Raw genomic sequence first — 57,671 nt, 5'->3', positions numbered from 1 at the left:
GGCCGAAGAAGGCCAAAACGTCGAAAAACTCCAGAAGATCAAGGTTACCGGCTCGCGCATCTCCCGTGTCGACGTGGAAGGCGCCACCCCGGTCGTCGCCATCAGCAAGGCCAAGATCGAACAATCCGGTCAGCAGACCGTGGCCGACTACCTGAAGCAGGCTTCCTACAACTCCTTCGGTAGTATCTCCCCCTCCTCCGGCAGCTCAGCCCAATCCCAGGCCACCGTCAGCCTGCGCGGGCTTGGCTCAGAGCGCACTCTGGTGCTGCTCAACGGCAAGCGGGTCGCCGGCTCTCCTTCCATCGGTGGCAGCTCCATCAACCTCAACTCCATCCCCATGGCGGCGGTGGAGCGGGTTGAAGTGAACCTAGACGGCGGCTCTGCCCTGTACGGTTCCGATGCCATCGGCGGCGTCATCAACGTCATCCTGAAACAGGACTATGAAGGGCTGGAATTCCAAGGCCGTATCGGCTCTCCCACCGAAGAGGGTGGTGACGAGAAGAGCGGTTCCATCGTCAGCGGCATCACCGGGGAGAAGGGTTCCCTGATGATGGTGTACGAGCACGACGTCAAGGATGAGATCTACTACAAGGATCGCGACTACCTGGCGTTGCAGGGCTCGTCTGCTCCCAGCCTGTATGGCCGCAACATCAAGGGGATCGATGCCGCCACCGGCAAGACGGTCACCCGTACCCTGGACGGCATCGACTGCGCCAATACCGGTCCCGGCTTCGTGCCGGTCGGTACCGCCTGCCGCTTCGACTTTGCCCAGGTCGCCGCCAAGACCGCTTCCCGTACCCGGGACACCGTCTATGTCAACGGCCGCTATCACATCAATGACAACGTCGATTTCGTACCCCAGCTGATCGGCTCGCGGGTCACCAGCTTCGGCCGCTTCGCCCCAGCCGCCGGTCCCTTCAGCATCGACGGTACCACTCCGGGCGGCGCCCAGCTGCTGGCCGACAACGGCTTCATCGGCGACAAGGCTACCGTCTACTATCGCTTCAGCAACGTCGGCCCCCGTGACAACGACGTCACCGACATGACCGGCAGCATGAACCTGGGCTTCGAGGGCACATTGCCGACCGAAGCGGTGGGCGATGTGGAGTGGAATGCGGGCTACATGTACTCCAAGACCGACAACAAGAACCGCGGGACCGGCTATGTGCTGAATCCGTCGGTCCAGCAGGAGGTCGACAGCGGCAACTTCAAGAACGGCGAGTTCTCCAGTGCCGCCACCAACAGCCTCTCCTACGACACCAGCCGTACCTCCAAGATGGACTTCTTCCAGTGGTACGGTGGCCTGGGCTGGAGCATGGGCGAGCTGCCGGCCGGCCCCATCGGCTGGTACCTGGGGGCCGAGTACAACGACTGGGTTTACTCCGACACCTATGACAGCCAGTCTGCGGCCGGCAACGTCATCGGCTCTTCCGGCAACTCGGGCAGTGGTGTGCGCGACGTCTTCGCCGCCTACATCGAGAGCCTGATCCCCATCACCGAGCAGATCGAGCTGAACCTGGCCGGTCGTTTCGACAAGTACAGCGACTTCGGCAGCGCCTTCTCGCCCAAGGCGAGCCTGCGCTATCAGCCGCTGGACAACCTGTTGTTCCGCACCTCCTGGTCGCAGTCCTTCCGTGCCCCGGGTCTGGACGACCTGTACGCGGCCGATGCCGACTCCGCCGACTACGCCAAGGACTATGTCTCCTGCCAGGCCAACGGTGTCGCCAACTGCCCGGAAGAGCAGTACACCACGGTTCGCCAATCCAACAAGAACCTGAAGGAAGAGACGGCTGACACCTTCGGCATCGGCGCTGCCTACAGCCCGATCGACGACCTCAACCTCTCGCTGGACTACTACTACATCAAGATTGATGACGTGATCCAGCTGGCCACCACCCAGACCCAGTTCTATCAGGAGCTGAACACTGGCAGCAACCCGAACGTCATCCGCGATGCCAACGGCGATGTGGAGCAGGTTTATGCCGGCATGGTCAACCTGGGCCAGCTCAAGACCAGCGGTCTGGACTTCAAGGCTGACTACAAGTACGACTTCAACGTCGCGACTGTGCGCTACGACTTCGGCAGCACCTACATTCTGAAATACGAAGAGGGTCTGTTCGCCGGTGGTCCCATGGTCGACAAGAAGGGCTGGAACGCCAAGCCTGAACTGCGCTTCAACTCCGGTGTCGGGGTCAATGTGCCGCAGTGGTGGAACATGGATGCCTACCTGAGTGCCAACTACATCGACTCCCAGAGCCAGGACTATGTTGACGGTCGGACCGAGGGCCATATCGCCTCCCAGACCACCTGGAACCTGAACGTCGGTGTTAACACCCCCTGGAACGGCAAGCTGCAAGCCGGTGTGAAGAACATGTTCAACGTAGGCCCCTCGCTCTCCAGCGACGGCTTCACCTACGACGAAGATCTCTACAGCATCGACGGACGCATCGTCTACCTCGACTACACCCAGAAGTTCTAATCAACTCTCGTTGATATACCAACCTAAGCCGGCCCGGTCGGGCCGGCTTTGCCCAACGTCCAAGGAAGTTACGGAGATAGGGTAATCCTATGAAAACAAGGACAATTACAATGAAGAAAGCGCTCCTCGGCAGCCTGGTTTCTGCTGCCTTGCTGACCAGCTTCAATCTGAGTGCCGCCTCTGCCAGCCAGGCAGTGGACGCTCAAGCCGCCACCGACAATGCATCCAAAGTTTCCCAGCAGAAGATCGACAACTACGCCGACTCTGCCGAATCCGCCCTCGCCCAGTACAAGGCCGCTCTGCGCCAGGTCGACAGCCTGCGCACCTACAACGAGCAGGTGGGCAAGATGGTCGAATCCCAGAGCAGCGAGCTGGCCTCCATGCAGCGCCAGATCGCCCAGATCGATCAGACCAGCACCGAAGTGGTGCCCTTGATGCTCAAGATGATCGACTCCCTCGACCAGTTCGTCTCGCTGGACCTGCCGTTCCAGAAGGTTGAGCGGGAGGACCGCGTGGCGGCCCTGACCGACCTGATGAACCGGGCCGATGTCACCATCTCCGAGAAGTACCGCAAGATCCTGGAGGCCTATCAGATCGAGGAGGGCTTCAGCCGCACCATCGAGTCCTACAAGGCCAGCCTGGACAAGGATGGCAGCGAGAAGACTTACGAGTTCCTGCGCGTCGGCCGCATCGCCCTGCTCTACCAGTCCCCGGACGGCCAGGAAACCGGCATGTGGAACAAGCAGACCCGCCAGTGGGAAGAGTTGCCCCAGGAGTATCGCAGTGCAGTGGAACAGGGCCTTCGCATCGCCAAGAAGCAGGCGCCTCCCGCCCTCATCAAGCTGCCGGTTCAAACTGCGGAGAAAGCATCATGAAAGGAATCAAACTTGCCATCGCCTCGCTGATCGCGGGCGCTACCCTGGTCACCCTGCCGGTGACCGCCGCCGAGAAACCGGTGGATCTGAACGCCCTGCTCAATCAGGTCAAGGCTGCCAGCACCACTGAATCCCAGCTCAACAAGGAGCGGGAAGCCCGCTTCCTGGCCGACAAGAACGAGCAGACCGCCCTGCTGGCCAAGGCCAAGGCCGACCTGGCTGCCGAGACCGCCAGAGGCGAGCAGCTCAAGGCCACTTTTGATGCCAATGACAAGCAGCTGACCGAGCTGACCGAGACCCTGCGCCAGCGCTCCGGCAACATGGGCGAGATGTTCGGCGTACTGCGCCAGTTCGCCGGCGAGTTCAAGGGGATCTTCAACGCCTCCGCCCGTCGGGTCGAGCATCCGGAGCAGACCGCCCTGCTGACCCGCCTGGCCGAGAGCAAGGAGCTCCCCTCCAGCGATGACCTGACCGCCTTCTGGACCACTACCCTCAGCCGCATGGTCGATGGTGGCAAGGTGAGCCAGATCCCGGCCACCGTGGTCTATGGCGAAGGCAACCAGGCCGAGAAGACCGTCACCCAGATCGGCGAGTTCAACACCGTCTCCGAAGGCAAGTACCTCACCTTCGTGCCGGAGACCGGCAAGTTCGAACAGCTCTCCCGTCAACCAGAGAGCAATGTGCTGGAACCGGTCGCCAAGTTTGAACAGGGCGGCGGCAGCGTCGAACCCATCTTCATCGACCCGTCCCGCGGCGTGATCCTCTCCCTGCTGGTGCAGTCGCCAACCCTCAAAGAGCGCATCGATCAGGGCGGCTCCGTGGGTTACGTGATCCTGGCACTGGGGGTCATCGGCACCCTGCTGGCGCTGTTCTGCGGTGCCCGCCTCTCCCTCATCGGCGGATCCATGCGCAAGCAGCTGAAATCCGATCAGATCATCAAGGGCAACCCCATCGGCGAGATGCTGGGCGCCTACCAGGCGCACCGTGGCGACAACATCGAGGATCTGGAGTCCAAGCTCGACGAGATCATCCTGCGCAACGTGCCCAAGTTCGAGAAGGGCATCAGCATCATCAAGCTGATCGCCTCGGTGGCACCGCTGCTGGGTCTGCTGGGTACCGTAGTCGGCATGATCGCCACCTTCCAGGCCATCACCCTGTTCGGTACCGGCGATCCCAAGTTGATGGCGGGCGGTATCTCCGAAGCCCTGGTCACCACCATGCAGGGTCTGGTGGTCGCGGTGCCCATGCTGTTCCTCTACACCATCGTACAGACCCAGAGCCGCCGTCTGATCCAGGTGCTGGAAGAGCAGAGCGCCGGCTTCGTCGCCCGTTATCAGGAACGTCTGCACGCCTCCAAAGCCGCAGCGTAAGGAGTCACCCATGTGGTTCTGGTTGATTGAAGAAGTCGAGTCGGTCCGCCGGTTTCTGGGATTGGGGGGCGACGTGCTGGTCGCCCTGTTCTTCCTGACCCTGATGATGTGGGCCTTGCTGCTGGAGCGCTGGTTCTACTTCATGGCGGTCTACCCGCAACAGGTGAAGCAGACCAAGGCCGCCTGGCTGGCCCGCAGCGATCACCTCTCCTGGTCTGCCAGGCAGATCCGCCGCGAGCTGGTCTCCCGGGTGGCCATGGCGGTGGACAAGGGGATGCCGGTCATCAAGGTGCTGATCGCCCTCTGCCCGCTGATGGGACTGCTGGGCACCGTGGTCGGCATGGTGCAGGTGTTCGACACCCTGGCCATCACCGGCACCGGCTCACCGCGGGCGATGGCCTCGGGGATCTCCAAGGCGACGGTACCGACCATGGCGGGCATGATTGCCGCCCTTTCCGGTCTGTTTTTTGTCAGCCGGCTCGATCACAAGGCCAAGCTGGCCGTGCAGAAGCTGGAAGACAACCTGAAACACGGCTGATGCAGGATGCACTCCCCCGCCGGACCCGGTTCTGGCGGGGGCACAGAACAAGCAAGGAGTTTTTGCCATGAGAAAACGTCACAGCGACAGCAGTGCTGATGAGGCGGCCATCGATTTGACCCCCATGCTGGACATAGTGTTCATCATGCTGATCTTCTTCATCGTCACCACCTCGTTCGTCAAGGAGTCCGGCGTGGAGATCAACCGCCCGAGCGCCAGCACGGCCGAAACGGTGAAGAAGGGGAACATCATGGTCGCGGTCCGCGAGAACGGCCAGGTCTGGGTCGACAAGCGCATCGTCGAAGTGGGTGCCGTACGTGCCAACATCGAGCGGCTGCGGGCGGAAAACCCGGAGAGCGCCGTGGTGATCCAGGCCGACAGCGAATCCCGTTCCGGTCTGGTGGTCCAGGTCATGGATCAGATCCGCATGGCCGGTGTCCAGAACATCTCCATCGCCGCCGACAAGAGCAGCTGATGCCGGAGCGAATGCCATGAGATACCTGATATCGTTAGCGGTCTCCTGCGTGGTGGTGTTCTTCCTGTTCCTGGGAATGAACAAGCTCATCACGCCGGATCACCGGGAGCTGACGGAGAAGGAGGACGTCACCATGACCGACTTCATTCGCCTCAAGCCTCAGGAGACCCTGCAAGAGAGACAACGTGAGCTGCCCAAACCGCCGCCTCCGAAACGCCCGCCGCCCCCTCCCGAGATGGAAGTGGCGAGTACGGACCGGCCGCAGATGGAAAGCTCGCCGATGGACATGCCCAAACTCGACATCCCGGTCAACATCGGCGGCGGCAACGCCCTCGGTGCCTACAGCACCGGTGGCGGTGGCGGCGGCATGGGTGGCAACAACGGCGCCATTCCACTGGCGACCTTCGAGCCCATGATGCCCCGCAAGGCGGCGCTGGCCGGCCTCGCCTCCGGCAAGGTGCTGGTGGAGTTCACCGTCACCGAGCGCGGCACCGTCAGCAACGTGCGGATCGTCAAGGAAGAGCCACGCAGCTACGACCTCGGCAAGGCAGCGCGCCAGACCATCGCCAAATGGACGTTCAAACCGGCCATGGTGGATGGCAAGCCGCAGGCCAGTCGCATGCAGCAAGAGATCGAGTTTGCGACCAACTAAGGAAGGTGGCGATGAAAAAGTTACACACCCTGATCCTCGCCCCGGTCGCCATGGCGGTGCTGCTCAGCACCGCCGGTTGGGCCGCCGAGCAGCCCGCCCTCTCTGATCGCGCCTATCGTGCGGTCAACAAGGCGCAGGCACTGATCACCGAGAAGAAATACGGCGAGGCCAATGCCAAGCTGCAGGAGGCGCTGTCCGGCGCCGGCGAGCGGGTTTACGACAAGGGGGTCATTCTGCAGACCCTGGGCTTCGTGGCGGCGCAACAAGAGAAGTACGGTCAGGCGACCAAGTACTTCGCCGATGCCATCGCCACTGGCGGGCTGCCCCAGCCGGTGGCCCAGCAGGTGCGCTACAACCTGGCCCAGCTCTACATGGCGGAGGGGAACTTCAAGGCCTCCATCAGCACCATGAACCAGTGGTTCGCGAACCTCGGCAAGGACGAGAAGCCGACCCCGCACGCCTACATCACGCTGGCCAACGCCCATGTGCAGCTCAAGCAGTATCGAGAAGCCATTCCGGCGGTGGACAACGCGATCAAGCTCTCCGCGGGCAAGGCGCCGGAGTCCTGGTACCTGCTGAAGATGGCGGCCCACTACGAGCTGAAGCAGTACAAGCCGGCTACCGAGGTGCTGACCGCACTGGTCGACCGCTACCCGGAGAAGAAGAAGTACTGGACCCAGCTCTCGGCCATGCACATGCAGGCGGGCAACGATGCCAAGGCCCTGGCGGCGCTGGAAGGCGCCTACAACCTTGGCATGCTGACCGAAGCCAGCGAGCTGCAGCGCCTCGCCAACTACCTGGCCTTCGCCGGCATTCCCCACCGCGCCGCCCGCGTGATGGAGAAAGCGATGAAGGAAGGGACCATCGAGAGCAACGCAGCCAACTACAAGACGCTGGCCAACTACTGGCACCAGGCCAAGGAGCTGGACCCGGCCATCGACACCCTGGCCAAGTCCTACAAGCTGGCCCCCAGTGCCGATCTGCAGTTGAAGATGGCGCGCATGATGATCCAGAGCAAGCGCTACCAGGATCTGGTGACCTTCGCCGCCAAGCCTGCCGCCAACGCCAGCGGCGAGCAGCGAGCGGATCTGAAGTTCCTGACCGGGGTTGCCTATTTTGAGCAGCAAAAGCCGAAGGAGGCACTCTCCGCCTTCACCCAGGCTGCCCAGAACGGCAACGTCAGCGGTCGCGCCTCGCCCTGGATCAGCTTCTTGAAAGAGCAGCAGGGCGGTGCCGTCACCCAGTAACCAAGCCGCGTGCCGACCGGGACCATCCCTCGGCAAGGCACGCAACAACACCCGGCAGGACGGGCTCCCGCCCTGCCGATCAACAACAAGGGGATTACCCCGCAGATTGCCTTGGTGGCAATTGGCCGCTCCCCGGAGCGGTCTTTTTTATGCCCCTGCCTTTATTACCCCGCCATAAAAAAATCCGGAGCCTGGGCTCCGGATTGGGTCATTGCCTTGCGAGAGAACAGGCCTGGCAGAGTGCCGGCCTGTCTCTCAAACGGTCATCAGTAACTGCACACCAGTTTCCAGCTGCCGCCGCCCGCTCTGAGTTCGCTGCTGGTACAGCAGCTTGGACAACTCAGTAGCTGCATACCAGTTTCCAGCTGCCGTCGCCCGCCTTGGGCTCGCTGCTGGTCCACCAGTTGGCCTGCCAGACCGCCTTGTTGTTGGTCATACGATCACCACCGTTGGCATGATCCCCCTGCGGCCAGGTCGGATAGGCCTTGTAGGCGGCCGGATTGACGTTCTGGCTGCTGCAGGTGGCACCGCCCGGGTTCTCACCGCCGCCACTGCTGCCCAGCACGGCCTCCGGCAAAGTCGGGAACTCGGCCTTGAGACCCGCAGTCTGGGTGCCGCTGATGATGCGGATGCCGCTCGGTACACCGGCGGCCGGCAGATAGTAGGTCATCGCCACTTCCACGTCGCTGCCCGGCGCCCACGCCTTCCAGGTCGGCAGCGTGAAGGCCGCCTTGTGGAAGTCCTTCTCGTTGGCGATGCCGTCGGAGTTCTGGTTGCCGCCGCTCTCCACCACTTTCAGCCCCATCCCGCTCTGGTCGGTGATGGTGTCGGAGGTGGAGGTGGGCACCAGGAACTCGATGCGGGTACCGCCCGGAATGGTCTGGGTCGAGTTGTTGGTGAGCTTCAGGGTCGGGTTGATCGGGTAGTTGGAATCCCCCTCCTTGAAGCCGGAGAGGCTCACCGCGATGTCGAGCTGGGCGGTTGGCGCCGCCAGATCGTTCTGCCTGGTGTCGTACTTGGTCGCCTTGGCAAACTTGTCGTAGGCGAGCGTGGTCAGGGTATCCCCCATGCCGTACTCGTTCTTGGCCGGATCGAAGGCGTAGTCACCCGCCATCTCCCAGAACATGACCCCGCCCAGGCCCCGCTTGATGATGTAGTCGAGCTTGTGGCCCATGGACTCTTCATCTTCGGTGGAGAGGAACACCTTCTTCTCTTCGTTCCACAGCCAAGGCGCCTGCGCCTTGTCATCGTAGTAACGCACGTACTTGCCCTGCATCACGTGAGCCGGGTTGTTGGGATCCAGACCCCAGGCCTGACCGTAGCTCGGCATGGTGGTGATACCCAGGCTGGCGGCGTTCTCCAGGTTCTTGGCGTGCCACATGGGCACGGCACCGCCGCCGATCTCCTTGCCGTTCTTGTCGAGATCGTGCCAGATGTTGTCGATGCCGACCGCCCCGTTGCCGCACGGAATGGTGCTGCCGCCGGTACCCGGCTGACAATCGCTCTGGCTCGGCAGTGCTGCCTTGCCGCCCAGGCCGTGGGTGCCACCGCTGACCCCTTGCCAGCCGCGGGTGTAGTAAGGCACGCCCACGTTGATCTTGCCGGCCGCCAGGGCGCCACGGAAGTAGTGGGCAGACCAGGCCGCGTTGAGGTAGCCAATGCCGCCAAACTGGCTCTGGGTATAGACGCCCCAGTGGGCAAGTTCGGCATCCGCCTTGTTGTCGAACAGGGCGGCGTTGTGACCGACGAAGTTGTTCCAGGCGCCGTGGAAGTCGTAGGTCATCAGGTTGACGTAGTCGAGGTACTGGGTGACCTGGAAGTTCTCCATGCCGCGCAGCAGATAGGCCGAGGCCGGCGAGGCGATGGTCAGCATGTACTTGCGACCATCCTCGCTGCCGGCGCTGTCGAGCTTGCTGCGCAGGGTCTGCATCAGCACCTTGTAGTTGGCAAACAGCTTGCCGCGGCACTGGTTGGAGAGCGGGAAGTCGTTGGGGTTGCCCGCATCCTTCATGGAGGTGGGATACTCGTAGTCGACGTCGACCCCGTCAAAGCCGTACTGACGGATGAAGCTCACCGCCGAGTTGGCAAAGGCGTTGATGCCGTCGGTGTTGACCGAGCAGTCACCCTTGGTGGTGGCGGTATAGAAGCCGCGGGTATCGGCCCAGCCCCCCACCGAGATCAGGGTCTTCACGTCCGGATACTGCTTCTTGTACTTGGACAGCAGGTTGAAGTGGCCCTGGTAGGCGAACTCCGGATCCATCTCGGCACCCGGCACGCCGTCCCAGGTCATCTTGGTCGCCGAGTCATCCACCTTGATGGTGTGGCTCTGCTCGTCCACCGCCGCGAAGGCGTAGTTGATGTGGGTGATCTTGTCCCAGGGGATGTCGCTCACCAGGTAGGAGGGCAAGCCGTTCTTGCCGGTACGCCAGGAGGTGAAGTAACCGATGACCCGGCGGGCGTGGTCATCCCCCATGCACTCGTAGCCATCCGGACGGTAGATCTGACGAATGTCGCAGGAGAGATTGCCACCGGTGGGCGGCAAGGCGGCCTCTTCCACCTGCACGTCGACCTGGCTCGACTCGCCGCTCAGGTTCTCCTTGTCGGTCGCCACCAGCTTGAGGCCGGCCAGCCCCTTGCTCTGGGGCGTCCAGTTCACCTGCCAGGGGGCACTGGTGTCTTCACCCACTTTCTTGCCATCGACGAACAGCTCGACCTTGGCGACGTCGTCGTTGGCATCGGTGACGTTGCCGCTCACTGCCACGCTGCGACCCAGGGTCACCTTGGCGCCGGCGGCTGGGCTGCTGATGCTCACCTTGGGCGCCTCCGGCGCCACCACGGCGGCGACCTTGAAGCTCGAATCCGCCTCGCTCAGCACCTTGCCGTCTTTATCCAGCGCTCGCGCCTTGAGGGCGTGGGCGCCGACACCGGCGGCACGCCAGCTGCCGTTCCAGGGCGAGGCACTCGCCGTGGCGACCAGGGTGCCGTCGATGAGGTACTCGACCTTGACCAGCGCCGTCACCGGGCCGCTCAGGGTCACCGCCAGCGCGACGCTGGCCCCTTCGTTGACACTGGCGCCGGCAGCCGGCGAGCTGACAGCTACGCCGAGCGCCGGGGGCGGCACCTCGCCGCCATAGAGTTTCCAGGCATCGGCCCAGACGACCCCGACACCTGGCTCATAGTGATAGGGCGAGGCCCCGCACCAGCCGGAGTAGGGAAATTCTTTGCACTCATAGAGATTGCCGACGTTGCTGACGATGTCGCCGGCCTTGTAGGCGGTACCGGCCTGATAGGCGGGATAAGCGGCCTGTGCCCAGGCGGGCATGGCAGCCAAAGCCACCAGCATGGCAAGCCTGCTGGGCCTTAGGGTCTGTTGCATATTGTTATCTTCCTTGTTTTGTCTTGGCATTGGTCTCCAAGGCAAAGCACAAGCGCAACCTGCGTGATGGGCGCAGACAACTGGCAATGGACCTGCCACAAACGTCACCCTCACCCTGGGAAGCCCCGCTATCTGGATCGCACGATCTGAAGACCGGAGGCATTGCGTCCCGGCGTCTCGGCCGGTTTGCCCTTTACCTGGGTTCCGTGAGGAACAAGCCGAGTATAGGAATCAACCAGCCGAGTCTCAATCTTCATTCTCGAGGAAAAATATGTGGATGCCAGCGGGATCACATTTTCGCCAATCGGATGAAATAACAAATTTGTCATTAGTTTCATGCTGTTAGCTAAGTCAAAAAAACCGGCATTGCCCTCATTTGTATCCCCGTAATGTGCGTTGGCTCACTGGTACGACATGCCAGAAATGTGACAATGCGCGCCCTTGGCCGATGCGCCAAGGCTATGGAAACACTGGCAAAAAATAAAAAAGGAACAGATATGAAAGGAACACGTACCCTGCTGTCGCTGGCCGTGGGGATTGCGCTCGCCTCCCCGTCCGTCTATGCCGCCGGCTTCAGCTGCCCGGCCGACAGCGACCTCACCCCGATCCCGGTCATTCAGGGCAGCGGTGACAAGAGCCCGCTCATTCCCGCCGACAAGTTCGAAAGCCCCCAGAGCGTCATGGTCAAGGCGGTGGTCTCGGGTCTGGGCGAGAGCCTCAACAAGGGGTTCTACCTGCTGGATGTGCAGGGCGACGGCAACCCCCAGACCTCGGACGGCATCTTCGTCTATCTCAACGACAAAAACTTCGCCAGCAAGTACCCGGACATCAAGCCGGGCGCCGAAGTCTGCCTGGAGGCCAAGGTCGAGGAGTATTACGGCCATACCCAGCTCAAGCCACTGACTGACAGCGGCACCCCGCGCCTGCAGGTGATCGCCCAGGGCATAGCCCCGGCCGCCATCCCGCTGCGGGTGCTGGAAAACGAGACCCTGGCCCGGGCGCTGGAGCGCCACGAAGGGATGCGGGTACGGCTCGATGCCGACAGCGCGCTCAAAATCAGCCGCAACTTCAGCTACGACTACGCCGCCCGGCGCAACAACCTGGTGCTCTCCCACCAGGCGCCGCTGATGAAGCCGACCCAGCTGCACGACGCCGACAGCAAGGCCGCCAAGGCGCTGGCCAAGGCCAACGCCGGCAACCGGGTATTCCTCGAATCGGACTTCAAGGCCGCCGACGGCAAACTGCCCTGGCTGCCGGCCTGGGAGCCGGAACAGGGTTACCTGCGCATCGGCGATGCCCCGGTCAATCTGGACGCCATGGTGGGCTACAGCTACAACGAGTACCGGCTGATCGTGCCGCAGGATCAGGTGATCACCGCCGGCGATCTGCTGCGCACCAGCGACAACGACCGCCAGAGCGCCCCGGCCCGTGCCGACGGCACCGATCTGCGCGTCGGCAGCTTCAACGTGCTCAACTACTTCACCAGCCACTCCAGCGTGGGCGGTGCCCTCAACGTACTGTGCAAGGATCAGGCGGATGCGGACAGCGCCAAGGGCTGCAACCGTGGTGCCAAGAACCTGGAGGACTTCCAGAAGCAGCGCGCCAAGATCGTCAACGCCATCACCGAGATGGATGCCGACCTGCTCGGCCTGATGGAGATGGAGAACAACGGCTTTGACAGCCACTCCGCCATCAGCGACCTGGTACAGGCCCTCAACGCCCAGCAGAAAGAGGCGAGCAAGCAGTACGCCTTCGTCACCCTGCCCAAGGCACTGCTGCAGGGCGAGCACTACTTCGGTGGCGACGCCATCATGGTGGCCATGATCTACCGGCCGGCCAAGCTGGCACCGCAAGGGGACGCCAACGTCATCACCCTGCCGGTGCAGAAATACCTGGATGCCAAAGGGGTCGAGAAACAGGCCTCCCAGCGTGACTCCCTGGTGCAGACCTTCACCGTCGAGGGCAGCAAGGATCCGCTGACCCTGGTGGTCAACCACCTGAAATCCAAGGGCTCAGGCTGCCTGGAGAACCTGGACGGCAAGGAGCCGGCCGATCTGCAGGGCAAGTGCACCGAGTTCCGGGTCAGCGCCGCCAAAGTGCTGGGCGAGGCGGTGAGCAAGCTGCCCGGCCAGGTGCTGCTGGTGGGCGACTTCAACTCCTACGCCCGGGAAGATGCGATCCGGGTGCTGACCGACTATGTGCCGACCGACGGCCAGCGCAAGATAGTCTCAGCCTCCCAGACCTTCCTTGGCGACCAGGTCTTTGAGCAGACCGGCAGCGAAGTGGCCAAGAGCTACGGCCTGGTGGACATGAACGTCAAGTTCAACAAGGAGAAGGCCATCTCCTACAGCTACGAGGCCGAGCTCGGCACCCTGGACTATGCCCTCGCCAACCCGGCGCTGGCCGGCAAGGTGATCGCCGTGGCCGACTGGCACATCAACTCGTTCGAGAGCAACCTGTTCGAGTACGGCCGGGACTTCACCGGCGACATGATCAAGTCGGACAACCCGTTCAGCGCCTCCGACCACGACCCCATCATCGTCGACCTCAAGCTGAAAGAGGAGAGCAACGGCGGTGGCGGTGCCATGGGCGCCCTGCTGCTGGCCCTGCTGCCGCTGGCCTGGCGTCGCCGCCACGGCTGATGACCCTTGCCATCAAGCCAAAAGCCCGCAGCGATGCGGGCTTTTTTATGGATCGTCGGCACGACCGGTGAACGGAGCGCAAAACAAAAAGGCCACCGCAGTGCGGTGGCCTTTTCTACTTTCATTACGAAAGATGGTGGAGCTACGCGGGATCGAACCGCGGACCTCTTGCATGCCATGCAAGCGCTCTCCCAGCTGAGCTATAACCCCGATGTGTGTGAGTGACGTTGAGTCACTCTGAATTTGGTGGAGCTACGCGGGATCGAACCGCGGACCTCTTGCATGCCATGCAAGCGCTCTCCCAGCTGAGCTATAACCCCAAATTCGGTACTGAATGAATGGTTCTGGCGGCCAATCATCCTAAATAATGGTGGAGCTACGCGGGATCGAACCGCGGACCTCTTGCATGCCATGCAAGCGCTCTCCCAGCTGAGCTATAACCCCACAAAGGTCGGCCTGGGTGATACACACCGCACTGCCCTGGGTACTTCATTTCAATCAGGAACCTGGTGGAGCTACGCGGGATCGAACCGCGGACCTCTTGCATGCCATGCAAGCGCTCTCCCAGCTGAGCTATAACCCCTTGGATTCCAGATTGTTCGAGGAGAATTTGGTGGAGCTACGCGGGATCGAACCGCGGACCTCTTGCATGCCATGCAAGCGCTCTCCCAGCTGAGCTATAACCCCAACTCACCTCGGCGCTACCAAAGTTATCTCCGGCAACGGAGGCGCATGATAGGCACCGGCCGCTTTGCTGTCAACCCAAAAATAACGGCTATTCGCGCGTTTAGTCAAAATTCAAGCAGTTAGTCGATTTAACCGGCAATGGCACAGCTATCTCGCTGTTTTATGTCACAAAACCGGCCTTTGACCAAAAACAAAGGGCCCCCGCACGGGAGCCCTTTTTCAAGCGATGGTTGGCGCTTATTCGGCGGCCGTGCGCGCTTCGATATACGCCAGAGCGCGATCGATACGGGCGAGTACCCGCTCCTTGCCCACCAGCGCCATCACGGCGTCGGAGATGCCAGAAGGGAATGCCCCGGCGGCCTGCTATTACTCGGCAGCCATGCGCGCTTCGATATACGCCAGAGCGCGATCGATACGGGCGAGCACCCGCTCCTTGCCCACCAGCGCCATCACTGCGTCGATGGCGGGGGACTGACCCAGCCCGGTGACGGCTACGCGCAGCGGCATGCCGACCTTGCCCATGCCCTGACCCAGCTCGGCAGCAGTGGCTTCAATCAGCTCGTGCAGCGCTTCGGTAGTCCAGGTCTCCAGGGCAGCCAGCTTGGCCTTGGCCAGGGTCAGCGGCTCGGCGGCAACGCCGCGCAGGTGCTTCTTGGCTGCCGCCTCGTCGATGGCCTCGTACTCTTCGAACAGATAGCGGCTCTGGGCGGCCATCTCGACCAGGGTGTTGCAGCGCTCGGCCAGCAGGGTGACCACGTCGGCCAGGGCTGGGCCCTTGCTGGTGTCGATCTGCTGGTTGGCCATGTGCCAGGCCAGATGCTTGGCAACATAGGCCGGCTCCAGGCTGCGCATGTAGTGGTTGTTCAGCCACAGCAGCTTGTCGGTGTTAAAAGCTGAGGCAGACTTGGAGATGGCATCCAGGCTGAACAGCTTGATCATCTCCTCCAGGCTGAAGATCTCCTGATCGCCGTGGGACCAGCCCAGACGCACCAGATAGTTTAACAGCGCTTCCGGCAGGTAGCCGTCGTCGCGGTACTGCATCACGGAGACAGCACCGTGGCGCTTGGAGAGCTTGGCGCCGTCGTCACCCAGGATCATGGAGACGTGGGCAAACTCCGGCACCGGCGCGTTCAGCGCCTTGTAGATGTTGATCTGGCGCGGGGTGTTGTTGATGTGGTCTTCGCCACGCACCACGTGGGTGATCTCCATATCCCAGTCATCGACCACCACGCAGAAGTTGTAGGTCGGCGCGCCGTCGGTACGGCGAATGATCAGGTCGTCCAGCTCGGTGTTGGCGAACTCGATGCGGCCACGGACGTGGTCATCGAACACCACGGAACCTTCGGTCGGGTTGCGGAAGCGAATCACGTGGGGCGCATCGGCCGGATGGTCGTGGGCGTGGTCGCGGCACTTGCCGTCATAGCGGGGCTTCTCGCCATTGGCCATCTGGCCTTCGCGCAGCGCTTCCAGCCGCTCCTTGGAGCAGTAGCACTTGTAGGCGCGGCCATCGGCCAGCATCTCGTCGATCAGACCGTTGTAGCGATCGAAACGCTTGGTCTGGTAGTAGGGGCCCTCATCCCAGTTCAGCTCCAGCCATTCCATGCCCTCAATGATGGCGTCGATGGCCTCCTGAGTGGAACGTTCCAGGTCGGTATCCTCGATACGCAGCACGAACTCACCGCCCTGGTTCTTTGCAAACAACCAGGAATAGAGTGCGGTACGGGCACCGCCGACATGCAAAAAGCCGGTCGGGCTGGGAGCAAAACGGGTTTTGACTTTCATCTTTAAGCCTTGTGTAGAGGGCCTTGGGCCAATTCGTTAAAAAAACCGTCGCATTTTAGCACCGACAATGACGGATGGGAAAACCATGGCGCCATTGCGAGCTAAAGTAGGGGATTAAATCTGTCGCCATTTGCATCTGTAGCCCGATATTTGAAGAGGATCGCAAAACAGAAGCCCCGTTTCCGATTTGCTATGCACAATGCTGGAGAGCTGCCTCCTCCGGTCGATACCCAGATAACGCTCACCACACTTCTCATAAACAAGGAAGAGACGATGCAGTTCCGTTCTATCCAGAATCGCATTCTAGTGATGGCCGGGATCGCCATGACCACCGCCCTGGTCATCCTGATCCTGCTCAACCAATACTCCGGCCAACAAACCCAGAAGCTGACCATCAACTCCAGCCGCGCCGCCCTGCAGCAGGAGGCATGGCAGAAGGTCAGCGCCAACGCCCGTGCCGAGGCAGCCACCATCACCCAACTGCTGCAAAAAGCGTTGGCGTATGACCAACAACTTGCGGGGGTGGTTCAACTAGCCATTTCACAGGAGCTACCACTGACGCGCCCCAATGTTGTTTCGCTGATGAAAAAAACGCTGACCACAGACCATCAGATATATGGCGTCTTGGCAGGATTTGAGCCCAATGCACTGGATGGGCAAGATAGTAACTATGTCGACCAAAAGGAACTGGGCAGTGACAGTAGTGGCCGGTTTGTTCCCTATTACTACCGTGATGGAGGGTCGACAGGCACAGACCTTCTTTACTCCATTACCAAAACGGATACCGACAGCTTCGGTAACCCGGCCAATGACTATTACAGTTGCCCTCAACAACACAAAACCGCATGCCTAATCGATCCCTATGTATTTGATGTTAATGGCAAGCAAGTAATGCTAAGTACCATCTCATCCCCACTGTTTATTGACGGAATATTCAAGGGGATCATTGGCGTCGACCTTGAGGTTACTGCCCTCAACCAGCAGGCCAAGAGCCTCAACAGCAACATATATGATGGCAAAGGCGAAACACTGATCGTCAGTGCTGCAGGCGTAATTACAGGCACCAGCGGAAACGACAACATGCTGGGCAAACATGCCGAAGAGTTGTTGGGCAACAACTGGAAACAGTATCTGCAACAGCAGGAGCGACGTGAAGAACTCAATGACAATCTGCGCATCTCAGTGCCCATCGCGGTGCCGGGCATGAGCCGCAACTGGGCCATCATCGTCACCCTGCCCTACAAGGTGGTACTGGCCGGAGCCGATCAGCTGGAAGCCCAGCTGGGCGACATGAACCGGGCCGCCATGACCCAGCAACTGGTGGGTGCCGTCGTGGTGCTGGTGCTGGCGCTGGCCACCATGCTGGTCATTGCCCGCAGCATCACAGGCCCCATCCGCCAGATGGTGAGCCTGGTGGATGACATCGCCGATGGCGAGGGGGATCTCACCAAGCGGCTCAATACCCAGTCCCAGGATGAATTGGGGGATTTGGCCAAGGGCATCAACCGCTTCATCGACAAGCTGCAGGTGCTGCTGGGGGATGTGCTCAAGACCGCCAGCGAGGTGAACCGTCACGCCGGCGACACCGACCGCATCGCCGGCCAGACCGACAACAACCTGCAGCACCACCAGGCGGAGATGGAACAGATGCTGACCGCGGTGCAGGAGATGTCCTACGTCAGCCAGGAGGTGGCGACCCACGCCAACAACACCGCCGACTCCGCCAAACAGGCTCAGGGTGCGGCGGATCAGGGCAAGGTACGCTTCCAGCAGGTGATCCAGTCGATGCACAAGGTGGCCGCCGAAGCCGGCAAGGGCGCCGAAGTGGTGGAAGGGCTGGCTCACGACAGCGAGCAGATCACCAGCATCCTCACCGTCATTCAGGGGATCGCCGATCAGACCAACCTGCTGGCGCTCAACGCGGCCATCGAGGCGGCCCGGGCCGGCGAGCAGGGGCGCGGCTTTGCGGTGGTGGCCGACGAGGTGCGCAAGCTGGCGGGCAACACCCAGCAGGCGGTACAGAATACCCAGGAGCTGATCGAGAAGATCCGCCACAGCTCGGCCAACGCGGTCAACGCCATCAACCAGAGCCAGCAGCTGACCCACCAGGCGGTGGGGGAAGCGGATCTGGCGGAAGAGGCGCTCGGCAGCATCTATCAGGCCATCTCCACCATCAACGACATGACCTACCAGATCGCCTCCGCCGCCGAGGAGCAGAGCTCGGTCTCCGAGACCGTCTCCGGCAATCTGTCAAAAACCAACGCACTGGCCAACGACATCGCCCAGGATGCCACCGAGACGGCCAAAGCCAGCCAGGCATTGCGTCAGGCGGCCGAGCGTTTACAGCAATTGTTGGGACAATTTCGTCTCAGCTGATAATTTTCACGGTCAGGACTCTCCCCCTCGGGGGCGAGTCCGTTTACCATAGGCACGAATTTGCCTGATGGCAGGCAATGTAGTGAGAGGTAAATGCCGTGCCCACCCCGGACCGTCGCCCCCGTGGCCACAACAGACGAGCCCAGCAGCGTCGCCAAGACGAATCACAAGGATCCCTGCTCCATCGTATCAATGCCGCTACCCTGCCCCTGCGCCAACGCATCGGTCAGGGCATGAGCGGACTTGGCCAGCGCGGCCAGGAACCCAGGACTGGCAAGTTCAAACTGGCCAGCCCGCTGCCCCGCAAGCACACCATAGGGCTGCTGATCCTGATCCCGCTCTGGCTGCTGGTACTGGCCTGGGAACCCGCCCCGACCGAACCCAAGGCGGCGCCGTCCGGTTCGCTGACGGTACCCATCGCCGTGCCGGCCCATGCCCTCACCGTGGGCAACGGCGCCAGCGGCAATGCCCCCGCCGCGGCCAAACCGGTGGAAGAGAAGGTCAATGGCACCTGGCTGCAACACGATGTGCAGGCCGGTGAGACCCTCTACTCCATCTTCCGCAAGTTCGAGCTGCCAGGCGCCGAGCTGAGCCGCCTCATTGCCATCGAAGGGCCGGATCGCCCGCTGACCCGTCTGCAGTCCGGCCGCGCCATCTTTATCCTGGTGGACGACACCCGCCGCATCCAGCGGGTCGAGATCCGCTCCTACGGTCAGGCCATCTATCGCTATGACCGACAGGGCGAAGGATTCGCCCTCAAGGAGTGATGAAACGGGAGGCCTGGCGCCTCCCGTTTTTTTGACCGGTTCCCGTGAAACAAGCTACTGACTTCACAATATTTTTAGCTTGCTCAAAAAATGAAAAGTGCCAAATTGACAAGGGATCGTGCTCACGTACAATCGTTTGTGCTTTAGACAGGGATTGTGCTACATGCTACTGGGACAAATTGACGTGGTCAGTCATGCTTCAACCCCTGCTTTCTAGGCAAATGCTGCCCAACCAGGCTTAGTTTCATTTTGTTATAGATAGGACTTACCACATGTCTGACATTCGCACCGGCCAAGTAAAATGGTTCAATGAGACCAAGGGTTTTGGCTTTATCGAGCAATCCCAGGGACCGGACGTTTTCGTTCACTTCTCCTCCATCCAGAGCGCCGGTTTCAAGACCCTGGCTGAAGGTCAAAAAGTACAGTTCACTGTGACCCAGGGCAAAAAAGGTCCTCAGGCTGAGAACGTTACCGTTATCTAAGCCAGCGCCAGTGAGCCGGTAGGAGGAGCCATCGCCCCTCCTATTTTTTTGCCTGCCATTTCCCCTTCCCCGCCACGATCATCAACCTGCCCGCAGCAGCAACAGCCCTTCCCGCCCTTGTGTACGACACGAGTACAGCAAGCATGGGTCTGATCTGGCTGAACGCCGGATACGGCAAATCATCGCAGCGCTATGTAATGGGCAATTCAAATGGATGGTGAGGACTTCTAAGAGAGATTGGAGCGGGAAACGAGACTCGAACTCGCAACCCCCAGTCTTGGCTTGGCAAGCGCGGATCATGCTCTACCAACAGGATGTGGCAGTGATTGTGCTGAGAAACTGGATTCGTGAACTTGGGGGGAAGAGATTAAATTTGAAGAGAGATTGGAGCGGGAAACGAGACTCGAACTCGCGACCCCAGCCTTGGCAAGCGTGGATCATGCTCTACCAACAGGATGTGGCAGCGATTGTATTGAGCAACTGGATTCGTGAGCTTGGGAGGAGAGAGATTGAATTTGAAGAGAGATTGGAGCGGGAAACGAGACTCGAACTCGCGACCCCGACCTTGGCAAGGTCGTGCTCTACCAACTGAGCTATTCCCGCAACAGGATGTCATCTGAAAGTGATTGGAGCGGGAAACGAGACTCGAACTCGCGACCCCGACCTTGGCAAGGTCGTGCTCTACCAACTGAGCTATTCCCGCAACGGAATGTCACTTACAAACTTTTGGAGCGGGAAACGAGACTCGAACTCGCGACCCCGACCTTGGCAAGGTCGTGCTCTACCAACTGAGCTATTCCCGCAACAGAATGTCATCTGCAAGTGATTGGAGCGGGAAACGAGACTCGAACTCGCGACCCCGACCTTGGCAAGGTCGTGCTCTACCAACTGAGCTATTCCCGCATCGGAATATCACTTACAAATTTTTGGAGCGGGAAACGAGACTCGAACTCGCGACCCCGACCTTGGCAAGGTCGTGCTCTACCAACTGAGCTATTCCCGCAACATTAGGTTGTCTTGAGGCTGGCTGATGATTGGAGCGGGAAACGAGACTCGAACTCGCGACCCCGACCTTGGCAAGGTCGTGCTCTACCAACTGAGCTATTCCCGCATCGGGCTGGTTTGCACCAGTGTCATCATCAGATTTTGGAGCGGGAAACGAGACTCGAACTCGCGACCCCGACCTTGGCAAGGTCGTGCTCTACCAACTGAGCTATTCCCGCAACTGCCTTAAAACAGGCCGTACAGCATTTGGTTGCTTGCGCTACTGTACGGGAGCCGAATTATAAGAGCAGTCATTCCAATTGCAAGGGCTTTTTTGTCTGGTTGCGCGCGTTCGCTCAAAAGCTGGTCGAACTGTCGATTTTAACAACCAGAGCGGGGCAATCCCTTGCCTGGGCGTCAGATCTTGAAGACATGACTGCGGTAAAACTGCAGCTCGGCAATGGATTCGCGGATGTCGTCCAGCGCCTGGTGAGTACCACTCTTCTTGAACTGATCCAGCAGCTCCGGCTGCCAGCGGCGTACCAGCTCCTTGATGGTGCTGACATCGACGTTGCGATAGTGGAAGAAGGCTTCCAGATCGCTCATGTGTTTGACCATGAAGCGGCGATCCTGGCCAATGCTGTTGCCGCACAGCGGGCTGGTGCGCTCCGGGACCCACAGGCGAATGAACTCGAGGGTCTCGGCGACGGCTTTCGCCTCGTCGTGCTGGCTCGCCTTGACCCGGGCCACCAGACCGCTCTTGGTGTGGGTGTTGACGTTCCAGTCGTCCATCTTGGCCAGCTCTTCGTCGCTCTGGTGAATGGCGATGACCGGCCCTTCGGCCAGCACGTTCAGGTCCTTGTCGGTGACGATGGTGGCAATCTCCAGTACCACGTTTTCTTCAGGGTCAAGGCCCGTCATCTCCATGTCGATCCATACCAGGTTCTGCGCGCTGACTGTCATGATTGCTCTCTCTATTGGGAGGAATGGCGGAATTTTGCCAATTTGCATGTATCATACTGGCTTTGGATCTGTTCATAAACTGGCGAATCGAGTGGCAAAGAAAGCAAAACTCAATCTGGGTCAACAAAGGCGCGTCCAGGCCAACCGCGAGCGTCGGCTGCAAAAAGAGCACACCACAGAGGTGGATGACACCCTGTTCGGGCCGGCCATCGAAGGGGTGGTGATCAGCCGTTTTGGTCAGCATGCAGACGTCGAGGCTAGCGATGGCACCATCCACCGCAGCAACCTGCGGCGTAGCAGCATCAGCAGCCTGGTGTGCGGCGACAAGGTGGTGTGGCGTCCCGGCCTCAATGCCGCGACCGCCGGCGTCATCGAGGCGGTGCACCCGCGTCACTCGGTGCTGACCCGGCCGGACTTCTACGACGGGGTCAAACCCATCGCCGCCAACATCGACCAGATCATCATCGTCTCGGCGGTGATGCCCGAGTTCTCCACCAATATCGTCGACCGCTATCTGGTGGCCGCCGAGGATGTGGAGATCCGCCCCCTCATCGTGCTGAACAAGGTCGACATGCTCGATGATGCCGCCCGCGCCCGCATCGAGCGCCAGCTCGAAACCTACCGCAAGCTCAATTACGAGGTACTGCTGGTGAGCTGCGAGAGCGGCGAAGGGCTCGATGAGCTGAAAGCCGCCCTGACCGACAAGATCAGCATCTTCGTCGGCCAGTCCGGGGTCGGCAAGTCGTCGCTCACCAATGCCCTGATGCCGGGGCTGGATGTGCTCACCGGCGAGATCTCCGAAAACTCGGGGCTCGGCCAGCACACCACCACCACGGCGCGGCTCTACCACTTCCCGAGCGGCGGCGATCTCATCGACTCCCCCGGGATCCGCGAGTTCGCCCTCTGGCATCTGGAAGCCGACCGTATCACCTGGTGCTTCGTCGAGTTCCGCGATTATCTGGGTGGTTGCAAGTTCCGCGACTGTACCCACAAAGACGATCCCGGCTGCGCCCTGCGCGCCGCGGTCGAAGCGGGCGCCATCAGCGCCGATCGCTTCCACAACTATCACCGCATCCTGGAAACCATGCAGGAAGCCCGTCACGGTCGCCAACAGGCACGCCTGTGACCCTGTTTAACCTACGTTGATGATGAACATGAGCATTACTGACAACCTGAAAATTGCCGGTCAATACTGTCTGCCCAAACACGCCCTCTCCCGCCTGGTGGGCAAGCTTGCCGCCGCCGAAGCGGGCAACCTCACCACCAGGGTGATCGAGGCCTTTATCAAGCAGTACCAGGTCGACATGAGCGAGGCGCTGCACGAGAGTCCTGCCCACTACAAGAGCTTCAACGAATTCTTCACCCGTGAGCTCAAGCCCGGTATTCGCCCCCTGGTGGAAGATGCCATGACCCTGGCCCTGCCGGTGGATGGCACCGTCAGCCAGCTCGGTCCGATCCAGCAGGGTCGCATCATCCAGGCCAAGGGCCACGACTACAGCGCCCGCGAGCTGCTGGGCGGTTATGAGGATCTGGTGGCGCCGTTCAAGGATGGCGACTTTGCCACCATCTATCTGGCGCCCAAGGATTACCACCGCATCCACATGCCGCTGGATGGCGTGCTGGAGAGTATGGTGTTCGTGCCGGGGGATCTCTTCTCCGTCAACCCGCTCACCGCCGAGAACGTGCCCAACCTGTTTGCCCGCAACGAGCGGGTGGTGGCCACCTTCCGCACCCCGCACGGCCCCATGGCGCTGGTGCTGGTCGGTGCCACTATCGTCGCCAGCATCGAGACCATCTGGGCCGGCAACATAGCGCCGACCAAAGAGAAGAAGGTGGTGCGCTGGGACTACACAGGCGACGAGGCCATCACCCTGCAAAAAGGCGCCGAGATGGGGCTGTTCAAGCTGGGCAGTACCGTGGTCTGCCTGTTTGGTCCGGGCATGCTGGCCGGTTTCGAGCCCCATCTGGCCAACGGGGTCACCACCCGCATGGGTCAACCCTTTGCCAAGCTGGCGGAGCAGGCATGAGCGATCAACCCGCTTCCCAGAAGAACAACCCGCTGCACGGGCTGACGCTGGAAGCCATCGTCACCGCCCTGGTCGAACACTACGGCTGGGAAAAACTGGGGCAGGAGATCAATATCCGCTGCTTTACCCAGGATCCCAGCATCAAATCCAGCCTGAAGTTCTTGCGAAAAACTCCCTGGGCACGGGAAAAGGTCGAGAGCCTCTACCTGTACGTCCAGCGCAAGCAGGCCAAAGCAAAGGAATAACGCCATGGCGTTCAAGATTACCTACACCTACGGCAAGAAAACCAAAGAGATCGGCTACGCCAACGACAAGTTCAACAGCATCTACGATGCCATTGCCGCTGCCGAAGGGATCAACCTGACCAGCTTCCACGCCATGGAGGAGCAGCTGGCCCAGGTATGCCGGCGCGACAAGAAGAGCGTGAAGGATTACCGGGAGAACTACTTCAAGGAGCTGGGCTTCTCCAACATCGTCATCGAGCGGGATGCCAAGGAGTAACCATGCGTACCTTGACCCTGATGGCCGCCTCCCTGCTGCTGGCGGCCTGCAGTACCCCGGAACAACACCTGGTCGGCAATGATCAGGATGTCCACGGCTGCCGTGCCAGCGCCGGCTACCAGTGGTCAGCCCTGACCAGGCAGTGTGTGCGGCTGTTCGAGCAGGGCATCAGGCTCAATCCGACCGATGCCGGCCAGACCGGCAGCGCCTTCGTGCTGTTCAACGCCGATCAGAGCCAGGCCGAGCTGACCCTGCCGAGCGGCGAGCAGCACCTGCTCACCCGCCAAGGGGTGGAGGGCAACTGGTCGTGGCAAGGCAGCGGCTACACCCTCTTCCCCTGGAAGGGGTATGTGCTCAAAGCCGGCGAGCAGACGCTGTTTCACGGCGACGTCGCCCGCTGAGTCACCCGACGCTATCCAGCCCCCGGCCCTGCCGGGGGTTGTTTTTTGCGGCTATCAACAGCGGCCCACATGTCCCCTTCCACCAGGCCGGAAACAAAAAACCCCGTTGCAGGCAACGGGGTTTTTGCTGGCACTCGGCGCAACCTTAGTTGGCGAGGGTGGAGAACAGGCTCTGTTCCAGGCTGCCGCGAGAGACGCACACCGGGGTGATGGAGGGGGCCGGTACCCGCTCGCCGGAGGACTCGACGAAGTAGAGCTGGGTGTTGCCCTTGACGTTGACGGTGGCCACGCTGTTGTTGCCGCTCTGGGTGATGATCAGGTTGATCTGCAGGTTGGGGTTGCCCAGTGCGACCTTGGAGCCCATGGTACCGCAATCCAGCCACTCCAGACCGTCGGCCGAATTCTCGACGTTGGCGGTCATCAGGCCGGAGCCACGCTGGCTGTTTTCGATGTTAAGGCCGTGATCGCTAAACCACTTCTCGGCGCGGGCCCACACCAGATCCACCGGGATCTGCATCTCCTGGGTGTTGTTGGTCGCCTTGGCTACCGGCGGGGTATAGCGGTACTGCTCGCCGCCATTGTTGTCGCTGGCACAACCGGCCATCAACAGGGCCAGTGCTACTCCCACTATCTTTTTCATGCTGCTTCTCTCATCCATATAATCCGGCCCTCGGCCGACCGGCGGCTATTATGGCGGCAGCGACACAGACTGTCAGCAGGGATCGGCAGAAATGAGTCAGCCTTAACCCAAGCTTTACAAAACCAGCCTGCTATCATAGATTTGCTCGAAATTTCCCCCGTGAGTGTCTGTGTGAACTCCTTGCTCACCCTGCCCCTGCTGCAGCAGATCATCGACCAGCTACCCATGAATATCTTCTGCCGGGATACGGATGGGCGCTACCTGTTTGCCAACCGTGCCTTCACGGAGCAGGCGGGTCTGCCGCTGCCGGCGGATCTCGTCGGCAAGACGGATGCCGACATGCCCTGGGGCGACATCTTTCGGGAAGAGGATCTGCGCCTGCTGGCGGAGGGTAAACCCCTGCTCTATCAGCAGTTGCACTGCAACAACGGCGACGCCACCAGCTGGATGGAGATCCACAAGATCCCGCTCTACGACGAGCAGGGCAAGCCGGTGGCCCTGTTTGGCATGGTCAACGAAATAGATCAGCGCAAGGAGCTGGAGCAGACCTTTCGCCAGCAGCAGCTGCTGCAACGCCGCCTGCTGGACGCCATCCCGGATCCGATCCGGCTGGAAGACCATCAGGGGCTGCTGATCGACTGCAACCAGGCCTTTCTCGACTTCATGGGGATGGCGGCCAGCGAGGCGCTCGGCCAGCGGGTGGCTCACCGCCTCTCCACCGAGCTGCCGATGGGACGGGGTGAATACTGCCTGGTGGATGCCAACGGCCAGGGCCGCCATCTGGAGGTGACCCGGGTCGAGGTACCGGACGACGAGGGCAACTCCCTCGGCATCCTCACCCTGAGCCGCGACATCACCGGGCTGCGCACCACCCAGGCCCAGTTGCAGCAGGAGCAGCACTACGACAGCCTGACCGGCCTGCTCAAGCTCTCCCACTTTCTGCAGACCAGCCGTCACCTCGGCGCCCGCAAGGCGAGCCTAGTGCTGGTCGACCTGCAACACTTTCGCGAGATCAACGACCGCTTCGGCATCCGGGTCGCAGACCGCCTGCTCAGCCAGGTGGCCCGTCGCCTGCAGCAGCTGGCTCCGCCCCAGTCGCTGGTGTGCCGGGTCGCCGCCGACGACTTTGCCATGCTGCTGCCCGAACTGAACGAGCCGCTGGCCAACTGGAGCAGCCGTTTGCAGGGGGCGCTGATGGTCCCCTACCAGGTGGAAGAGCACAGGATCCAGATCCCGGTGTTCCTCGGCATCGCCCACGGCAAGGCCAACGATGCCGAACGGCTGCTGAGCCACGCCGAGGCCGCCCTGGCCCAGGGCAAACGTCAGCAGCAGCACTGCACCCTGTTCGACCCCGAACTCGATGCCAAGCTCAAGCGTCGTCAGCTCATCGCGGCCCAGTTGCCGCTCGCCATCAAGTCCGGCCAGCTGACCGCCGTCTACCAGCCCATCATCAGCACCCGCACCAGTCAGCTGCACGGGGCCGAGCTGCTCTGCCGCTGGCCCCATCCCGAGCTCGGCATGATCTCTCCTGACGAGTTCATCCCGCTGGCGGAGGAGCTGGGGCTCATCGGCCTGCTCGGCTGCCACATGCTGGAGCAGGGTTGTGCCCAGCTGGCCCGCTGGCAGGCCGATGCGCCGGATCTGGTGCTCTCCATCAACCTGTCGCCGCTGCAATTTCGCGATCCCGAGCTCTGCCCGCAGATCTTCGCCTGCATCGAGCGTCACGGCCTCGCCCCCTGGCAGCTGGAGCTGGAGATCACCGAAGGGGTGCTGATGGAGAACGCCGACGAGATAGAGAGCAACCTGGCCTGCCTGATCGAGGCGGGCTTTCAGCTCGCCATCGACGACTTCGGCACCGGCTACTGCAGTCTGGCCTACCTGCCACGGCTGCAGGTGGCGACCCTCAAGCTCGACAAAAGCTTCACGCAGGAGCTGGTCACCAACCAGGCCACCACCGCCATCGTGCGCTCCGTCATCGGGCTGGGCCACGAGCTCGGCATCAAGATCACCGCCGAAGGGGTGGAGACGCAAGAGCAGCAGGCGTGGCTGGTGCAGGCCGGCTGCGACCGGTTGCAGGGCTACCTGTTCAGCCGCCCGCTGCCCCCCGCCGAGTTTGCCCGCTGCTACCAGTTGCCACAGGCGTGATGCTCACAACAACAAGGCCACCCGAGGGTGGCCTTGTTGTTTCTGGCGCGCGGCAGTGGCTGGCACACATCAGGCAGCTTACTCCTGGAAGTAGGTACCCCAGCCGTCGTAGTCCACGCCGTATTTTTCGAGGATGGGCAGCATGGTGGCGATGTCCGCTACTATGGTCTCGATGTCCAGCTTGCACTCGACGGTGGCGTCGAAGCAGAAGATGGTGGCGCCGTCATCCAGCTCCATCTCTTCGGCATCGGTCACTTCGAAACCGGCCTTGAACAGGTCAACCGCCGCCTTCTCCAGCAGATCGAAATCCTGGCAGGCAAAGTGGTGCTCAATCTCGTACTCCAGATCCGGGTTGCTGCCATCGGCCAGCAACTCGTTGACGATGGCGGTGGTCTCTTCGCGCCACTCTTGCATATCAAGACTCATATTAACCCCAGATGCGACTGTGTTGTGATCAAATGCCAGCGCGGACGGTGCCATCTCGGCCATCTGCCGCCCCGCAGGCCCGGTTGCGGCAAAGCATACTCGCACAGCCCATCCGGCTCAATGCGGCAGACCAAGATAAGCCGCCGTCCACAGCCACCCCAAATGGGGTGCCATCACAAAAGGTTAATAAAGGGTAATCTGCCGCCAAAACAGGATTGCTCCATATGGAGCTTTGCTCGGATGTGTCAAAACCACGCGACAGCGCCATCAAGCCATTTGAAATCAGCAGGATCCACCAGCGGCGTGACGGTGACAAGGCCATCCACGGAGTGTATCAAGGGACGCGGGCAATCCATCGCCCGTACGGAAAGAGGAGCCAGTGAGGCTCCCTTTTTATCATGTGAAGGAGCACATAGATAATGCCTAAAAAAACAATAATGAGCCTGCTTGTCGGCTCAACCCTTATGATTGGAAACCACGCCATGGCCGCCCCGGTCCACGGTCCGTTCGATGCCCCCCTGGCCGATGAGGTGAAGGTGCTGGAGATGCTCAAGAAGAGCGGCCGCATCCCGACCCTGGCCTCCCCCGAGCAGGAGCAGGCGGCCCTCGCCAGCTACTATCGCGAGAAGTCGCGGGCCTATCAGGGCAACAGCGGCACCCTGGCGGTGAAAGAGGGCAAGGTGCGCGAGACCATCCTCAAGAAGCTCCGCCTCAACGGCACCGCCCGTCCCGGCGATCGGGTGCCCACCCTGCTGCTCAAGTCCATCGAGCGGGAGCACTACCAGGGCAAGATGCGCAAGGACAAGATCCTCGCCATCCTGGTGGACTTCCCCGACTACCCGAAGAACAGCATCCGCCCCGAGCTCACCAAGATGTATTACCCGGATTACACCCCGGAGCACTACAACGACCTGCTGTTCTCGTCCAAGGGCTATGCCGGCCCGAACGGCGAGCAGTTCATCTCCATGCGCCAGTTCTACGAGCAGCAGTCCGGCAAGAGCTACAGCGTGCGCGGCCAGGTGGCGGGCTGGTATACCGCCAGCAAGAACGCCGCCTACTACGGCGCCAATGCCACCCCGAACACCATCCGGGAGCTGGTGAAGGAGGCGCTGATCCAGGTGGCGGGCGACCCCTCCATCGATCTGTCCGAGTTTGACCAGGAGGATCGCTACGATCTCAACGGCAACGGCAATCGGGATGAGCCGGACGGCCTCATCGACCACCTGATGATCTTCCACTCCAGCGTCGGCGAGGAGGCCGGTGGCGGCGATCTCGGCGAAGACGCCATCTGGGCGCACCGCTGGAACCTGGGTGCCCCCTACCCCATCCCGGGCACCAGCAGCCCGAGCCAGAACTTCGGTGGCAAATTTGCCGCCTACGACTACACCATCCAGCCCATCGATGCGGCGGCCGGGGTCTGTGCCCACGAATATGGCCACGATCTGGGGCTGCCGGACGAGTACGACACCAAGTACACCGGCAAGGGCGAACCGGTGGCGACCTGGTCCATCATGTCCTCCGGCTCCTGGGCCGGGGTCATCGGCGGCACCGAGCCGACCGGCTTCTCCGCCTGGGCCAAGGAGTTCCTGCAGGCCTCCCTCGGCGGCAACTGGCTGCACGGCAGCAATGTGCAGCTCGCCGATCTCAGCCCGCGCGGCAACGTCTACATGCTGGATCAGGCCAACGACAAGGGGCGCAACGACGACGTGGTGCGCATCAACCTGCCGGCCAAGCAGATCCCGCTCAACCCGCCCTACGCCGGCCAGTACGAGTACCACGGCGGCAAGGGCAACAACCTCGACAACCGCATGAGCCTCAAGCTGGATCTGAGCGGCAAACAGAGCGCCAGCCTCAACTTCAAGGCCTGGTATCAGATTGAAGAGGGGTACGACTACGCCAGGGTGCTGGTCAACGGCCAGCCCATCGCGGGCAACCTGACCACCAGTGACGATCCCAACGGGGTCGGCTTCGGGGTCGGCATCACCGGCAACTCCAATGGCTGGACCGATGCCGAGTTCGACCTCACCCCCTGGGCCGGTCAGCAGGTCACTCTGACCCTGCAATACCTGAGCGACGGCGGTGTGGCCGAGAACGGGCTTTTCGTGGACGAGCTGCAGATCCTCGCCGATGGCGACACCCTGCTGAGCGACGGTGCCGAGGGCAACTCCCCCTTCACCCTCGCTGGCTTCGTGAAGAGCGACGGCAACGAGGCCAAGGATCACTACTACCTGGCCGAGTGGCGCAACCATGCGGGAGTGGACAAGGGGCTGGCCCATATCAATGTGGCCGACCAGCTGATGCGCTACGAGCCGGGCATGCTGCTCTGGTACGTGGACAACAGCCAGGTCAACAACTGGGTGGGAGTCCACCCGGGTGAGGGCTTCCTCGGGGTGGTGGATGCGGATCAGCGCACCCTCAAGTGGAGCGACGGCGCCGTGGCTGGCACCCGCTACCAGATCCACGACGCCACCTTCAGCCTGGGCTTCCAGCAGCCGCTCAACCTCAAGCACCCGAGCGGCTCCCTGCTGCGCGACTTCTGGATCACCCCGAACCGGGTGTTCAAGGATTCCCGCAGCTACCAGAGCAAGGAGATCCCGGATGCCGGTCGCCTGCTGCCCGAGTACGGGCTCAAGATCAGCGTCACCGGTCAGGCCCGTGACATGAGTACCGGGCGGATCATCGTCAGCCGCCACTGAGCACGACAGCCATGACAAGGGGCCCCAGGGCCCCTTTTTTCATCTGCCGACCCGCCACCTGAGATGAAAACAGGCCAAACCGCCCAACAAACACCCTGATTGCTCACTTGTCGAGCGAACAGTCCGACTATCTGCGCCATGCGGTTGACACATCCGTTCAGAAAGGGTTTAATGCGCGCCGTTGCCCAGATAGCTCAGTCGGTAGAGCAGGGGATTGAAAATCCCCGTGTCGGCGGTTCGATTCCGTCTCTGGGCACCACAATTCCTCCTTAGTTCAGTCGGTAGAACGGCGGACTGTTAATCCGTATGTCACTGGTTCAAGTCCAGTAGGAGGAGCCAAATTTGAAAAGCCCGCTCATCGAGCGGGCTTTTTTCATTCCGGTCAGCTGCCGTTGCAGGTTGCCAGCAGCAGGGTCGCGCCGCAGGTGGCACTGAACAGCAACAAGCCGGTCTGCAGAACACCCTCCGGGTTCACCCGTTTCTCTTTTTTGCGCAATCGTCTCCACCCAGGCTTCATCGCGCCCACCTCATCCTGTTACAACCCCTGCCCCGTTGGCAGGCGAGCCATCTTTGTGCAGCCGGCCCGCCACCGTCAACTCCCTTGCCGACAATAAATTCATCACCCAGCGTCCCCCCGTTTTCACTTGGCAACAATGTTAACAATTTGGAAAACCGGCGTGACCCGCTCCTGCGCCAGGGCTATGATGAGGCCGATGATTTTCCTACCCTCAGGGAGACCCCAGATGAGCAGCCCGTTGCGTTACGTGCTGGACGGCATCCATTGCGAGCCCCGCTTCTTCACCGTGCCCCTCGACCACCAGCGACCGGATGAGGAGGAGACCCTCACCCTGTTCGGCCGCACCCTCTGCCGCCAGGACAGGCTGCATGACGATCTGCCCTGGCTGCTGTTCCTGCAGGGCGGGCCCGGCTTTGGCGCCCCGCGTCCGACCGCCGCCAGCGGCTGGATCAAGCGGGCTCTGCAGGAGTTTCGGGTGCTGCTGCTCGATCAGCGCGGCACCGGTCACTCCAGCCCCATCAGTGCCGATGCGCTGGCCCAGCTCACTGGCCGTCAGCAGGCGGAGTACCTCGGCCATTTTCGCGCCGACAGCATAGTGCGCGACGCCGAGTACGTTCGCGAAGTGCTGAGCCCGGGTCGCCCCTGGAGCCTGCTCGGCCAGAGCTTCGGCGGCTTTTGCAGCCTCACCTACCTCTCCCTGTTCCCAGGCAGCCTGCACGAGGTCTACCTCACCGGCGGGGTGGCCCCCATCGGTCGCAGCGCGGACGAGGTCTACCGTGCCACCTACCAGCGGGTGGCAGACAAGAACCGCGCCTTCTTCGCCCGCTTCCCCCATGCCCAGGCCATCGCCAACCGGCTGGCTAACCACCTGCATAACCACGAGGTGCGCCTGCCCAACGGCCAACGCCTGACGGTGGAGCAGTTGCAGCAGCAGGGGCTGGATCTGGGTGCCAGCGGCACCTTCGAAGAACTCTATTACCTGCTGGAAGACGCCTTCATCGGCGAGCGGCTCAACCCCGCCTTCCTCTATCAGCTGCAGGCGATGCAGCCGTTCAACACCAACCCGGTGTTCGCCATCCTGCACGAGTCCATCTATTGCGAAGGGAGCGCCAGCAACTGGGCGGCCGAGCGGGTGAGAAGCGAATACCCGGCCCTGGCCTGGGCAGCGGGCAAGGATTTCGCCTTCACCGGCGAGATGATCTTCCCCTGGATGTTCGAGCAGTTCCGCGAGCTCATCCCGCTCAAGGAGGCCGCCCACCTGCTGGCCCAGAAGGCGGATTGGGGCCCCCTCTACGACCCGGCGCAGCTGGCCCGCAACCAAGTGCCGGTGGCCTGCGCCGTCTATGCCGAGGACATGTACGTGGAGTTCGACTACAGCCGCGACACCCTCAAGGGGCTTGGCAACAGCCGCGCCTGGATCACCAACGAGTACGAGCACAACGGCCTGCGGGTCGATGGTGAGCAGATCCTGGACCGACTCATCCGCATGAATCGGGATCGCTGATCCCGCCGGGCTCGCGCCCGCAGCAAGACGACAATATCGAGGGCGGCCCATGAGCCGCCCCGCCCCCTGGAAGCAGCACAAAATAATAAGGACACCCATTGGATCATCCGGAAATATCGGCCGGCTGGCTGAGCCGCCTCTTCTATCACTGGACCGGCCCATTGCAGCGCAAGGGGCTGACCGAGCCCCAGGTCAACCTCGACGATCTCTATCCCCTGTTGCCGGAAGACAGGCGCGATGGCCGCGCCGACGCCTTCCTCGCGCTCACCACCGCCCAGCCGGTGCGCCCCTGGCCCATCACCGCCTTTATCTGGCGCCAGTATCGCGGCCGCATCGGCCTGCTTACCCTGCTGCAGCTGCTTGGCATGCTGGCCACCCTGGCCAGCCCCTGGCTGCTCAACCACAGCATGACCCAGCTTGGCACCGGCGCTGACACCGGCCACAAGCTGTTGCTGGCCCTGGCCCTGTTCGCCTCCGTGCTCGCCTCCGGCATGCTGGCGGAGCACTCGCTGCAGCTGGCGCTCAAGATGCACGTGCCCATCCGCCGCCTGCTGGCCGAATCCCTGCTCGCCAAGGTGATGAAGCTGGGCGGCAAGAGCTTCGACGACCGGGCCGGTGGCCGGGTGCAGAACCTGATCAACCGGGACGTGTGGGACATTACCTGGATTCTGGCGGACCCCGCCATGCCGCTCACCATGCTGCTGCAACTGCTCGGCACCATTGCCCTGCTGGTGTGGCAGGTGGGCAGCGCCGGCCTGGTGGGCTTCGCCGTGCTCACCCTGCTGCTGCTCATCTCCACCCGGGTGGTGCGGCGCATGAACCAGCAGGAGCAGCAGCTCAAGCGCCAGCAGGACGAGCGCAATGGCATCCTGGCTGAGTACATCAAGAAGCTGCGGCTGGTGCGCCAGAACGGGCTCGGTACCTTCTTCACCGGGGCCGCCGGCCACAAGCGCCAGCAGGAGCTGGGGGTGCTGGGACGGGTGCTCCGGCTCGATGCCATCAACGAGAGCCTGATGCTGAGCACCCCGCTGCTGGTGACCCTGGCCACCTTCACCACCTATCTGGTCTCGGGCAGGGAGCTCACCCTGCCCCAGGTGTTCACCACCATCGCCCTGTTCACCGTGCTGCGCATCCCCATGATGCGGCTGCCCTATCTCATCCGCACCTTGATCAACTTCAACACCGGCTTCAACCGGCTGTGCGAGTTCCTCAACAGCCCCGAGCAGCATCGGGATCTCACCGACTCAAGCTTGCCGGTGGGGGCCCTGCAGCTCGACAACGTCACCGCCTTGCACCAGCAAAAAACCGTGCTGCAGGGAGCCAGCCTGTTTATCCAGCCGGGGGAACTGGTGGGGATCACCGGCGCCACCGGGGCGGGCAAGAGCTGCCTGCTGCACCTGGTCGCCGGCTTTGACGACAGCTTCGAGGGCAGCATCCGCCGCCACGGCCGGGTCGCCCATCTGGGCCACAAGCCCTGGCTGATGAACGACACCATCCGCAACAACATCCTGTTTGGCCAGCCCTGGCACGCCGAGCGCTATCGCTGGGTGCTGGGGGCCTGTGCGCTGGGCGCCGACCTCGAACTGCTCAGCCACGGCGATCAGACCCTGGTGGGCGAGCTCGGCACCCGCCTCTCCGGCGGCCAGCAGCAGCGAGTCGCCCTGGCCCGCGCCCTCTACGCCCGGGCCGACATCCTGCTGCTGGACAACCCCCTCTCGGCGCTCGACCCCATCGTCTCGGCCCAGGTGCTGGAGCGGGGGCTCGCCTTCAAGCCGGGGCCGACCCGGCTCCTGGTCAGCCACGACCCGGACGTGCTGGCTCACTGCGATCGGGTGATCCGCATCGAGCAGGGTGAACTGGTGGAGCTCGATGCCCACCAGCTGGCGGATCTTATCCAGCATCCCCAGCCCACCCCGCCGGTGCCGCCCCAAGAGGCGGAGCAGTTCAGCGAGGAGAAGGTGGTGGAGGGCAAGGTGGACTGGGGGCTGTTCGGTTTCATGTGGCAGCGCCTGGCCGCGCCCGGCGCCATCCTGCTCGCCCTGCTGCTCACCCTGGGTCAGGAGGGGCTGCGCATCGCCTCGGATCTCTGGCTCGGCGGCAAGGCCGGGGTGACCGAGGTGAGCGAGCTGCTCGGCATCTATGTGCTGCTGGGAGCAGGCTCCCTCACCTGCATCATGGTGGTGCGGGTTATCAACTACAAACTCGGCCTCAAGCTGGCCTGGACCCTGTTTGACGGCATGCTGGGGCGCATCAGCCGCGCCCCCATGGCCTTCTTCGACAAGGTGCCGCAGGGGCGCATCCTCAACCGCTTCGACCGGGATCTGGGGGAAGCCCAGGAGATCCTGCTGTCGATGCTGATGGGGCTGTTCGGCATGCTGGTGTCGGTGGCGCTGCAGGTGGTGGTGATCGGCATCAACATGCCGCTGTTGTTGCTCATCGCCCCCCTGGTGGGCTGGGCCCTCTACGTGCTGCAGCGCCGCTACCGGGCGGTGCAGCTCAAGCTGCGGCGGCAGGCATCGGTGCTGCGCTCGCCGCTCTACATCAGCATCAGCGAGACCATCCGTGGCGCCCCCGCCCTGCGCCTGGCCGGGGCCGAGCGCTTCGCGCTGGATCAGGTTCTGCTGCACTATGACAACAACCTGCGCAGCTGGTACACCACCACCTCCATCAACCGCTGGCTCGGCATGCACCAGACCCTGCTCTCCGCCGCTCTGGTGGGCGCCGTGGCGCTGATGGTGGCCTTTGGCAACAGCTCGCTGCTGGGGGCCGTGGCCATCACCTACGCCTTTACCGCCTCGGCCATGCTCAACTCCCTCATTCGCACCTTCGCCGAGGTGGAGCAGGTGATGAACGCGGTGGAGCGGGTGCGCGAATACAGCGAAATAGAGAGCGAGCGCCAGGAGGGGGAGGCCCTCGCCACCGCTCACCCCAAGGTGCGCTTCGACAACCTGGGGCTGCGCTACCCCCAGGCCAGCCAGTGGGCGCTGCACAAGGTCAACTTCGAGCTGGCCCCCGGCGAGAAGGTGGGCGTGTGCGGCCGTACCGGCGCCGGCAAGAGCTCGCTGCTGGGGGTGCTGCAGGCCATGTATCCCGCCACCCAGGGGGAGATCTACTACGGCGAGCAGCCGCTCTCCCGGCTGGCCCCGGAGGCGGTGCGCGATCTCTACGACACCGTCTCCCAGATCCCGCTCACCTTCTTCGGTACCCTGCGGGCCAACCTGGCGCCCCTGACCGAGCATGACGACGCGGCACTGGAGCAGGCACTGGCCCGGGTGGGGCTGGCCGAGCGCTGCGCCGGCCGGCTGGACGAGGAGCTCGACAAGCTGCAACTCTCCGCCGGCGAGACCCAGCTGCTGGTGATCGCCCGCATCCTGCTGTCGCGCCGCCCGCTCATCGTGCTGGACGAGGCCACCTCGGACCTCGACCACGGCGGCATGCGCAAGATGGCGGAGCTGCTCTATCGCTACCGACCGGAGGCCAGCTACCTGGTGATCGCTCACCATCTGGAGCCGCTGCTGTCGGTGGACAAGGTGGTGGTGATGGAGGCTGGCACCGTGGTGGAGCAGGGTTCGCCGGTCAGCCTGCTGGCCAACTCCCACTCCCGTTTCCATCAGCTGTTCGTGGGTCAGGTGAACCGCCAGGTGCCCCAGACGGCCTGAGCACCAAAAATGACAAGGGCTGCCCGCGGGCAGCCCTTGTTGCTTGAGGAGAGCCTCAACGCTCCATGATCTGGGTGACGTCATCCTTCTTGATCATCACCTCCCGCCCCTCGGTGTCGTAGTAACGGTACATGCCGGTACTCTCATCCAGCTTGGGTTTGCTGTCGGTGGTGATCATCTTGCCATCCTTGGTGCTCATGATGTATTGCGAGCTGCACCCCGCCAACGCCAGGGCACACACCAGGATCATCATCAGTTGCTTCATCGCCTGTTTCGCCTCCCGCTTCACCCTCACCACGAGGGTGGTGACTGAAGCCTAGCTCAACCAGATGAGCCCGTTTGCCACCCTTGCCGCAACGGGATCAACATCAAGAATCAGCTACTTGCGCCCACCCGGTTTGCTACTGCCACCGCCTCCGGTACCGGACCCGCAGCCAAGTGCCAGCTTGTCAGCGGCCGCCTTCGCCTGCACCAGACCGTAGCCGAAGCTGTTGTCGCGCCCCAGGGCACCCAGATCCTGGGCGCTGCTGCGCAGGGTCTGGCGCAGTTGATCGTTGCTGCACTCCAGTCGCTGCGACCAGACCAGGGCGGCCACCCCGACCACGTGCGGCGTCGCCATCGAGGTGCCGCTGTAGTAGGCGTACCCGGTCGGCACGGTGGAGAGCACAGAGACGCCGGGGGCGGCCAGCTCCACCTGATCGTTGCGCTGGGAGAAATAGGCCAGCTGCTTGTTGGCGTCGATGGCGGCCACGCTCACCACGCTGCTGTAGGAGGCGGGATAGGACTTGCTGGTGTTGCCCGCATTGCCCGCCGCCGCCACGCTCAGCACGTTCTGGCTGTAGGCCTGGTTGAAGGCTCTCTCTTCGGTCTTGCTGGGTACGCTGCCCCCCAGGCTCATGTTGATGACCATGCGGGTGAAGCCGCGGCTGCTCATCCCCTGCTTGCAGGCATTGAGCGCCCCCACCAGGTTGGAGGAGTAGGCCCAGCCGTTGGCCCCGAACACCTTGACGATCTGCAGCGGCACGCTCTGGTTTGGCAACACCCCGAGCACGCCCTGATCGTTACCCCCCACGGCGGCTATGGTGCCCGCCACATGGGTGCCATGGCTGTTCTCGTCGCTGTCCCAGTTGCCGGTACCGGCATCGTCATAGCCCTGTACCAGATTGGTGTCGTGCGGCAGATCGGGGTGGTTGATGCTGTAACCCGAGTCGATGATGCACACCAGCACTTCGCCGGCGGCGGCATCGCTCAGCTGCGGCGCCTGCACCATGGGAATGCCGTAGGGCAGGGTCTCGGCGCTGACATAGCGCTTGGCATCCGGCTCAACCCAGAGCACGTTGGGATTGTGCGCCAGCGCCGTGGCGGCGGCCGATGGCAACCAGAGCGCCAGGGCATTTTGCTCCTTCAGCGCCAGGGCCAGCTCGCCACCCATCCCCTGGCTCTGGGCCAGTACGGCCGCCTCCGCCCCCGGCTTGAGCTGCACCAGATAACGCGCCCGCTCGGCGGCCATCGCCCCCTGTCCCAGCACGCCCGCGACCAGCAGGCCTATCCATATCCGTTTCATCAGTCACTCCTCACGTCGATCTGATATCCCTTCGCAAAAAGTGTAGTGTCCCCTCGCCCGTGCTACGAATGCGGCAACAAAAAGGCCGGACATGAGTCCGGCCTGCTCTGGATTATCAATTACTTGGCTGGCTTGCGCTCGCCGGTCACCGTGGGGTTCTTGGGATCGGCACTCCACTCGTACCAGCCGCCGTCGTAGACGCTGATCCGTTTCCAGTCCATCAGCCAGGCGTAGAAGAAGGCCTCGGAGGCGCGCCAGCCGGTACCGCAGTAGAAGGCGGCCTGCTGGGTCGGCTCTATGTTCCACTCATCCCACATGGCGAGGATCTCGCGGGCCGGCTTCATGGTGCCGTCCGGGTTGTGGAAGTCGCTCATGCTGTTGGCATCCACACCACCACGACCCCACTTGGCGCCCGGAATGTCGCCTTTCGGCTTGATGTAGCTGTAGCCGGAGGTATTGCCGACGAACTCGTCCCAGGTGCGCACGCTGACCAGGGCGCCGTCGGGCTGCTTGAGCAGCTCCTTGGCCTGACTCAGGGTGGTGTAGTACTCGGGATGGGCCGGGATGGCGACGCCGAACTCCTTGGCCGGCTTGAAGGTGTTGGCCAGCCCGGTCTCGGTGCGCAGGTGCTGCACGAACCAGGCATCCAGGCCGCCGTCCAGCAGCCGCACGTCCTCGACGCCCGCATACATCATCAGGTGGGCCGCGCGGGCCGCCGCCATGGTGTTGCGACCGTAGAGGATGACGGTGGTGTCGTGGCGGATGCCGTTCTCCAGCAGCAGCTTTTTGAGCGCCTCGTCAGAGACCTTGTTCCACAGCGGCTCCTCTTCCAGCCGGTTGGTGTCGATGTAGCCGGCCCCCGGGATATGGCTCAGCAGATAGGCCTTGGGTGACCCCCACGCCACCTCGAACAGCTTCCAGTCGCCCTTGGGCGCAGCCACCACCGGCTTGCCCTCCTGCAGATCGGCCAACCAGCGCGGATGGACCAGCTGCTGCCAGCGGGCCAGATGCTCGCGCGGCGCACTTTTCCAGCCCTGCAGCTCGAACAGCTGCTTGATGCCCTGCTGGCGCAGCAGGCGGGCCACTTCGGCCACCTCGCGCGGCGCACCGTAGAGCGCCACCGGCCGATCGGCCTGCAGCCCCTTGGTCGCCAGCGCGGCCGGCCACTCTTCATCACTGTACTTCCAGTCGGCGGAGAGGTTCTCGGCACCGGCCACGTGGCCGCCCTGCTGCTCGCCCTCCATGGGCCAGCCCTGGTAGAAGTAGCTGGCGCGGGTATCCAGAATGACCGCCGCCTTGGCCTTGGCGTCAGCCAGCGAGAGCGGTGGCAGCTCGGCTGCCAGGGTCGGCAGGGCATGCCAGAGCAACAAGGTCGCCAGGGTGGCCCGTAACAAGCTCATTATTCGTTTCATGGTGATCTCTCGATTCAGAGTGACAAGGTTAAAAAATGGAGCGGCCCAGACGCTCGGCCAGCAGTTCCAGCGCGGCCGTGCCCGCCAGCGAGTTGCCCGCCTTGTTGAGCTCGGGCGACCAGACACAGACGCACAACTCCCCCGGGATGAGGGCGATGATGCCGCCACCAACCCCCGACTTGCCCGGCATGCCGACCCGATAGGCGAAATCCCCCGCCTCGTCATAGAGGCCGCAGGTAGCGAGCAGGGCGTTGACCTGCTTGGTGGTGCGGGCCGGCAGCAGCGGGGAGCTTTCTCCAAGCGGCACGCCACGGTTGGCCAGATAGATGAAGGCCCGCGCCAGATCGACGCAACTCATGCGGATGGCACAGGCATTGAAGTAGCTCTGCAGCACCTTGTCCACTTCGTTTTCGAAGTTGCCATAAGCCTTCATCAGATAGGCGATGGCCGCGTTGCGGGCAGAGTGCTGATATTCGGAGCGGGCCACTACCTGATCCGCCATGATGGCCGGGTTGCCCGAGAGGCGGCGGACCAGCTCCAGGGTGCGCTGACGCGGGGCGGTGAGACGGGTCTCCAGCAGATCGCTCACCACCAGCGCACCGGCATTGATGAAGGGGTTGCGGGGAATGCCCTGCTCAAACTCGAGCTGCACCAGGGAGTTGAAGGGCTGACCTGAGGGCTCCTTGCCGACCCGGGCCCAGATCTCCTCCTCCTGATAGAGGGTGAGCGCCAGGGTCAGGCTCAGGGCCTTGGAGATACTCTGGATGGAGAAGGGCTCGAAGGCGTCACCTGCGGTGAACAACTCCCCTTCGACGGTACAGACGGCGATCCCGAGCCGTTCGGCCGGCACCTGGGCCAGTGCGGGAATATAGTCGGCCACCTTGCCCTGTCCGAGCAGCGGGCGCACCTCATCCAGGATGCTGGCCAGTAATTCGGATGACAACACCATAAGCGATTCCATAACTAACGTGGCGATCCCATCACCACCGACAAAAATCCCGCCAGCGGCGGGACTTGTCTATCTGCTGTCGCAGGCTGTCGAACCGGGGCGCCTGCCACAGCCGGCCTGATATCAGGCGGGTTCGCCGTACCAGAGGTCGAACAGCTCGGAAACCACCACGGCTTCCATCCCCTTGCCTTCCAGCCAGGTTTTGACGGCGGCGCGGTCTTCTTCGCTGCATTTGCCCAGCTGCTGGGTGCAGATCATCCCTTCCCAGGCCAGATGGCCGGAACCGGCGAAGGCCAGTTTGCGGGGTTCGATCACTTCATCGATCATCGCATCGACTACGGCATCGATGGTCTCTTCGGCAGTGCCGACCGGGAAGTTGAAACTGATGTCGAAGCCCATTTCCTGGAATTCATCGACGCGCAGTTTCTTGCGCAGGCGGCGGCTACGGTTGGCCATGATAGCTCCTTCAGTTAGTTGACACGTTTGAAAATCAGATCCCACACCCCGTGACCGAGACGGTGGCCACGTTGTTCGAATTTGGTCAGCGGACGCCAGTCCGGACGCAGCACCCAGTTGCCGGTGGCGGAGGTGTTCTCGTACCCCTCGGCGGCGCTCATCACTTCCAGCATGTGCTCGGCGTAGTTCTCCCAGTCGGTGGCCATGTGGAACACGCCACCGATGGCCAACTTCTGGCGAATGTCCTGGGCAAAAGCCGGCTGGACGATGCGGCGCTTGTGGTGACGGCTCTTGTGCCAGGGGTCCGGGAAGAACAGCTGCAGGCAGGCGAGCGAGCCGTTCGGGATCATGTGCTCCAGCACCTCGACCGCGTCGTGGCAGATGACACGCAGATTGGTGACCCCCGCTTCCTGGGCGGTGCCCAGGCAAGCACCGACACCCGGTGAGTGCACTTCAATACCGATGAAGTTCTTCTCGGGGGCATTCTTGGCCATCTCCACCAGGGAGGCGCCCATGCCAAAGCCGATCTCCAGCACCACCGGGGCCTCGCGGCCAAACAGGGCAACCAGATCGAGCGGCTCCGGTGCGAAATCGATGCCCATGACCGGCCACAGCTCCTCCAGAGCCTTCTCCTGCCCTTTGGTCAGGCGGCCTTCGCGACGGACAAAGCTGCGGATCTTGCGCATGAACTTGCCGTCTTCGTTAAATACATCTTGGGTCACAGGCATAATCAAATTGCTCGTTTATTGCATCGGTCTGGGTCACAGACGACATAAATGGATTGCTAGCTATCTCGTCGTGCTGGTCACAGACGACCGAGATGAATTGCTCGTTGTTTCATCGCTCCACCTCGCCGATGAACGCGAAATTGCTCGTCATTTCATCGCTTGGCGAAACAGGGTAGCGAATTATCCCAAGATAGGCACAAGGCGCAAGTGTTTCACGCAACAAATCCCCCGACACAGACCAATTCCGCCACCGCGATTGACAAATGCCACCCCGTTCACAGAATCTGCCGGGGCTCGGGCGCATCCTGACCTGCGCAAATAAAACCATACACAACAAAGGATTGCAGTATGAAACACACAGCATTGGCGTTTGCCATCACAGCCCTGCTGGCCGGGTGCAACACCTCCAGCAACGATTCACAGGCCCCCTCCGCCGCCGAGCAGGCCTATGAATACCTGGTGCAGCTGAGTTCCACCGCCGAGGGGATCGGCGCCAGACCCACCGGCAGCGAGGCCGAGACCCGTGCCGCCGCCTGGATCCAGGACCATCTGGCCGGCTGGGGCTACGAGGTGCAACGCCAGCCCTTCACCTACACCCAGAGCGGAACCAGAAAGGCCTCCCAGAACCTCGTCGCCGAGCTCAAGGGCAAGAGCGACAAGGTGATCCTGATCGGTGCCCACTATGACAGCACAGGCGACCAGCAGGGCTCCGAGGGAGCCACCGACAACGGTGCCGGGGTCGCAGCCCTCTTGGCGGTCGCCGAAGCACTCAAGGGGCAGGCCCTGCCCTACACGGTACGCTTCGCCTTCTTTGGCGCCGAGGAGAACGGCCTCAACGGCTCCAAGGCCTATGCCGCCAGCCTCGACAGCGCCGCCGTTGCCAAGCTGCTGGCCATGGTGAACTACGACACCATCGCCGGGGGTGACCTTGTCTACGTTCACTCGGCCCACTCCAACGTGGCCAAGTACAAGTGCGCCGACCCGAGCCGCTACAGCTTCGATCCCAAGGTACGGGATCGCCTGCTGACCATCTCCAAACAGACCGCCACCCCGTTTGCCATTCATCCCAGCTATGATGGCTACCCTGAGGGGGAGACCGGCGGCTGGTCCGATCATGCGCCGTTCGCCTGCCTGGGGGTGCCCGTCGCCTACGTGGAGGCCACCAACTTCACCATCAACGGGGAAGATGGCTATGACGGCTACTCCCAGACCACCAATCCGGCGCTGTGGGACTGCTACGACGAGGCCACCAAGAGCGCCTGCGATCGGGGCAGCGAAACCCAGTGGGGCAAGATCTGGCATACCCAGTATGACCGCCTCGACAAGATGGCCGAGCTGTTCCCGGGCCGGGTGCAGCAGCAGCTCGGTGCCAACACCGAGCTGATGCTCCGCTTCCTCAGGGAGCCGGGTCTGTAACCCTGCCATCTCGCCGCTGAACCGGGGCTTTTACGCCTCGCGGCCTTCCCCGGCCGATAAAATTCGGGCAGGTGCCAAACCTGCCCTTTTTTATCGATTTTTGTTACAGCCATTGCCTCATTTTTTAAATCTGATACAAACGGATAACTTGGCGGTCGAATGGAGCGACCGCTCACCACGCCAGAGAGAATCCTATGCAGCCCTTTTTTGCCCAGCGCTTCGAGAAGGTAGAGCCTTCCTTCATCCGCGAGATCCTCAAAGTTGCCGCCAATCCGGAGATCATCTCCTTCGCCGGCGGCCTGCCCAATCCGCACCTGTTCCCGGTCAAGGCCATCGAGCAGGCCTGCCAGGACGTGCTGCGCGAGCAGGGCGCCGCGGCCCTGCAGTATGCGGCCACCGAGGGCTTCGCCCCGCTGCGCCAGTACATCGCCGACCGCTATCTGGCCCGCCACGGCATGCAGGTCAATCCGGACAACATCCTCATCACCAGCGGCTCCCAGCAGGCGCTGGATCTGCTGGGCAAGGTGCTGATCGACGAGGGACAAGACCTCATCATCGAGGAGCCGGGCTATCTTGGCGCCATCCAGGCCTTCTCCGTCTATCAACCTGCCTTCAAACCCATCACTCTGGGTGAAGAGGGGCTGGATCTGGCGGCGCTGGATGCGCTGCTGGCGAGCGGCTCCAACGCCAAGCTGCTCTATGGCGTGCCCAACTTCCAGAACCCGAGCGGCGTCTCCTACAGCCGCGCCAACCGCGAGGCGCTGGCCGAGCGGCTGGTGCGCCACGAGCTGCTGATGGTGGAAGACGACCCCTACGGCGAGCTGCGCTTCGAGGGCGAGCACCTGCCTCCCATCGCCAAGCTGGCGCCGAACAATACCGTGCTGCTCGGCTCCTTCTCCAAGACCGTCGTCCCGGCCTTCCGCCTCGGCTGGATGCTGGTGCCGGACTGGCTGCGCAAGAAGGTCACCATCGCCAAGCAGGCGACAGACCTGCACAGCAACGCCTTCAGCCAGCAAGTGCTGCACCGCTTCCTGATCGACAACTCGCTGGACGCCCACCTCGAGAAGATCAAGGAGGTCTATGGCCGCCAGCGCGCCGCCATGGAGGCCGCCCTGGCCCGTCACTGCCCGCCTGGCGTCAGCTATACCCGACCGGAAGGGGGCATGTTCCTCTGGCTGACCCTGCCCGCCAGCGTCAGCGCCATGGCGCTGTTTGACGAGGCGATCAAGGAGAAGGTGGCCTTCGTACCCGGCGCCCCCTTCTATGTGCGCCCCGAGATCCAGAACACCCTGCGCCTGAGCTTCTCCTGCGTGGATGAAACCACCATAGAGGAGGGGGTCAAGCGTCTGTGCCGCGCCCTCGCCCGCATGCTCTGACAGGCCTCGGGATGAAAAAAAACCAGCGACTAGGTCGCTGGTTTTTTTATGGGTGGCGGGCTGGCTCAGGCCTTTGCCAGCAGGGCGGCAAACTCCTTCATCGGCATCGGCCGGCCAAAGAGATAACCCTGCAGGAAGGTCACCTGACGCGCCCGCAGATAGGCGGCCTGCACCTCGTTCTCCACCCCTTCGGCCACCAGTTGCAGGCCGAGCCGGGTCGCCAGATCGATGACGTTCTCGACGATGTGGCTGGAGAGGGCATCCGAGCCGATCATGCCGACGAAGCTCTGATCAATCTTGAGAAAGTCCACCTGGAACTGCTGCAGGTAGGTGAGGCTGGAGTGGCCGGTGCCGAAGTCGTCGATGGCGATGAAGACGCCCAGCTGATGCAGCTCGGCAAACAGCCGGTCGGTCGTCTCGTCCGCCACGATCAGCTCCCGCTCGGTCAGCTCCAGCACCAGCTTGACGGGGTTCTCCCGAAACGCATTGATGAACTGGCGACAATCCTCCACCAGGCTCAGATCCTTGCAGTGACTGGCGCTGATGTTGAAGCCGAAGTGGAACCCTCTGGGCAGGCTGTGCACTCGGCCTGCGAACTGTTCGCGCACCTGCTCCATCAGCAGGCGGGTCATGGGCACGATGAGGCCGCTGTCTTCGGCTAGCGGGATGAAGCGATCCGGCGAGATGAGGCCCTGGCGCGGATGCTGCCAACGCATCAGCACCTCGCAGCCACTCCAGTGGGCGTCGTCACCGGTCACCACCGGCTGCAGGTAGGGGATGAACTCCCGCTGATCCAGCGCTCGCCGCAGCTCCTGAGAGGGAGAGGTCGAGCGGCCGGTCAGCCAGTAGACCAGACAGCCCACCACCAGCCCCAGCAGGGGATAGATGATGAGGCTGGCGCGGGAGTAGGTCCAGATGTGGCTGCCGTACTCGTCATAGGAGAGCTCGGTGACGACCCGAAACGGGTACTTGCCGGAGACCTGCTCCAGCGACCCCAGCACCACGGGCGGCACCTCGTCGTGGATCTGGCCGTTGGCCAGCATGCTCTGCGCCCCGATCACCAGGGTCAGCGGCGAATTGCGGCTGAGCATGTCGAGGATGTTGTGCAGATAGTAACCGTCGACCCCGACCAGCACGCTGTACTCCCCCACCGGCTGGCGATAGACCACCAGAGGCCGATCCGGGGTCACCGGGTTGCCCCGCATCAGATCCAGCTGGCCGTTGGCGTAGTCGGCCAGCTTGAAGGGGCCATGATAGGAGCCATAGAGCGAGGTGCAGTAAACCACTTCCCCCCTGGCCAGGTTGACGGTGCGCACGTCCGGTATGGTGGCCACCTGATCCCGCAGCCCCTGCACCACCTCCTCGCAGGGACGCCCGACGCTGCCCTCTACCATGGCGGCCGCCTGGTGAGCATGATCCAGGGTGCGCTCCAGCATGTTGCGAGCATGGAGCAGGCGCTCTTCGGCATCCTGTTTCATGCCGGCAAAGGTCTGCCAGGAGACGATCAGCACGCCGAGCAGCAGGGGCAGCAGGCCGGCCAGCAGTGCCGCCCCCAGCCGGGTATAAAACTGGCGCAACCTCAAACGACGAAACGGCATACTCCCCCTCGCGGCAACGGTGAAAAGGCGGACGAGTCTACTCCTATCCCCTTTCCTGACAAGCATCTTCTGATGCATTGGACAACAGGGCAAGGCGCCCCGTCAGGGCAGGCGACATGACGGCTTACACCCTGGGTGAGTGCCGCCCACGTCTGCAGTGACGATTATAATCTTTGCAAAAACAGTTGCTTGTTCATCTTGCGCAGGCCCACTAGAGTAGAGCCAACAGCGTCAGGGAGTCTGGATATGAAAATATTGATCACGGGCGGGACGGGCTTTATCGGTCGTCGCCTGGTGGCCCACCTCAAGGTGGCGCACGAGGTGCTGGTGCTGACCCGCCAGGGCAGCCGCGCCTACGATCTGCTCGGCCACGACGTCAAGCTGATCGATACCCTGGACCGGCTCGACAACCTCAACGACGTGGATGCGGTCATCAACCTGGCGGGAGAGCCCATCGCCGCCGGCCGCTGGAACGAGCGGCGCAAGCAGCAACTCTGCGACAGCCGCTGGCTGCTGACCGAGCAGCTGGTCGATCTCATCAAGCTCTCCGACACCCCGCCCAGGGTGCTGATCAACGCCTCCGCCATCGGCTGGTATGGCCGCCAGGGCGATGCGCCGCTGGACGAGCAGTGCCAGACCCCTCACGACGAATTCACCCATCAGCTCTGCCAGCAGTGGGAAACCCTGGCCCGCGAGGCCCGTAGCAAGCATACCCGGGTCTGCATCGTGCGCATCGGGCTGGTGCTCGGCACCGACGGCGGCGCCCTGCCCAGGATGCTGCCTCCCTATCGCCTCGGCCTCGGCGGCCCCATGGGCACGGGAAACCAGATCATGAGCTGGATCCACATTCAGGATCTGGTGCGCGCCATCCTGTTCCTGCTGGATCACGAGGAGTGCGACGGCCTCTTCAACGGCACGGCACCGCAGCCGGTCAGCAACCGCGAGTTCAGCCAGACTCTGGCCGGCACCCTGCACCGGCCGCACCTCTTCTTCGTGCCAGCCCCCCTGTTGCAGCTGCTGATGGGCGAGGCGGCCGATCTGCTGCTCACCGGCCAGAGGGTGCTGCCAACCCGTCTGCAGCAGGCCGGCTTCCACTTCACCTACCCGGAACTGCCCCAGGCCCTTGCCAATCTACTCAGCACTCCCCGCTGACCGGGCTCTTTAGCCAACCGGACAACAATCAGCCCGGCCATTGGCCGGGCTGATTGTTGTTGTGCCTCGCGGCATCCGCGCAGGATCTGGAGCTCAGAGCAGGCCCTGTCCCAGTCCCCGCAGCCGATCGCTCAGGGTGCCCGCCAGCAGCTGGCGCTGCATACCCTGCCCGGCCAGCGTCACCAGCACGGCCCCCAGCAACGGCAGACCGGCCCAGATGGCCCAGTGGAACTGCCACTGCCCCTCGAACCACCACCACTGCAGGCCGAGGGAGCAGAGCTCGACCACCATGGCGGCGCACAGCCCCGCCAGCAGGCCGCTGGCAACCAGCTCCCAGCGCAGCATCTTCCTGAGCAGCTCGCTGCCGGCCCCCAGGGTGCGCATCAGTAGCAGTTCCCGGCGCCGGTGGGCCATGCTGGCCTGGGTCTGGGTCAGCAGCACCAGCAGCGCCGCCACCGTCACCAACCCCAGCATCAGCCCCAGCGCCCGGCTCACCTGATCCGACACCGCCGTCAGCCGCACGATCAAATCGTCCACATCGATCAGGCTCACCGTGGGGTGCCGGCGGATCAGCTCCACCTCGGCCACCCGGCCCTGTTCCGGCAGACGATAGCTGCCGAGCCAGGTCTGGGAGAAAGGCGCCAGCACGTCCGGCGAGAAGATCATGTAGAAGTTGGGGCGCATGTTGTCCCACTTGATGGCCCGCAGGCTGGTCACCTTCGCCTTGAAGCTGCGCCCCTCGATGGTAAAGCCCAGGGTGTCGCCGAGCACGATGTCGAGTCGCTTGGCCAGATCCTTGTCTACCGATACCTGGCCGGGGCCATCCAGCCAGCGCCCTGCGGTCAGGGTATTGTCCGGTGGCAGGGTGGCGGTGGTAGTGAAGTTGAGCTCGCGATTGACCCCCTCACGGCCATCTTCATCCGTGTCGCGCACCGCCTCGCTGGCGATGCTGACCAGCCGGCCACGGACCATGGGGTAGAAGTCCGAAGTCACGGCCCCCGCCTGGCGCAGATCGGCCAGGATCCCCTCCCGCTCCCCGTCTGCCACGTTGACCAGGAAGCGGTTGGGGGCATCCGCCGGCAGCCGGGCCGAAAACTCGCCGAGCAGGTCGACCCGCGCCGCCCACAACAGACCGAACAGCATGAGTGCCAGCGCAAAGCCCGCCAGCTGGAACAGACCACTGCCCCGCTCGCGGGAAAGGTGGCTGATGGCAAGCCGCAGCGCATGAGGGCCCTGTACCCGGCGACCCAGTCGCAGCAACAAGGAGGCGATCACTGCCAGCAGCCCCATCAGCAGACCCATGCCGCCGATCAGCCCCAACGCCAGAGTCGCATCGGCGGTGAAGCCCCACACCAGCCCAAACAGGCCGAGCAGCGCCACCGGCAGCGCCAGCCAGGGCGGGATCCCCGCCTCCAGCTCACGGCGCAGCACCCGCAGCGGCGGCACCTTGAGCAGACGCAGGAAGGGCACGAAGGCCAGCAGCAGGGTGATGAAGAAGGCCACTGCCAGCCCCAGCGCAAAGGGGCGCCACGACGGCGGCGGCAGATCGGCCGGCAGCAGGTTGCCCAGCAGATGCAGGGTCAGCCACTGCATGGCGCTGCCCGCCACCAGACCGAGCAGGGCGCCCGCCAGGGTCAGCGACAGCAGCAGGGTGCCCATCAGTTGCCAGAGCGTGCGCCGCGACGCGCCGAGCGTCTTGAGCAGCGCCACCATGTTGGTCTGGCGCTCGGCGAAGTGACGCACCGCGATACCCATGGCCAGCGCCCCCAGCAGCACCCCGGCCAGGGAGGCGAGCCGGAAGAAGCGCTCGGCATTGGCCAGCGAGCGGCCCACCTGGGAGCCCTGGTCATCCGGCTTGATCAGCTTCTGCCCCGCCTTGAGTCTGGGTTTGAGCCAGCGTTCATACTCGGCCACCTGCTCGCGGGTGCCCTTGAACAGGTAGCGCCACTGCTGGCGGCTGCCCGGCAGCAGGGCGCCGGTCGCCTCCACATCGGCGCTGTGGATCAACGCCCTCGGCGCCAGCAGGAAGGGGCTGAAGCCCTGATCCGGCTCCTGACCAAGCACTCCCGCCACCTTGAGCACCGTATTGCCCACTTCCAGCTCATCCCCCAACTTGGCCGCCAGCAGTTGCATCACCCGGGCGGAGAGCCAGATCTCGCCAGGCGCCGGTGCCCGCTGCGGGCTCAGCTCCAGCTTGCCGTAGAAGGGGAAATCCTCCGGCACGGCGCGGATGGAGGCCAGTTGCAGGGCATCCCCATGAAACAGCATGCTGTTGAAGCTGACCGTGGTCTGCACCGCCAGACCCGATTTGACCGCCTGTTCGAGCCAGCCGGCCGGCGCCGGCGTGGCCGAACGCAGCGCCCGGTCGGCACCGATAAAGTCCCGCCCCGAGGCTTTGAGCCCGGCATCCAGTCGATCCGCCACCAGGGCCACGCTCAGCACACAAGCCACACTCAGCGCCAGCGCCAGCACGAACCAGCGCAGTTCGCCGTTGAATCCTTCGCGCCGCAACAGGCGCAATCCCAGTCGCCACTGACTCATCACAGCTCCCTGACTCTTGCTGCAGAGGCGTCTTCGGATGCTGGCGCAGCCGCCTCCAGTCGCCCTGCCGCCATCACCAGCTGCCGCTGGCAACGCCGAGCCAGGTCGTGATCATGGGTCACCACCACGAGCGTGGTGCCGTGTTCGCGGTTGAGCTCGAACAGCAGTTCGATCACCCGCTCCCCGGTCTTGCTGTCGAGGTTGCCGGTGGGCTCATCGGCCAGCAGCAGGCTGGGCCCCGTCATGAAGGCGCGGGCGATGGCCACCCGCTGCTGCTCGCCGCCGGAGAGACGCGGTGGCAGATGGTGCAGCCGTTCACTGAGGCCGACCGCCGCCAGCAACTCGCGGGCCCGCGGCTCGCAGCGGGTCTCGCCGCGCAGCTCGGCGGGCAGCATGACGTTCTCCAGCGCACTCAGGGTGGGCAACAGCAGGAAAGACTGGAAGATGAACCCCACCTGCTCGGCCCGCAGTCGGGCACGCCCCTCCTCGTCCAGCTTCAGCAGCGACTGGCCGAGGATCTCGATATCCCCCTGGCTCGGCAGATCGAGCCCGGCCAGCAGCCCCAGCAGAGTGGACTTGCCGGAGCCGGAGGCACCGACCAGCGCCACAGTTTCGCCGCTATTGACTTGCAGGTCGATCCCTTCAAGGATGGTGAGGCTTTCCTGGCCCAGGCGCACTGTCTTGCCCAGGCCCTTGACGTTGATAATGGGAGTTGAATTCATGACGCGTTTCCTGTTTGCCTTGTGCTGCCTGGTGTCATCGGTGCAGGCCCAGACCCTGCTGGTGCTGGGCGACAGCCTGAGTGCGGGTTATCAGATGCCGGCGGAGCAGAGCTGGCCTGCCCTGCTCAATCAGAAATGGCAGCAGCAGGGGGGTAAACATCAGCTTATCAATGCCAGCATCAGTGGTGAAACTACGCAAGGGGCGCTGGCCAGATTACCCGCTCTGCTCAAGGAACATCAACCGGACTGGGTGCTGATCGAGCTGGGTGGCAACGATGGGCTACGCGGGTTCGCACCGGCCATCACCCGGGACAACCTGGCCAAGATGGTGGAGCTGACCAAGGCGCAACAGGTAAAAACCGTGTTGACCCAGATCCAGCTGCCCCGCAACTACGGAGCCCGCTACCTGCGCCAGTTCGAGCAGATCTTCCCGGAACTGGCCAGCGCCAATCAGCTGCCGCTGATGCCCTTCTTCATGGATGATATTGCGCTGCGCCCTGAACTCATGATGAACGATGGCATCCACCCCACCGCCGCCGCTCAGCCGCAGATCCGCGACCGGGTGGCCAGCTTCATCGAGCCGCTGCTGACTCAATGAGTACGGCATAGCGCCTCGTCCGCCATCCAGCTCGAACGGCCCAATAAAAAATCCCGCCTTGGCGGGATTTTTTATTGCTCCTGAATCAGCGCTCCAGGATCTGGCGCAGCCGCTCCTGAGCCACGCCAACCAGCAAGTCTGGCTGAAACTTGGAGATGAAGCGATCGCAGCCCACCTTCTTGACCATGGCCTCGTTGAAGTTGCCGCTCAAAGAGGTGTTGAGGGTGATGAAGAGATCGGACATACGAGCATCGCTGCGAATTTCGTGGGTCAGCCGGTAGCCGTCCATCTCCGGCATCTCGGCATCGGTGATCATCAGCAGGATCTCGTCGGTCACCTTCTTGCCCGCATCGCACCACCCCTTGAGCAGATTGAGCGCCTGCAGCCCATCCTGGCATTCGATCACCTCCAGCCCCAGCTGGCCCAGGGTCTCGCGCACCAGGTTGCGGGCCGTGCTGGAGTCGTCGACGATCAGCACCTTGCGGCCATGCATTTCCGGCAGGATATCCCGATCCAGCACCTCTTCCGAGATGCGGATGTCGTAGGTGATGATCTCGGCCAGCACCTTCTCCACGTCGATGATCTCGACGATCTGGTCAACGCCATCCTCCGGAATGCGGGTGATGGCGGTCAGGTAGTTCGCCCGCCCGGCCGAACGCGGTGGCGGCAGTATGTCCTTCCAGGTCATGTTGACGATGTTGGCCACCTGGCCGACCAGAAAGCCCTGAATGGTGCGGTTGTACTCGGTGATGATGAGGTTGGATTCGGCATCGATGGGCATGGGGCGCATGCCGATGGCGCTGCGCAGGTTGATCACCGGAATGGAGGTGCCACGGATGTTGGCCACCCCGCTGATGTTGTGGTGTGCACCGGGCATCTTGTTGAGGTGAGGCAGCTTGACCACTTCCCGTACTTTGAACACGTTGATCGCAAACAGCTGCTGGGATCCCAAACGGAACATCAACAGCTCCAGGCGGTTCTCCCCTACCAACTGGGTACGCTGATCCACCGAATCCAATATGCTCGCCATATAAAGCCCTTACGTCCGTTGCCCGAGTCTCGCCATAGTATAGAAGGGTCAGAATCCCAACACGACCCGTATTCTTATCCTATGTCGGCCAGATGATGGCTGAACTTGATTAAAAAAAGCGAGACCCCGCTCGCGCCCATGCTCTCTTCAAGCCTGTCAGTAGTCATTCACCTAAATTCCCGCTCCTGGCGCACATTCACCCCCCTTTGGGGGGAAGCATCGAACCAGCCCGGTAGCGCCATCCATAAAAAAAGCGGCAGATTGCTCTGCCGCTTTTTGCCTGGGGTCGACCGGATTACTTGTCGATATCCAGCATGTTGTTGTTGAGCATGTAGTCGATCACCTGGGACGAGGTGGCCGCTGCACTGCCGGTGAGGCTGTCGAACGTGTGGTTCATCAGCACTATCTCCTGGGTCACGGGGGCGGCGCTGCTCTCCTTGACCTGCAGATGCACTCCTTCACTGTCCTGGAAGACAGAGAGCAGGCTCTTCAGATCGTTCTGGTTGCGAGAACCGTCGTGATCCAGCAGGTCGCTCAGATCCAGCTTGTCACCTTCCGCCTTGGAGAAGTCGACCACGTAGTCCTTGGCCACGCTGCCCGCAGCTGTATCGCCCTGCAGCCAGGTGAAGGTATCGGCGCCGCCATCCCCCTTGAGGATGTCATTGCCAAGCCCGCCAACCAGGATGTCATTGCCCAGACCACCGCTCAGGGTATCGTCGCCGATGCCGCCAAACAGGGTATCGTTGCCGCTGCCACCGTACAGGGTATCGTTGCCGCTCTCGCCGTACAGGGTGTCGTTGCCGGCACCACCGAACAGGATGTCGTTGCCGGCCCCGCCGAACAGGAAGTCATCGCCACCCTGACCGAACAGGATGTCGTTGCCATCCCCGCCGATCAGCACGTCCGCCTTGTCGTTGCTGGAGGACTGATCAAACTCGCTGGCATGGTCCGTGATGTAGTCATGGACCTGGGCATCGGTCACCGAGCCTGCGCTCAGCTTGCCGGCCACATACTGCTTGATGGCCGCGTAGCCTTCACCGTTGATGCCGGCAAAGTGGATGGCATCACCGAACAGGATGTCGTCACCGGCACCGCCGTCGATCCGGTCGCTGCCCGGCAGGTTGTTCACCGAGGTACCCAGGATGGCGTTGGCCAGATCGTTGGCTGACACGTTGGACTGCACAATCTGATCACTGTCGAACAGCTTCAGGGTATCGATGGAGACGTTGCTGCCGATGCCGATAGCTTCCAGCGTCACGTTATTGGCCAGCAGAAGCGGCAGCACAGCCAGCGCGTTTTGCAATGCCCAGTAGTTGCTGTCATAGGAGGTAGAGAGCTCGAAGGTACCATCCCCCTGTGCCTTCAAGGTCCCGATGGTGGTCGAGCTCCACTTGTTGTTATTGCCCTGCGACCACTTCTGAACATTGCCGTTCGCGTCGATCAGCACCCGGTTGGTGCCGCCGATGTTGGCGTAGAAGGCTTCACCCGGAACATAGTTGTTGACGTTGACAAACGAATCGAGACGCTCGTTGGTCTTCGTATTCACGATCGGGTTGGTATCTTCATAGTCGTAATAGGTGTTTGGTGCCCCATCGGTAATGAAGTAGGCCAGGTTCTTCGCATTGGCGTTGTTCTTGGCGGTGTCGCTGTTGAACCAGTTGGAGGTGGTCTTGAGCGCATCCTCGTAGTTGGTCGCCCCACCATTCCAGTAACTGCCGTCCATGCTGTCGAGCACGGCCTGCAACTTGGTCAGGACATTGGGATCCTTCAAGTCCACACTGATGGACTTGTTGGCCTGACTGTCGAAGTCCACCAGGAAGATGTTGACCTTGCCCGCCCCCTCAGTACCGGCACTGGTCTTGAGGGTTGCAAACACCTGCGCCAGCTGGCTCTTGATGGTGTTCATGGCACTGGTGCCGATACTGCCCGAGCTGTCAACCATGAAGGCGATGTTGTAGTTCTGGCCCGGCAGCACCACGCTGCCATCCAGATCCCCGACCACGATATTGTGTTCGCTGCCGTAGGTACGGTTCTGATCGCCCGGCTCCCCTTCGGTAGAGAGGAAGTAGCTCATGCGGATCGAATCCTGATCCGATGCGCTGCTGGTCTGATCGGTCGCCACTTCCTTGGCGATGGCTTCGACCTTGAGGTCGAACTGGCCGGCACTGCTGCCCGGCACCCGCAGGGTCAGACCAGTCAGTTTGACGTCCAGCGCGCTCTGGTTCCACAGACCGGTCAGCGTCAGCTTGCCATCGGCCCCCACTGTGCCAAGCACGGTGGAGCCCTGATACAGCGTCGACCCCGTCGGCATGCCGGTCAGCACCAGGCTGTCGAACTGCTCGCTGCCATCCCGGTCGGTCAGGGAGGCGCTGATCTCGAGCGGATAATCCACCAAGCTGGGCGGTACCGCCGTCAGGGTGCCGTCGGTCTGATTGAACTGGTAGATGCCGTCATCAAACTGCACCAGCTCGATGTCGTAGAGCGACTTGCTGATGGTGACGCCGTTCTCCTTGACCAGGAAGTTGAAACCGCCGTCACTTCTGCGCTCGATGACATAGTTGGCACGCGAGCCCATCAGCACGGCCAGATCGGTACCGGCGCCGCCATACAGGGTGTCGCCACCCAGCCCGGCGACCAGAATGTCGTTGCCGGTACCGCCGTCGAGGGTGTCACCTGAGGTGGAGTTGCCACCAACCAGCACATCATTGCCCGCACCGCCGACGAAGTAATCTCCGCCGCCCTTGACGCTGACGATGTAGTCGTTGCCGCTGGTACCCACCACGCTGTCTTGAGTGGTGGTGCTGTCGGTAAAGCTGCTGGTGATGCCAAAGCTGCCCTTGTTGAAGTTGCCGCTCTGGAATGCCCCGGTGGAGATGCCGGACGACGGGTACTGGCTATAGAGCGGTACACCGTTGCCGGTCAGGCTGATGTCGACCACCGGCTTGTCCGCCACCGCCGCGATATCGATCACCAGCTTGCCGCTGTTGCTCAGGTTGGCGCCGTCGCTGATCTGGTAACCAAAGCTGGCGTAGTCGCCCTGCAGGTTGCCGGTCACGACGCCATTGCCGTTGCTGGCATTGGTGCTCGACTCGTTGAGGCCCGGCACGAAGCGCAGGTGACCGCTGTCGATATCGGCGTAGGAGACCAGATCCCCCACCTTCACCGCAATCCACTGGCCGGCTGCGTTCAGGTACTCCAGCTTGCCGTTCAGCGGCAGGGTATTGATCTGCACGCTCAGGTCGGAGGCTGCCTGATCATCGCTGGCACCAAACTGGGCCCACTTCAGCACCAGCGGCGTATCTTCCTTGCCGGCACTGTAGCCACCCGTGGTCACCGGCGCACGATCGTTGTCGATGATGGTACCGGTGCCGTTCTGGCCGCCAACGGTCACGGTCAGGGTTTCATTCGCCTCGACCAGACGATCGTCCACTGTCGGGATGGTCACGGTAAAGCCCGACACCCCGGCCGGCACCGTGATCTTGCCGGTAGTGCTGTTGTAGGTCACCCCGTTGCTGAACTGGGCGGTGCCCCAATCAAGGCTGGAGGCCGGATTGGCGCCGCTGCCCTTGATGTTGAAGTCATACTGGGTCGCTTCCTGGGTCGCATCCGACAGCGTTACCGTGTGCAGCAGGTTGCCACCCTCGGTCGCGCTCTCGCTGGAGACCGACTGCACGATGGGCGTAAACAGCGGTTTGGTTGCGAAAGAGCCCAGGCTGTAGTCGCCGTCGCCATCCACCACCTTGACCTGGAAGTCGATGTCGCCATCGCCCAGCGGCTTGGACATGTTCTGATACTGGAAGAACTCCCACTTGCCGGTGGCCGGGGTAAATTCCAGACGGAACACCAGGGTGCCATCGCTGGCCATGCCGATCAGGGTATTGGCCGATTCCATCGAGGTGGTGATCAGTTTGCCGGTCGCCGTGGTCAGCCCGGTCTCGGTAGAACCGACCAGCTGCATGTAGCCCTTGCCGTCGGCACCCCACTGCGGGGTAACCGTGCCGGAACCGTAGGCGATGGCCGGTGCCGTAGTCGCCCCGAGGAACTCGATGCTCTTCACGGTGAAGTCACTGTTGTCGGCGTAGAGGCCGTTACCATTGTTGGTGGCCTTGATGACCATGGTATCGAAGCCACCCTGCTGCACCTGGAAATTGCCGGCATAGTCGCCACCCGCCGCGTTCGAGCTGAAGGTCTGGGTACCGATCAGCACGCCGCCGCGGTAGAACTCGACCACCCCGCTCTCCAGCTCGCCACCGAACATCTGGCTGAACTTGATGTTGGCGCCATAGGCCACCTTGCCCGCATCCAGCTTGATGATCAGCTGCTCGGATGCCGAAGTGCCGTCTGCGAAGTGGCGGAAGTCCACCTCGTTGGCGAGGTTGTGGTTCGGTGAACCGACGCTGGAAACCCCCAGGCCGGCGCTGGAACCGTTGACATTGGCCGTCGTCATGGCCGAGTTGGTCGACGAGGTAAAGCCCAGCGCCGTGATGCTGAAGCCGCTCACGTTCAGGGTCGTCTGGTTGCTGCCACTGTACTTGGTCAGATCAAACAGGCCGGTTAGAGTATCCGGGATGTTGGTCTTGATGACAGAGACGGCCGCCATGTCGCCAGCCACCGGTGAGTCGTCCTCGACCGAAATGGGCAGGCTGCCGGTGGTGGTGGTCTTGCCATCCGATACGGTCACACCGATCTGGAAGTTGAGTACGTCTTCACTGCCCTTGACCGGATGATCCAGCGGGGCCTTGAGCGTCACGTCATAGCTCCAGTCGCCTTTGCCGTTGCCGGCAGGCGCGGTCAGTTTCACATCCATGACCGCCTTGTAATCGGCGCCGCCCGGAGTGCCGGTATAACCGGTCAACACCTTGGTGGCGGCATTCCAGCTCCACTGCACCGCGGCACCGCCAGCCGTCAGGCCAGCCGGCCCGTTCAGACTGATGGTGAGGGTATCCTGACTATCGACGTCGCCAACCGTGATCTTGCCGCTGGCGGCCACGCTGTCGGTGGTATCACTGCTGCCTGCCGTGTCGGCAATGCCGCCGGCCAGCCCCTCTTCGGAGACGACAGCCCCGTTGGAGATGGTCAGTGTCGGCAGATCGTTGACCGCATCCACCTTGATGGTCACGGTTGCGGGGCTCATATCCACGGCACCGTCGTTGTCTACCGCCGCATAGTTGAAGGTGGTGTTGCCGTTCCAGTTCGCATTCGGAGTGAAGGTGAGCTTGCCAGCATCAGCCACCGCAATGCTCTGATCAACCGTCACCGCCACACCGTTTAGGTAGAGGATGCCGTTGGCAGGCAGGTTCTTGATGATGAAACTCACCACGTTGCCATCAATGTCGCTGCCACTGAGGGTCGGAATGGCGATGCTGGCAGCATCTTCCTGACCGTTTGCCTGCTGGTTCGCCGTCTCCGGCGCTTCATTCAGGATCTGCGCGTTGTCGCTGCCCGGCAGGGAGACGTTGCCCGCCTTGTCGGTCTGGGTCGCCGTCACCGTCAACGACTTGCCGTTGGCCGGGATCATCTCCGTCCAGCTGATGGTGCCATTGCTGTAAACAAAGCTATTTGCCGGCTGCCCGCTTGTCAGCATCAACACACCATTTGCCAGCTTCAGCTCGACCGAGTTTTCGGTGCTACCGTTGTTGATGGTCAAGGTTATCTTGCCACCCGCAATCAAGTCACTATCACTGACCTCGACCCGAACCTGGATCTGATCATTGCCGATCTCTTCTTTAGTCAGCAGCTGGTCGTTGTTGGAATCATCAACTATGACCACGGTCGGTGCGCCGGTCGCGGTGGTGTCGCCCATCACCGCGCTGTCGCTGCCCGGCTGGGACTCGTTGCCCGCCGCGTCGATGATCGTGGCGGTCACGGCCAGGGTGGCGCCGTCCACCGGACGGTCAAACTCGTAGCCCACCTTGCCG

At 62.5% G+C, this 57,671-nt stretch carries 40 protein-coding genes, 14 tRNA genes, 1 pseudogene and 1 riboswitch (1 of these 56 running past the window's edge); of the genes and pseudogenes, 26 read left to right on the top strand and 29 right to left on the bottom strand.

What is annotated here, in order from left to right; all coding sequences use genetic code 11:
* The 7 genes from ACB033_RS00275 to ACB033_RS00245 all read left to right on the top strand — a co-directional run.
* Window positions 1-2,479, top strand: partial view of a TonB-dependent receptor gene (locus ACB033_RS00275; protein WP_042007442.1) — the 3' portion only. The gene continues 77 nt to the left of window position 1, outside the view; only the last 2,479 of its 2,556 coding nucleotides appear in the window; its start codon lies beyond the left edge, outside the window; its stop codon occupies window positions 2,477-2,479.
* Between the two features lie 110 nt (window positions 2,480-2,589).
* The gene (locus ACB033_RS00270; protein WP_005297842.1) at window positions 2,590-3,354 is read left to right on the top strand and encodes a DUF3450 domain-containing protein; all 765 of its coding nucleotides are present in this window, start codon (window positions 2,590-2,592) and stop codon (window positions 3,352-3,354) included.
* On the top strand, window positions 3,351-4,724 hold the full coding sequence (locus tag ACB033_RS00265) for a MotA/TolQ/ExbB proton channel family protein (RefSeq protein ID WP_005297840.1): 1,374 nt from the start codon (window positions 3,351-3,353) through the stop codon (window positions 4,722-4,724). Before ACB033_RS00270 ends, ACB033_RS00265 begins: the two co-directional genes overlap by 4 nt.
* Window positions 4,725-4,734: 10 nt before the next feature.
* Entirely contained in the window at window positions 4,735-5,262 is a 528-nt protein-coding gene (locus ACB033_RS00260; RefSeq protein WP_005297834.1) for a MotA/TolQ/ExbB proton channel family protein, read from the top strand.
* Window positions 5,263-5,329: 67 nt separating this feature from the next.
* Window positions 5,330-5,737 carry a biopolymer transporter ExbD gene (locus tag ACB033_RS00255; protein ID WP_005297833.1) on the top strand — a complete coding sequence of 136 codons (408 nt, stop codon included), beginning with the start codon at window positions 5,330-5,332 and terminating at the stop codon, window positions 5,735-5,737.
* Between the two features lie 16 nt (window positions 5,738-5,753).
* A complete protein-coding gene (locus ACB033_RS00250) occupies window positions 5,754-6,389 on the top strand; it encodes an energy transducer TonB (protein WP_005297832.1) in 636 nt (211 codons plus the stop codon).
* An 11-nt stretch (window positions 6,390-6,400) separates the two neighbouring features.
* The gene (locus tag ACB033_RS00245) at window positions 6,401-7,636 is read left to right on the top strand and encodes a lipopolysaccharide assembly protein LapB (protein ID WP_124249677.1); all 1,236 of its coding nucleotides are present in this window, start codon (window positions 6,401-6,403) and stop codon (window positions 7,634-7,636) included.
* A gap of 340 nt (window positions 7,637-7,976) precedes the next feature.
* On the opposite strand, the gene ACB033_RS00240 is transcribed toward ACB033_RS00245, so the two are convergent.
* Window positions 7,977-11,012: a glycosyl hydrolase family 18 protein gene (locus ACB033_RS00240; RefSeq protein ID WP_162518991.1), complete on the bottom strand. Its 3,036-nt coding sequence runs from the start codon at window positions 11,010-11,012 to the stop codon at window positions 7,977-7,979.
* 115 nt (window positions 11,013-11,127) lie between these two features.
* A riboswitch (cyclic di-GMP riboswitch) is annotated at window positions 11,128-11,213 on the bottom strand.
* Window positions 11,214-11,509: 296 nt separating this feature from the next.
* Between ACB033_RS00240 and ACB033_RS00235 the strand changes: the two genes are divergently transcribed.
* Window positions 11,510-13,654, top strand: a complete 2,145-nt coding sequence (locus tag ACB033_RS00235) for an ExeM/NucH family extracellular endonuclease (protein WP_139431682.1) — start codon at window positions 11,510-11,512, stop codon at window positions 13,652-13,654.
* A gap of 134 nt (window positions 13,655-13,788) precedes the next feature.
* On the opposite strand, the gene ACB033_RS00230 is transcribed toward ACB033_RS00235, so the two are convergent.
* The 7 genes and pseudogenes from ACB033_RS00230 to gltX all read right to left on the bottom strand — a co-directional run bounded on the left by ACB033_RS00230 (window position 13,789) and on the right by gltX (window position 16,123).
* Window positions 13,789-13,864: transfer RNA gene (locus tag ACB033_RS00230), tRNA-Ala, on the bottom strand.
* Between the two features lie 34 nt (window positions 13,865-13,898).
* A tRNA-Ala gene (locus ACB033_RS00225) sits at window positions 13,899-13,974 on the bottom strand.
* A gap of 48 nt (window positions 13,975-14,022) precedes the next feature.
* Window positions 14,023-14,098: transfer RNA gene (locus ACB033_RS00220), tRNA-Ala, on the bottom strand.
* A 63-nt stretch (window positions 14,099-14,161) separates the two neighbouring features.
* Window positions 14,162-14,237: transfer RNA gene (locus tag ACB033_RS00215), tRNA-Ala, on the bottom strand.
* Window positions 14,238-14,265: 28 nt separating this feature from the next.
* A tRNA-Ala gene (locus ACB033_RS00210) sits at window positions 14,266-14,341 on the bottom strand.
* A gap of 237 nt (window positions 14,342-14,578) precedes the next feature.
* A pseudogene (locus tag ACB033_RS00205) lies at window positions 14,579-14,671 on the bottom strand (glutamyl-tRNA synthetase); the annotation flags it as partial.
* Between the two features lie 36 nt (window positions 14,672-14,707).
* Window positions 14,708-16,123 (bottom strand): glutamate--tRNA ligase, encoded by a 1,416-nt coding sequence (gltX, locus tag ACB033_RS00200; RefSeq protein ID WP_139431684.1) that lies wholly within the window; start codon window positions 16,121-16,123, stop codon window positions 14,708-14,710.
* Between the two features lie 273 nt (window positions 16,124-16,396).
* Between gltX and ACB033_RS00195 the strand changes: the two genes are divergently transcribed.
* The 3 genes from ACB033_RS00195 (at window position 16,397) to ACB033_RS00185 (ending at window position 19,748) form a co-directional block, all read left to right on the top strand.
* A complete protein-coding gene (locus tag ACB033_RS00195) occupies window positions 16,397-18,499 on the top strand; it encodes a methyl-accepting chemotaxis protein (protein ID WP_162518992.1) in 2,103 nt (700 codons plus the stop codon).
* Window positions 18,500-18,597: 98 nt separating this feature from the next.
* On the top strand, window positions 18,598-19,266 hold the full coding sequence (locus tag ACB033_RS00190) for a LysM-like peptidoglycan-binding domain-containing protein (RefSeq protein ID WP_139431688.1): 669 nt from the start codon (window positions 18,598-18,600) through the stop codon (window positions 19,264-19,266).
* 272 nt (window positions 19,267-19,538) lie between these two features.
* Window positions 19,539-19,748 (top strand): cold-shock protein, encoded by a 210-nt coding sequence (locus ACB033_RS00185; RefSeq protein WP_005297820.1) that lies wholly within the window; start codon window positions 19,539-19,541, stop codon window positions 19,746-19,748.
* A gap of 527 nt (window positions 19,749-20,275) precedes the next feature.
* Here the strand turns inward: ACB033_RS00185 and ACB033_RS00180 are convergent.
* The 8 genes from ACB033_RS00180 to orn all read right to left on the bottom strand — a co-directional run bounded on the left by ACB033_RS00180 (window position 20,276) and on the right by orn (window position 21,695).
* Window positions 20,276-20,351, bottom strand: a tRNA-Gly gene (locus tag ACB033_RS00180).
* 24 nt (window positions 20,352-20,375) lie between these two features.
* A tRNA-Gly gene (locus ACB033_RS00175) sits at window positions 20,376-20,451 on the bottom strand.
* 24 nt (window positions 20,452-20,475) lie between these two features.
* A tRNA-Gly gene (locus ACB033_RS00170) sits at window positions 20,476-20,551 on the bottom strand.
* A gap of 24 nt (window positions 20,552-20,575) precedes the next feature.
* Window positions 20,576-20,651: transfer RNA gene (locus ACB033_RS00165), tRNA-Gly, on the bottom strand.
* A 24-nt stretch (window positions 20,652-20,675) separates the two neighbouring features.
* Window positions 20,676-20,751, bottom strand: a tRNA-Gly gene (locus ACB033_RS00160).
* A gap of 32 nt (window positions 20,752-20,783) precedes the next feature.
* Window positions 20,784-20,859: transfer RNA gene (locus tag ACB033_RS00155), tRNA-Gly, on the bottom strand.
* A gap of 36 nt (window positions 20,860-20,895) precedes the next feature.
* Window positions 20,896-20,971: transfer RNA gene (locus ACB033_RS00150), tRNA-Gly, on the bottom strand.
* 178 nt (window positions 20,972-21,149) lie between these two features.
* Complete coding sequence (orn, locus tag ACB033_RS00145; RefSeq protein WP_139431690.1) at window positions 21,150-21,695, bottom strand: oligoribonuclease; 546 nt, start codon at window positions 21,693-21,695, stop codon at window positions 21,150-21,152.
* A 91-nt stretch (window positions 21,696-21,786) separates the two neighbouring features.
* On the opposite strand from orn, the gene rsgA reads away from it, so the two are divergent.
* Genes rsgA through ACB033_RS00120 form a run of 5 tightly spaced genes read left to right on the top strand, consistent with a single transcriptional unit; the run spans window position 21,787 to window position 24,624 of the window.
* Window positions 21,787-22,821 (top strand): small ribosomal subunit biogenesis GTPase RsgA, encoded by a 1,035-nt coding sequence (rsgA, locus tag ACB033_RS00140; protein WP_041202860.1) that lies wholly within the window; start codon window positions 21,787-21,789, stop codon window positions 22,819-22,821.
* A 28-nt stretch (window positions 22,822-22,849) separates the two neighbouring features.
* Complete coding sequence (gene asd, locus ACB033_RS00135) at window positions 22,850-23,722, top strand: archaetidylserine decarboxylase (RefSeq protein ID WP_017763974.1); 873 nt, start codon at window positions 22,850-22,852, stop codon at window positions 23,720-23,722.
* Window positions 23,719-23,967: a VF530 family DNA-binding protein gene (locus ACB033_RS00130; protein ID WP_019839449.1), complete on the top strand. Its 249-nt coding sequence runs from the start codon at window positions 23,719-23,721 to the stop codon at window positions 23,965-23,967. The genes asd and ACB033_RS00130 overlap by 4 nt, the downstream gene beginning before the upstream one ends.
* Window positions 23,968-23,971: 4 nt before the next feature.
* Window positions 23,972-24,223: a DUF2960 domain-containing protein gene (locus tag ACB033_RS00125; protein WP_005297812.1), complete on the top strand. Its 252-nt coding sequence runs from the start codon at window positions 23,972-23,974 to the stop codon at window positions 24,221-24,223.
* Between the two features lie 2 nt (window positions 24,224-24,225).
* Window positions 24,226-24,624 (top strand): hypothetical protein, encoded by a 399-nt coding sequence (locus ACB033_RS00120; RefSeq protein ID WP_123246671.1) that lies wholly within the window; start codon window positions 24,226-24,228, stop codon window positions 24,622-24,624.
* Window positions 24,625-24,769: 145 nt separating this feature from the next.
* Here the strand turns inward: ACB033_RS00120 and ACB033_RS00115 are convergent, their stop codons facing one another.
* The gene (locus tag ACB033_RS00115; RefSeq protein WP_371140275.1) at window positions 24,770-25,264 is read right to left on the bottom strand and encodes a hypothetical protein; all 495 of its coding nucleotides are present in this window, start codon (window positions 25,262-25,264) and stop codon (window positions 24,770-24,772) included.
* A 171-nt stretch (window positions 25,265-25,435) separates the two neighbouring features.
* On the opposite strand from ACB033_RS00115, the gene ACB033_RS00110 reads away from it, so the two are divergent.
* A complete protein-coding gene (locus ACB033_RS00110) occupies window positions 25,436-27,409 on the top strand; it encodes a bifunctional diguanylate cyclase/phosphodiesterase (RefSeq protein ID WP_042007430.1) in 1,974 nt (657 codons plus the stop codon).
* A 78-nt stretch (window positions 27,410-27,487) separates the two neighbouring features.
* On the opposite strand, the gene rraB is transcribed toward ACB033_RS00110, so the two are convergent.
* Complete coding sequence (gene rraB / locus ACB033_RS00105) at window positions 27,488-27,835, bottom strand: ribonuclease E inhibitor RraB (protein ID WP_080628938.1); 348 nt, start codon at window positions 27,833-27,835, stop codon at window positions 27,488-27,490.
* 419 nt (window positions 27,836-28,254) lie between these two features.
* Between rraB and ACB033_RS00100 the strand changes: the two genes are divergently transcribed.
* The 5 genes from ACB033_RS00100 (at window position 28,255) to ACB033_RS00080 (ending at window position 36,211) form a co-directional block, all read left to right on the top strand.
* Window positions 28,255-30,531, top strand: a complete 2,277-nt coding sequence (locus ACB033_RS00100; protein WP_371140274.1) for an immune inhibitor A domain-containing protein — start codon at window positions 28,255-28,257, stop codon at window positions 30,529-30,531.
* Between the two features lie 183 nt (window positions 30,532-30,714).
* Window positions 30,715-30,790, top strand: a tRNA-Phe gene (locus ACB033_RS00095).
* A gap of 4 nt (window positions 30,791-30,794) precedes the next feature.
* Window positions 30,795-30,870: transfer RNA gene (locus ACB033_RS00090), tRNA-Asn, on the top strand.
* 404 nt (window positions 30,871-31,274) lie between these two features.
* On the top strand, window positions 31,275-32,552 hold the full coding sequence (locus ACB033_RS00085) for an alpha/beta hydrolase (RefSeq protein ID WP_371140273.1): 1,278 nt from the start codon (window positions 31,275-31,277) through the stop codon (window positions 32,550-32,552).
* A 98-nt stretch (window positions 32,553-32,650) separates the two neighbouring features.
* A complete protein-coding gene (locus ACB033_RS00080; RefSeq protein WP_139723931.1) occupies window positions 32,651-36,211 on the top strand; it encodes an ATP-binding cassette domain-containing protein in 3,561 nt (1,186 codons plus the stop codon).
* Window positions 36,212-36,266: 55 nt separating this feature from the next.
* Here ACB033_RS00080 and ACB033_RS00075 read toward each other — a convergent pair whose 3' ends face one another.
* From ACB033_RS00075 to trmB, 6 genes are all read right to left on the bottom strand, one after another.
* Entirely contained in the window at window positions 36,267-36,476 is a 210-nt protein-coding gene (locus ACB033_RS00075; protein ID WP_010632998.1) for a YgdI/YgdR family lipoprotein, read from the bottom strand.
* Window positions 36,477-36,590: 114 nt separating this feature from the next.
* Window positions 36,591-37,775 (bottom strand): S8 family peptidase, encoded by a 1,185-nt coding sequence (locus ACB033_RS00070; protein ID WP_043170367.1) that lies wholly within the window; start codon window positions 37,773-37,775, stop codon window positions 36,591-36,593.
* Between the two features lie 119 nt (window positions 37,776-37,894).
* Window positions 37,895-39,187 carry a sulfurtransferase gene (locus tag ACB033_RS00065; protein ID WP_139723935.1) on the bottom strand — a complete coding sequence of 431 codons (1,293 nt, stop codon included), beginning with the start codon at window positions 39,185-39,187 and terminating at the stop codon, window positions 37,895-37,897.
* A gap of 28 nt (window positions 39,188-39,215) precedes the next feature.
* On the bottom strand, window positions 39,216-40,136 hold the full coding sequence (gene glsB / locus ACB033_RS00060) for a glutaminase B (protein WP_005297795.1): 921 nt from the start codon (window positions 40,134-40,136) through the stop codon (window positions 39,216-39,218).
* Between the two features lie 123 nt (window positions 40,137-40,259).
* Complete coding sequence (locus ACB033_RS00055) at window positions 40,260-40,592, bottom strand: YggL family protein (protein ID WP_005297793.1); 333 nt, start codon at window positions 40,590-40,592, stop codon at window positions 40,260-40,262.
* A gap of 14 nt (window positions 40,593-40,606) precedes the next feature.
* Window positions 40,607-41,320 carry a tRNA (guanosine(46)-N7)-methyltransferase TrmB gene (gene trmB, locus ACB033_RS00050; protein ID WP_025201216.1) on the bottom strand — a complete coding sequence of 238 codons (714 nt, stop codon included), beginning with the start codon at window positions 41,318-41,320 and terminating at the stop codon, window positions 40,607-40,609.
* A gap of 348 nt (window positions 41,321-41,668) precedes the next feature.
* Between trmB and ACB033_RS00045 the strand changes: the two genes are divergently transcribed.
* Window positions 41,669-42,736, top strand: coding sequence for a M28 family metallopeptidase (locus ACB033_RS00045; protein ID WP_139723937.1), 1,068 nt, complete (start codon window positions 41,669-41,671; stop codon window positions 42,734-42,736).
* A gap of 194 nt (window positions 42,737-42,930) precedes the next feature.
* Window positions 42,931-44,112: a PLP-dependent aminotransferase family protein gene (locus ACB033_RS00040; RefSeq protein ID WP_139723939.1), complete on the top strand. Its 1,182-nt coding sequence runs from the start codon at window positions 42,931-42,933 to the stop codon at window positions 44,110-44,112.
* A gap of 65 nt (window positions 44,113-44,177) precedes the next feature.
* On the opposite strand, the gene ACB033_RS00035 is transcribed toward ACB033_RS00040, so the two are convergent.
* Window positions 44,178-45,710, bottom strand: coding sequence for a cyclic diguanylate phosphodiesterase (locus tag ACB033_RS00035; protein WP_017785965.1), 1,533 nt, complete (start codon window positions 45,708-45,710; stop codon window positions 44,178-44,180).
* Between the two features lie 246 nt (window positions 45,711-45,956).
* Between ACB033_RS00035 and ACB033_RS00030 the strand changes: the two genes are divergently transcribed.
* Complete coding sequence (locus tag ACB033_RS00030; RefSeq protein ID WP_139723941.1) at window positions 45,957-46,862, top strand: TIGR01777 family oxidoreductase; 906 nt, start codon at window positions 45,957-45,959, stop codon at window positions 46,860-46,862.
* Window positions 46,863-46,955: 93 nt separating this feature from the next.
* Here the strand turns inward: ACB033_RS00030 and ACB033_RS00025 are convergent, their stop codons facing one another.
* A complete protein-coding gene (locus ACB033_RS00025) occupies window positions 46,956-49,403 on the bottom strand; it encodes an ABC transporter permease (protein ID WP_139723943.1) in 2,448 nt (815 codons plus the stop codon).
* A complete protein-coding gene (locus tag ACB033_RS00020) occupies window positions 49,403-50,125 on the bottom strand; it encodes an ABC transporter ATP-binding protein (RefSeq protein ID WP_139723945.1) in 723 nt (240 codons plus the stop codon). The genes ACB033_RS00025 and ACB033_RS00020 overlap by 1 nt, the downstream gene beginning before the upstream one ends.
* Here ACB033_RS00020 and ACB033_RS00015 point away from each other — a divergent pair.
* Complete coding sequence (locus tag ACB033_RS00015) at window positions 50,124-50,723, top strand: arylesterase (RefSeq protein WP_042051008.1); 600 nt, start codon at window positions 50,124-50,126, stop codon at window positions 50,721-50,723. The genes ACB033_RS00020 and ACB033_RS00015 overlap by 2 nt on opposite strands.
* 85 nt (window positions 50,724-50,808) lie before the next feature.
* On the opposite strand, the gene ACB033_RS00010 is transcribed toward ACB033_RS00015, so the two are convergent.
* Together ACB033_RS00010 and ACB033_RS00005 are read right to left on the bottom strand one after the other, a co-directional pair.
* Entirely contained in the window at window positions 50,809-51,753 is a 945-nt protein-coding gene (locus ACB033_RS00010) for a chemotaxis protein CheV (protein WP_005297781.1), read from the bottom strand.
* Between the two features lie 295 nt (window positions 51,754-52,048).
* Window positions 52,049-57,671: type I secretion C-terminal target domain-containing protein (locus ACB033_RS00005; RefSeq protein WP_371140272.1), on the bottom strand; the 5,623-nt coding region annotated here is incomplete at its 5' end.

The sequence above is a fragment of the Aeromonas sp. S15(2024) genome, assembly GCF_041402265.1.
In the GTDB taxonomy this organism is placed as follows: Bacteria; Pseudomonadota; Gammaproteobacteria; order Enterobacterales; family Aeromonadaceae; genus Aeromonas; species Aeromonas dhakensis.
This window is presented reverse-complemented; position numbering and strand designations above follow the sequence as displayed.

Bases quoted from the DNA above. Each gene is read 5' to 3' on its own strand.
- ACB033_RS00270 (WP_005297842.1), top strand. From the start codon at position 2,590: ATGAAGAAAGCGCTCCTCGGCAGCCTGGTTTCTGCTGCCTTGCTGACC.
- ACB033_RS00265 (WP_005297840.1), top strand. From the start codon at position 3,351: ATGAAAGGAATCAAACTTGCCATCGCCTCGCTGATCGCGGGCGCTACC.
- ACB033_RS00260 (WP_005297834.1), top strand. From the start codon at position 4,735: ATGTGGTTCTGGTTGATTGAAGAAGTCGAGTCGGTCCGCCGGTTTCTG.
- ACB033_RS00255 (WP_005297833.1), top strand. From the start codon at position 5,330: ATGAGAAAACGTCACAGCGACAGCAGTGCTGATGAGGCGGCCATCGAT.
- ACB033_RS00250 (WP_005297832.1), top strand. From the start codon at position 5,754: ATGAGATACCTGATATCGTTAGCGGTCTCCTGCGTGGTGGTGTTCTTC.
- ACB033_RS00245 (WP_124249677.1), top strand. From the start codon at position 6,401: ATGAAAAAGTTACACACCCTGATCCTCGCCCCGGTCGCCATGGCGGTG.
- ACB033_RS00240 (WP_162518991.1), bottom strand. From the start codon at position 11,012: ATGCAACAGACCCTAAGGCCCAGCAGGCTTGCCATGCTGGTGGCTTTG.
- ACB033_RS00235 (WP_139431682.1), top strand. From the start codon at position 11,510: ATGAAAGGAACACGTACCCTGCTGTCGCTGGCCGTGGGGATTGCGCTC.
- gltX (WP_139431684.1), bottom strand. From the start codon at position 16,123: ATGAAAGTCAAAACCCGTTTTGCTCCCAGCCCGACCGGCTTTTTGCAT.
- ACB033_RS00195 (WP_162518992.1), top strand. From the start codon at position 16,397: ATGCAGTTCCGTTCTATCCAGAATCGCATTCTAGTGATGGCCGGGATC.
- ACB033_RS00185 (WP_005297820.1), top strand. From the start codon at position 19,539: ATGTCTGACATTCGCACCGGCCAAGTAAAATGGTTCAATGAGACCAAG.
- orn (WP_139431690.1), bottom strand. From the start codon at position 21,695: ATGACAGTCAGCGCGCAGAACCTGGTATGGATCGACATGGAGATGACG.
- asd (WP_017763974.1), top strand. From the start codon at position 22,850: ATGAGCATTACTGACAACCTGAAAATTGCCGGTCAATACTGTCTGCCC.
- ACB033_RS00130 (WP_019839449.1), top strand. From the start codon at position 23,719: ATGAGCGATCAACCCGCTTCCCAGAAGAACAACCCGCTGCACGGGCTG.
- ACB033_RS00125 (WP_005297812.1), top strand. From the start codon at position 23,972: ATGGCGTTCAAGATTACCTACACCTACGGCAAGAAAACCAAAGAGATC.
- ACB033_RS00120 (WP_123246671.1), top strand. From the start codon at position 24,226: ATGCGTACCTTGACCCTGATGGCCGCCTCCCTGCTGCTGGCGGCCTGC.
- ACB033_RS00115 (WP_371140275.1), bottom strand. From the start codon at position 25,264: ATGAAAAAGATAGTGGGAGTAGCACTGGCCCTGTTGATGGCCGGTTGT.
- rraB (WP_080628938.1), bottom strand. From the start codon at position 27,835: ATGAGTCTTGATATGCAAGAGTGGCGCGAAGAGACCACCGCCATCGTC.
- ACB033_RS00100 (WP_371140274.1), top strand. From the start codon at position 28,255: ATGCCTAAAAAAACAATAATGAGCCTGCTTGTCGGCTCAACCCTTATG.
- ACB033_RS00085 (WP_371140273.1), top strand. From the start codon at position 31,275: ATGAGCAGCCCGTTGCGTTACGTGCTGGACGGCATCCATTGCGAGCCC.
- ACB033_RS00075 (WP_010632998.1), bottom strand. From the start codon at position 36,476: ATGAAGCAACTGATGATGATCCTGGTGTGTGCCCTGGCGTTGGCGGGG.
- ACB033_RS00070 (WP_043170367.1), bottom strand. From the start codon at position 37,775: ATGAAACGGATATGGATAGGCCTGCTGGTCGCGGGCGTGCTGGGACAG.
- ACB033_RS00065 (WP_139723935.1), bottom strand. From the start codon at position 39,187: ATGAAACGAATAATGAGCTTGTTACGGGCCACCCTGGCGACCTTGTTG.
- glsB (WP_005297795.1), bottom strand. From the start codon at position 40,136: ATGGTGTTGTCATCCGAATTACTGGCCAGCATCCTGGATGAGGTGCGC.
- ACB033_RS00055 (WP_005297793.1), bottom strand. From the start codon at position 40,592: ATGGCCAACCGTAGCCGCCGCCTGCGCAAGAAACTGCGCGTCGATGAA.
- trmB (WP_025201216.1), bottom strand. From the start codon at position 41,320: ATGCCTGTGACCCAAGATGTATTTAACGAAGACGGCAAGTTCATGCGC.
- ACB033_RS00045 (WP_139723937.1), top strand. From the start codon at position 41,669: ATGAAACACACAGCATTGGCGTTTGCCATCACAGCCCTGCTGGCCGGG.
- ACB033_RS00040 (WP_139723939.1), top strand. From the start codon at position 42,931: ATGCAGCCCTTTTTTGCCCAGCGCTTCGAGAAGGTAGAGCCTTCCTTC.
- ACB033_RS00035 (WP_017785965.1), bottom strand. From the start codon at position 45,710: ATGCCGTTTCGTCGTTTGAGGTTGCGCCAGTTTTATACCCGGCTGGGG.
- ACB033_RS00030 (WP_139723941.1), top strand. From the start codon at position 45,957: ATGAAAATATTGATCACGGGCGGGACGGGCTTTATCGGTCGTCGCCTG.
- ACB033_RS00025 (WP_139723943.1), bottom strand. From the start codon at position 49,403: ATGAGTCAGTGGCGACTGGGATTGCGCCTGTTGCGGCGCGAAGGATTC.
- ACB033_RS00015 (WP_042051008.1), top strand. From the start codon at position 50,124: ATGACGCGTTTCCTGTTTGCCTTGTGCTGCCTGGTGTCATCGGTGCAG.
- ACB033_RS00020 (WP_139723945.1), bottom strand. From the start codon at position 50,125: ATGAATTCAACTCCCATTATCAACGTCAAGGGCCTGGGCAAGACAGTG.
- ACB033_RS00010 (WP_005297781.1), bottom strand. From the start codon at position 51,753: ATGGCGAGCATATTGGATTCGGTGGATCAGCGTACCCAGTTGGTAGGG.